The following is a 45,823-nucleotide window of genomic DNA, read 5'->3' as shown; positions in this document are numbered from 1 at the left end:
TATATAAGCAAAGAGCGCTGAAGCGCAACTACGTACCTAATTTTTCGTTTTTTATATATATAAGCAAAGAGCGCTGAAGCGCAACTACGTACCTAATTTGTCTGACGACAATAAATTTACCCTGCCATACTAATAATGACTACTGACTAATTATAACTTGCCCTTTTCCATTGCCCACTGCATCAAACCGGGGAATAAGCGATAGGCTTCTGATGCCAAGAAAGCAGGGCCGACTGTGACTTCTGCACGCTGATTCTTCACTGCATCCCAGATAGCTTTAGCAATATCTTCCGGCTGATTTGCCCAGTCAGATTTCAGCATTTCACTCATTTGTTGGCGGCGCAATTCGACTGCGGGCTCGTCTCGATCGCGAAATTGAGCTCTTTCCAAAAAATCGCTGTTGATCAAACCCGGATGTACGGCGCAAACATGAATTCCTTGGGGCGCCAATTCCAATCGCAAAGTTTCTGTCAAACCCGTTACTGCATACTTACTGGCACAATATGCAGTCATTTGAGGTAAGGGCATTTTGCCACCAATGGAACCAACATTGACGATTGTACCCGTTTTGCGATCGAGAAAATGTGGCAAAAGTTCTTGAATTGTGTTAACGCAGCCCCAAAAATTGGTATTCATTAATTGCTGCCAATCTTCGGAGGTGGTTTGCTCGATCGCCCCTGCGAGACAAATTCCAGCATTATTCACCAAAACATCAATGTTTCCGCAGGTATCCAGGGCTTTTTGGACGATCGCCCGCACTTGTTGAATGTCACCAACATCCCCCGCAATCGCCATAGCCGAAGTGCCTTCACGCTGCACCTGAGCCGCTGCTGCTGCCAATCTTTCCGGCTCCCGAGCCACCATCACCACATCGTAACCCTGACGGGCAAATAACAGTGCCGTTGCCTTGCCACTTCCTTGAGAAGCGCCTGTAATCAAAACTGTAGGAGCCATAGATAGTTTTAAATTGGGAGTTTTCAGTGTTAACTGCGAGATTTATTGATTGTTACACATTTTTTTATTAAAAAGGTGGGGCCCGAGGATCTCGCCCCCAGCCCCTACCCTCGGCTGATTACCAGAAATAATTGGTTGAAAGCCTCTTCGTTTTAGGGAGAAATTAACAGAAGACGATTCATTACTCCAATCCTCTTCCTTCCAGGTAGAGGTTGCTGTGGGAGCATCTCAGTTTTTATAGTCCCCGCTCGCGTATTGTACAATATGCGAGCGGGGACGCTCGCACTCAATCAAAGAAAAAATGCTTTTTACAAAAATGAGATGCTTGCGGTTGTTGTTAACTATCAACTGTCAACTGTCAACTGTCAACTGTCAACACTCTTTTAAATCACCACAAAATCATTTGCTCGCAGCAGCCCGGTGACTCCACTGACATTTGCCAACACTGAGCCTGTCGCAGCAATTTTGATCGCATTTCCACTAGCAGTCTGGGTAATGTCTAACTGTCCGAAGCTCAAGCCATTGCCAAGGATAATCTTATCGCTATCAGTGTCAAAATTCGCGATCGTATCGATACCACTATCTAGATTTAACAAAAAGCGATCGCTACCTTCTCCGCCGATTAGAAAATCATTGCCCTTTTCACCACTCAGGAAATCATCTCCCAAACCACCAAGCAAAGTATCATCTCCCTTGCCGCCATACAAGCTGTCATTGCCTGCACCGCCATCCAAACTGTCAGCACCACGGCCTCCAAATAGGATATCATCGCCACTGTTACCTGTCAGCGTATCGAGTCCCTTGCCACCGTAAATGCTGTCATCGCCGGCACCACCATCGAGGGAATCACTGCCTTTTCTGCCACTGATGAAATCGTTACCGCTAGCACCTAGTAAAGTATCGTTATCATCAGTACCTACCAGATTTTTGCCCTCAAAACCGAGAAGTGTAGTAGAAGTTGTGGAAGGGTTAACATCGCCTGTGAGAATCGCAACACCGACTGCTTCCAGTTTGATCGCACTTTCACCTAAAGCCACCTTTTGAACTTTGGCAATTTCCGAGGCAATAGACTCAGGTGAAGAGTTAGATTTCACCTGATCTATCTGCTGATTAGCCTCAACCATTACCTTCGCTGTTTGCGAGGAAATTTTGGAAAGTTTTTCAGCGTCGAGATTGCTATCAACTTGTTTGACGTTAGCAATAGATTGCTGGATAATGCCTTCTACCTGCGTCGCATTGTTCAAATCCAGGGAACCGCCGGATTTAATTTTACTGTTAATTGCTGCAACAACAGCTTTGGTAATTGCACCATTATCCGCCCCAGATGCACCGTCTATTAAGCTCGTGGTTTGGGTGACGACGTTTTGGACTTTTGTCATCGCGACTAGAGTTTCGACACCACCAGGCTCATTTTTGGCCGTAGATGCGATCGGATCTAAGTCCAGTAAATCAACTCCCGCAGGAATAGACAGAGTAGATTTAACCTTTGACTCAGCTTCAGTCTGCGACATTCCCCCAGCCGTCAAATCAGTAACTAAAGTAGTTAATAGCGTGACAACAGTGGAATCTATCGGTGCTGAAACAGGAGTTGTCAGTGGCAAGCCCGTCGAAACATCCGTCCCCCCAAAAGCAACTAAATTACCTTCTTCAGGGTCAAAATTGCCATTTTTGTTCGTATCAAAACTGTCCGGGATATCGAGTTCGTATTCCCCTTTAGCATCAGTCGTCGAAAATGGTTCGCTAGCATCTTTGACTCCATTTTTGTTGGCATCAAAGAAGATAGTCGCACCCGCAATATAACCATCAACAACCACACCATTTTTAGTGACTACTAACTTGATAAAATCGCTCGCACTCGCACCGGAAGTGTCGGTTGCGGTCAACTTAATATCCAGAGACCTCCCTTTAGTAATGTCGCCACTGAAAGTACGGGTAGTAGGATTAAAAGTAATCCAACTCGGTAAAGGTTGACCGTTTTCTAAAGTGGCTGAGTAAGTTAACTTGTCACCAGAATCTGGGTCTATAAATGCCTTTTCGGGAACCGTAAACTCAAATTTGGATGATTTTTTAACTATCGGGCTGTCGTAGTACCAGGGAGTAGTTTCCTTGCTTTTGTTTAACACGGGTGGGCGGTTAGTTTCGGCGTTGGTGACGCTGACATCCTCTGCATTGAGGTTGTTGTATTTTGGATCGGTGCTGACAGCAGGGGCGGTGACAATTGTGTATTTTTTATCGTCATCTACTATCTTGTCATCAACACCTTTTACTATGACTTTTTGGGCTTGATTCCAATCGGTAGGAGTGAAGGTGAGAGAGGCTGGGGAAATAGTTCCTTCTACTGTATTGGAACTACTTAAGCCGATGCTGACATTAGCGGTGGGTTGGCTATTGAGTTTGACCGTAAATGAGTCACTGTCGCCTGATTCTGTGGTTTTTAATCCGGTTGTTGGGCTGACGGTGATTCCACCAGGTGTTGGAGTAGTAATTGGAATTGGAATTGGTTTTGGTGGAGTTGGAGTTGGAGGAATTGTAGTTGGAGTTGGAGGAATTGTAGTTGGAGTTGGAGGAATTGTAGTTGGAGTTGGAGTAATGCTGGCGGTATTAGTGAGGGTGATATCAGACGGATTTAGTTTGTCGTATTTTTTGTCAGCACTAACAGCGGGTTGGGTAATGATTGTGTAAATTTTATCGCCGTCATTTACCTTGTCGTCAACTCCTGTTACCGTTACAGTTTGCGGAGTCTCCCAATTGGTAGGATTGAAATTCAGAGAAGCTGGAGAGACTGTTCCTTCTGTTTTATCGGAACTACTTAAACCTAGGGCTACAGTAGCAGTTGGCTTGCTATTGAGTTTGACGGTAAATGTTGCCGTTCCCCCTGCTTCTGTAGTTTTTAATCCCGATATCGGAGTGATTGTAAAACCAGCAGATGTTCCAGGTGTTGGCGGTGGTGGCGGTGTTGGAGTCGGGGCGGGAGTGGGCGTAGGTGCTGGTTTTGATGTGTCGGTAAGGGGACTGGTATCGTTGATTAAAATTCTTACATTGCCAAGATAGTTGCCGGCAATGTCAGGTTTTTTATCTCCATTAAAGTCGGCATATACAGGATTAAATCCCGTCCAAGGAATGTCGGTATAAGTGTTGAATTTGCCAGTGTTGTCTCCCCACAAAATAAAGTTTGAGAGCAAATCTCCGACTACTAAATCATTTTTGCTATCAGCATTAAAGTCTAATACTTGAATTGACGAAGGGCCGATTCCTCCGAAAAAGCTGGTTGCTGTGCCAAAATTGCCTTTCCCGTCTCCAAACAGTATGGAAATGTCGTCGGAATAGTAGTTGGCTGATACGATGTCGGTTTTGCCGTCTCCGTTGATATCTCCCGCTGTAATTGTGGTGGGATATTTCCCTAGATTAAAGTTGGTAGCTTTGCCAAATTTTCCAGTACCATCTCCTAAATTCACGGAAATATTTGTTGAGTATTGGCTGGCTGTGGTTAGATCTATTTTGCCGTCTCCGTTTACGTCTGCCCAAGCGATGGAAGAGATGTCTGTTGTGATATCAATAGCCTGGGCTTTGCTAAACTTACCCGTACCGTCTCCCAAGAGGACGAAAATTTTGTTATTCGTATAGTCTACGGGGGCTAAATCGACTTTGCCGTCACCGTTGAAGTCGATCGAATAGATGAAATTAAATGGTACTCCCACCTCAAAGTTGGTGTAAGAAGTAAAGCTGCCTTTGCCGTCTCCCCACAAAATCGAATTTTTGTCAGTACCGTAGTGGCGAATAAATCTGTTTTGCCGTCACCATTGAAATCTGCGCTGCTAAAGTCGTAGGGGAATTCTCCCGTGGAGGAGTAGCTACCAATGCTGAATTTACCTGTACCGTCTCCTGGCAAAATGCCAATTTGAGTCGATAGCAAATCCATGGTTGCTAAATCTGTTGTTGAGTCGCCGTTAAATTTTCCTGCGGTGACATTTGTAATATATCTACCTGAATCGAATTCTGTTACTTTGAATGGGCTAGCCATAGTTGATTCTCCTGATTTATTTTTGGTTTGAGCTATGTTAAAAATGAATGAGAAGTTCTTACCAGTTTCATTTTTCGTACTTAAGATGCTAAAACAAGTATTTTTTTAAGTCAATTCATAAAAGTCATGACTTTGAGTTCATAAAAGTCATAAAAGTCATATTTGTAAAATTATGTTACAATTCCTGGACAATATGGATAATGTAAGGACTACAAGTTTTCCGATCTCAAATAGTTTGTGCGCTCTCTGATAAAAAATTTCAGATAAATTTTTACTAATTACTCGCGCTAATTCTGATTTATCTAGTTTGAAACTATCAAATATATATCTTGGAAAAGTTTTTATAATCAAATTTTGGAACGGGCAAGATGCCCATTCCACAAAAATATCTTTTACAAAAATATCTTTTACAAAAATATCTTTTTCTGTGGAACTGGCATCTTGCCAGTTTCTAGATATTTTTATAATATGTCTAATACTTTGCGGATAAAATGTTGTATTTAAGATGATAAAATCAGCTATAGCATTTATTGACAGCTTATATAACCGCTTAAACCAAGAGGGCTGAAGCCCAACAACGTACCTCACCTATCTGAGAAGGGCTATATTTTTAAAGTATATTTATAAATTTAATCAATCTAGTTGATTAAATTCATGATTTTGAGTTAATAAAGATTATTTTTGTCAAAATACGATCGCCCGCAACGACACCATAGACTGCTTGGGGCGCTCTCAAAATAAATAATCTCATGGAAATTTAAATGAATATTCCGCAAAAACCGTCGAATTGGTCGATCGCCCTTATCTTAACGATCGGCGTATTAGCAGTCTCAACCGCCTCAATCTTAATCCGGCTAGCCAACCTGAAAGCAGGCGCGGGCGGCCTCGGTTTCAGCCTCGTACTCGCCGCTTCTCGCTTGACTTTATCCGCCTTAATTCTGCTTCCAGCTTGGCCGAAAATTCAGTGGAAAACCCTACAACCCGGAGCTCGGCGCTATGCTGCGGCGGCTGGTTTGTGTCTCGCCCTGCACTTTGCTCTCTGGATTACCTCACTGTCTTATACTTCGATCGCAGCTTCCACAGCCCTCGTCACCACAAATCCCGTCTGGGTAGCGCTGTTATCCCGCTTCTGGTTTGGCGAAAAACTCAGCAAAATGTCGATCGCAGGCATTACTATAGCCCTTGCTGGCGGAATGGCGATCGCCCTCGGAAGCACAGGCGCAGCCAAGGGCGGCAACACTCAATTATTCGGCGATTTCCTTGCTCTGACAGGTTCCTGGGCTGTCAGTTTGTATCTGTTGCTAGGCCGGGAAGCTCAACGGCGGGGATTGGGAATTGGCGGTTATATCGCGATCGCCTATACTGTTGCTGCGATCGTCCTGCTACCTCTACCCCTCGCCTTCGGTACCAGTTATACCGGTTATCCAAACATCGTATATTTTTACATTTTATTAACCGCCGCCTTGCCTCAATTAGTAGGTCACACCATTTTAAACTGGGCTGTAGCGCAAATTTCCCCAACTCTGGTAACTCTTGCCATCTTGTTTGAACCCGTTGGGGCGAGTTGTTTGGGTTATTTGGTGTTCGGCGAAATGCCTGCGCCAGCCGTACTCGCAGGTGCTGCGGTACTCCTCTTCGGTGTAGCCGCCGCCACTTTCGGAACCCAAAAATCCTAGTGAATAAGTTAAAAGCAAAAAAGATAGCAAATATCTTCGCCGATCAACCGTCAACCGTCAACCGTCAACTGTCAACTGTCAACTGTCAACTGTCAACTGTCAACTATCAACTGTCAACTGCTATAAAAACCTACTTTCTGTCTGTAATTGTAAAAATTGCAATTAGACGTTGCACTTTTTGCATAAGTTTGTTACAAAATGTAACATTCGTGACAAACTGCTCAAAAAAGTCTTGATATGTTTCTTTTGGTAGATGACGCAGTAAAAAAACTGCTTGTCAAAAAAAACATATCGAGGAAAGAAAAAATGTCTAAATTAATTGTTGGTTTCACTGCTACTTTATTGGCATCTGGATTATTGGGAAGCTCTGGTCAATTAGTTCAACCACCTACTATTAACAATACAATTATTACCCAAGCCAACGAACAAACACTCATACAGCAAAATCGGGATTTGCTAGTGAAAAATGGTCAAACAGCTAAGAATATTGCTGCTAAAGTAGGCGCAGCAGCTAGCAAGGACGCAGCACCATCGGGTAGCAATCCTTTGCAAGTTAACCAACAGCTAATCTTGCAAAACAGAGCTATTTTTACCAGTATCGCTACCAAAGTAGGCGCAACTGTACCCAGCGTAGCAGGCCCAGGGAGCGGTGACTTAGCGACAGAAAACCACAAATTATTGTTGGGTAATAGACAAATTGTCCGCGCGATCGCTGAAAAATTAGGCGTTAAACTGCCCGCTCCCCCAGAACTGAGTGGCAGCATGGTGCAGAAAAATAACACGCTTCTACAAGGCAACGGCAAGGCTTTAGCTGCGATCGCAGCCAAAGTCGGTGCAACAGTCGCTAAATAGGAAAAAAGGTACCATTTTTATGGTTGTTGTGGGATGGGCCCAGAACCCATCCCACAAACTTGTGTAAATTATTTAATTATTTAATTCGCGATCCTAATGCGATCGGGACTTACGCAGTCAAACTATATATCTCGTGCCAAAAAGGGCGATCGCTTGTTCAAACTCGCAAGCGATTGTCATAGACTTCTCCAAAACAGAAACTCTCGGGCAGGCTCCATGCCTACCCTACAATAATCGTTATTGAAGATATCTATTAAATTAAAAGTTAAACTTCTCAAAAAATCACCGTTACACTGTTAAATGACATATTCCTAGAACTTACGCACCGAGAGTCAATCGATTTTAGATTTTAGATTTTAGATTTTAGATTTTAGATTTTAGATTTTAGATTTTAGATTTTAGATTTTAGATTTTAGATTTTAGATTAACCCCACGGATAAATTCGGGGGAATAGAGGATTTTAGATTTTCGATTTGGGATTGATTCCACGGATAAATCACGTGGCGGGTACCACATGCAGAAATTCTTGGTATTCGATCGTCAATTTGTTGTCATTAGTTAAGAGCTATTGATAATAACCAACCATCAACAACGATAGAATCGGAGTTGCGGAATTTGCTTGTTGAGAAAATTAGCACGTTAAAAAATGTGGGCAATCAGAAGCCTCTTTGGTTCGATATTTGCCACCGCCGTTATTGTGAGGCAGGATAGATATCAAGGACAAATAATCTGGTTTCCACTTGCATCGGCATCCTAACTTTCCGAGTCTAGCGCTTTTCGCTCGCACTGCGGTATTGTGTCCCGTGCAACGCCGGTTTTATATCACCTCTGGGTTAAATATTGACTCAAAAGTAAAAAATATCAGCATTTTTACTTTCTGCTTTCTGTTTTCTGCAATTAGGGTGCCTTTTGGAGAATAATATTATGCTACCAGAACAACTACAGCGCATCATCGGCTACTTTCTAGAAGAAGCCACAGAACACCTTCAAATCATGGAACAAGGCTTGCAGGGCCTGCAAAACACCGTGCAAACTCCCCAAAGGATACACCAGCTCATCCGAGCCTCGCACTCAGTTAAAGGGGGAGCAGCTATGTTGGGATTTAGCAGCATTCAGCGCGTAGCCCATCGTTTGGAAGATTATTTAAAACTGCTCAGAGAATGTCCGATCGCCATTGATAGCAGGCTGCAATCGCTGTTAACCCAAGTTTTTGATATTTTAGTAGCCCTCGTCTCCAAGGTTTCTAAGGGTTTTGGGCTCAACCACGAAGACGCAAACCAGATGCTGTCCCTCGCCGAACCGATTTTTGACGATCTCGACGCTTACCTGAGAGTGCTGATTCCTACTCGCCTGAGTGTGAGAGCAGTAACCGACGAACACATTCACCTTTTCTGCGGTTACTGCACCTTGGCTGGGGAATTTTCCTCCGCCATTACGTCGCGCGTCGGTTTGCTCGGAGGCAATATTACCCGCCAGGAGTACGAAGGCGATGGCATACGCCTTTATATTGACATTTACCTGCCACCTTACACCAGGATCGAAAACATCCGCCAAGCTGTGGAACTTTCAGGCGCTATTATCGGGACTGTTCAGACGCAGCGCGACTTCTCACTGCTGGCTATGGATTATCCGGTTTACCAAAGTGCGATCGAACCTCCGGCAATTTGCACGGGATGTCGCTACTATTATGGCAGAAGCGATGGCGGGCACCTCCTCAACTGCACGATCCATCCCCGCGGCCCGGAAGATGAAGACTGTCGCGATCGCGAACCGGAATAAGGGTTATAAAATCACGACTCAGAACTAATAGGTGGAACGAGGGAACAGATTAGTAAAAACTAATATTCTCCCAGACATCTTTCAGACGGCCAGATGCCAATTTCTTTCTGCTTCCTTATTTCCTAGATCGCTAAAATTTTATTCGTTACACCCGTTAGAAAATCCGTTACCGAACTTCCGACTTCACGCTTGACTTCTTCCTTCTTCCTTCTTCTAAAACTTCCCTAAAAGCTGATACCGCAACTCTAATTAATTGCATCATGCTCGCAGGATGTCCCACTGCCCAGATATTGATAGCCAGACAAGCGATCGCCATAGCTAACAAGATGTATGTCGGAGGCATTACTACTCCGATCGCGAACCAGGTAAAAACGTGAAAGATCATTGCTGTAGCCCAAAGGCTGGCCACAGCCACAGACGCCCAAACTTGCATTCGAGGTCGGTTTAGTCCTGTCAAAATCCCTGTCTGCAAAGTAGTCAGCAAGTTTGCCGGAACTAAAAAGGCACAGATAGCTATGCAGTGGGCATGAGAAAACTCAGTAACTGTATTGAAGTCGAGCATCAGTATAATTGTCGGGCCTGTTGGATATACTTCAAAAGCTTAACGCGACTTTACTTTCAAGTCTTGTCACCCTTACCTTAACTTAATCTTTTCGTTAGTCGGCCGGTCTGAAGACACATTTATCTCCCCTTTTTTATGATGGTAAAATATTACCACAAATATTAAAATTGTGGAAAAACATTAAAACGACTTGAAGAATGGGAACAATTGCTGCGATAATTAATATCGGGGATCGCTCGAATAGAATAGCTCAGTTCGTAAAAAAAACCAGAATGCTCGCGCCAGTCTAGCAGCAACACAACGGTAGGCTAATTTTCGACTCCATCATTTTCGATTCGCTGATTTTCGGATAATGCCTTGTTAGTGTCGGTCAAGGGATCAGGCCATTATGCGATCGAACAATATGAGATTATTGAAAAGCAAATTTGAGATCAAATCTAAAATCGATAGAACCCTCTCGAAATTTTACAGCGGAAAATAGAGACAATGGATCGACAAAGCACAATCCCAGCACTCGCAGAAGTTGACTTGACAAACTGCGACACAGAACCCATTCACATATCGGGGCACATTCAGCCTCACGGGATTCTCGTGGTTGTACGAGAACCTCAACTAGAAATACTGCAAGTCAGTGAAAATACGCAAGATTTATTGGGAGTCGATGCCAAAAGTGCGATCGGTCAAGATTTGAGCTTATTCTTCGATAGAGTTCAGTTAGAAAAACTCAATTCCTGTTTGCAGAACGAAAACTTAAAAACCGTCAATCCCATTAAACTCTCTGTCAACAAAGCAGACAAGTTTTTAGAATTTGACTGCATCCTCCACCGACAACAAGGAATTTTGATAATTGAGCTAGAATTAGCAACCACCACAGAAAATCTTTCCGTTTTTAGCTTTTATCATTCAGTCAGATCCACAGTCAGCCAAATTCAAAGCGCCAAAAATCTCAAAGAATTATGTCAGCAGACTGTGGGAGAAATCCGGAAGATTTCGGGATTTGATAGAGTTATGACCTATCAATTTGACGCAGAAGGTAACGGTGCTATAATGGCTGAAGACAAACTAGAAAACCTGAGTCCATTCCTGGGCTTAAACTACCCCAAATCAGATATTCCCAAACAAGCCAAAAAACTGTATTTGTTAAATTGGTTGAGGTTAATACCAGATATTAATTATCAACCAGTTCGCATCATTCCCGAAAAAAATTCTGTTACGAAGCAGTCCCTAGACCTCAGTCTCAGCGTGTTGAGAAGCGTGTCTCCCATTCACATAGAATACCTGCAAAATATGGGCGTTGCCGCTACTTTATCAATCTCTTTAATCAAAGATCAACAACTGTGGGGATTGATTGTTGGCCATAACTATACACCAAAATACCTCAACCATGAAGTGCGAGCCGCTTGCGAGTTTATCGGGCAAGTAATGTCCTTAGAATTGCAATCAAAAGAAGCCAACGAAGACTACGACTACAAACTACACTTAAAATCTATTCAAGCCCAGATTTTTGAAGACATATCTACCTCCGAAAACTTGTCAGAAGTGTTAGTTAAATGCCAGCATAATTTGCTGGAAGCAGTCAACGCCCAGGGAGCATCAATAGTATTTGGAGAAAATTGCTATCGAGTCGGGGAAACACCTCACGGAGAAGCGCTTAAATCCTTAACTCAGTGGGTGCAAAACAGCCTAAAAAAAGAAATTTTTTATACAGACTCGCTGACTAAATGCTATCCAGAAGCTGAGGAATTTAAAAACACGGCTAGCGGGTGTTTGGCAATAGCAATATCGCCGAGTCAGAAAATATACGTCTTGTGGTTTCGCCCGGAAGTAATTAAGACCGTAAATTGGGCAGGGAACCCCAACAAAGCAGTTCTAATAGATGAAGATGGCAGCCACAGACTGTCTCCTAGGAAATCCTTCGAGCTGTGGAAAGAAAATGTGAGGTGCAAATCTTTGCCGTGGAAGCAATGCGAAATAGACGCTGCATTGGAACTAAAAAAAGCAATAATCAATATAGTGCTGCGCCAAACCAAAAAACTCGAAAAATTAAATAGAGCACTAGAAGCCTCAATCGCCAGAGAACGCGAAAAAAGCGAGCATTTAAAAACAGCGATGTACGAGCTTCAGCGAACGCAAACTCAATTGGTGCAAAGCGAAAGAATGTCAAGTTTGGGACAGTTGGTGGCGGCGGTAGCCTATGAAGTGACTAACCCGATTAACTTCATATACGGAAATCTTAACTATGCCGACGAATACAGTCAAAAAATGATCGATTTATTGCAGCTTTACGAGCAGCACTATCCGTCGCCTTCGCCAGAAATTCAAGCAGAAATAGAAGGAGCAGAATTAGAGTTTATAGTTGAAGACTTGCCGAGGTTGCTGGGTTCAATGAAAGTAGGAGCTAACCGCATCCGCGAGATAGTTCAGTCGCTGCGAAATTTCTCTAGAATTGACGAAGCAGAGATTAAAGAAGTTGACATTCACGACGGATTGGACAGTGCTTTGCTGATTTTGAGCAACCGATTCAAACCGAAGCCCGTTAGCGTAGCAGGTACGCAGTACCATCGCCCTGCAATTCATCTCAACAAAGAATATGGCTCTCTACCGTTGGTTGAGTGTTACCCAGTTCAAATCAACCAAGTATTTATGAATGTGCTGACAAATGCACTTGATGCTTTAGAAGATGCCTTTGTCAACAAAAATTTATCGCCGCACTCTTGGCACGAAGCAGAGACAGCCAAGAGCGGACAAATTCGGATCGTGACTGAAGTTTGTCCGGGAGAAACAGCCGTAGCAGTTCGGATTAAGGACAATGCTTGGGGTATGGAAGAAACAGTTAGACAGAAAATATTTGAGCCGTTTTTTACCACAAAACCGGTAGGGAAAGGTGCGGGGATAGGTTTGGCGATTGGCAGCGAAATTGTGGTGGAACAACACGGCGGCAAATTGAGCTGTATTTCAGCCCCCGGAGAGGGAACCGAGTTGATTATTGAGATTCCCTTGAGCCAAACTCATCTCAAACCGATTTTAAACAGTTGACAGTTGACAGTTGACAGTTGACAGTTGACAGCGAAGCGATAAGAACGGAGATTTAAACTCCGTTCTTATAATAATCTGCCTTCATGCTGGGACTTCCAACCCCTGCTATTCGGTGAAGTGAAAAAAAGTGCGCTTATCGACAAAATGCACAAATCGAAAATTAGATTAAAATACAAAAGCAGCTATAGCAACCGCCACATTGGTTAGGACATTCAAGAACTCATCAATAGAGTCTAAAATCCTTGCTTTATAAACGGTTAGATTCGGATACCATAACTGTCAACTGTCAACTGTCAACTGTCAACTGCTATAAGTAGATTTGAGCCAACTCTGAGGAAGCGACTGTGACTGAAAAAAATACCGCCCAATGGGATGCCGGCAGATTTGTCAAAACCTTGGCTTATTTCGGCGTGATTCCCTTCATTGGCAGCATTAGCTGGCTGCAACAACTGTTCGGAAGCAGCAGCAACAATAAAAAAGATAAACCCAAACTCGTACTGGTAGCCGGTGCGACAGGTGGCGTCGGGAAGCGAGTTGTCAAGCGGCTGCAACAGCGGGGATATCAAGTCCGCTGTCTCGTCAGAGATACCAAAAGAGCAACCGAAATTCTTGGCAAAAATGTCGAATTAGTCGAGGGAGATATCACTATCGCTGAGACGCTAACACCGCGCGTCACTGAGGGCGTAGATGCAGTTATCTGCTGCACGGGTACCAAAGTTCAACCTGTAGAAGGAGACACGCCAACCAGGGAAAAATACTATCAAGGCATCAAGTTTTATATGCCGGAAGTTGTGGATGTTCCCGAAATTGTCGAATACAAAGGCCTGAATAATTTAGTGCAAGCTGTTCGCAGTCAGCTCATTAAATCAGGCGAAAAAGTCATTTTTGATTTCACAAAACCTACCCAAGATTTAAAGGAAACTTGGGGCGCTCTCGATGATGTTGTGATGGGCGGGACTAGCGAAAGTTCGATCGTACTTACAGACAGTACAGCTATATTCACGGGCAATGTTTCCACTGCCAACTCAGGTGGCTTTGCTTCTGTCCGCACCCGCAACTTCGATCCTCCGGTCAATCTCGCAGGATTCAGCGGCCTCCTGCTCCGGGTCAAAGGGGATGGTAAGCGCTACAAGTTGATCGTGCGTAGCGAGGCTAAATGGGATGGTATCGGCTATTGCTATTCGTTCGATACTGTGTACAATACCTGGATTACGATCGTAGTTCCCTTCGATAAGTTAATTCCAGTATTCCGCGCGAAGACTGTGAAAGATGGCGCGAAATTCGATCCCAGCAGCATTTATTCTTTTCAGTTAATGCTGAGCAAGTTTGAATATGACGGCGCGCTGAATCCGAAATTTACACCGGGTGTTTTTCAACTGGAATTAGAATCTATTAAAGCTGATGGCGGCCAGACTTTGCCGCGATTTGTGATGGTGAGTTCGGCGGGAGTTACTCGCCCGGGCCGCCCAGGACTTATCTTGGAAGATGAACCGCCGGCTGTCAGAATGAATGATATGTTGGGGGGAATTTTGACTTGGAAGTTGAAAGGAGAGGATTGCGTGCGATCGAGCGGCATACCTTATACTGTTGTCAGACCTTGTGCTTTGACTGAGGAACCGGGCGGCAAAGCTTTGATCTTCGAGCAAGGAGATAATATTCGGGGTAAAGTTAGTCGGGAAGATATTGCGGAATTGTGCGTGCAAGCTTTGGAACAACCGCAGGCTTGTAAGGTGACATTTGAGGTAAAAGAGGGGGAAAATCCTGGTTCTCCGAGAGATTGGGAGGGTTTGTTTTCTGGGCTTAAATAGGTATTGTTTGTAGGGTGCAATGCGAATCGAAGACGGCGAATCGAAGACGGCGAATCGAAGACGGCGAATCGAAGACGGCGAATCGAAGACGGCGAATCGAAGACGGCGAATCGAAGACGGCGAATCGAATTCGCGTCTACACAGACAAAACCCGCCTCCGCGGGTTGAAGAAAAAGATCGGACGGCGAATGGAATTATGTTGTTTTCTTCAGTCGGCGTCCGGCTGACATCGTTTGTATAGACGCGGTTTCAACCGCCGTCTTATTATTAACCAAGACTAATTACCAATTATTATGCCTTTGAATTTTTTCCGCCGCTATTCAACGCCTTATTTGTTTTTGTTTCCGGCTTTGTTTGTTTTGACTTTGACTGTTTTGTGGCCTGCTTTACAAGCTTTTTATTTGAGTTTTACGAGTTACGAATATGATTTAACTCAAATGCCGCAGTGGGTGGGTTTGAAGAATTTTGAGCGGTTGTGGCGCGATCGCACTTTTTGGCAAACTTTGACCAATACGCTGCTGTATCTCATCTGTGTTGTGCCTGTATTGGTTGTTATACCGTTGGGAATGGCAATTTTGTGCAATCAAAAGCTGCGGGGGATGAACTGGTTCCGCGCAGCATATTACACGCCGGCGGTGATTTCGATGGTTGTCGCGGGGATTGCTTGGAAGTGGCTGTTTGCTGAGACGGGATTGCTGAATCAGTTCGGAGAATTGTTGGGTTTACCTCCGGTTTCTTGGCTGGCCAATCCGAAGGTGGCAATTTTTAGCGTGATGGCAGTTACTGTCTGGAAAGGCTTAGGTTATTACATGGTGATTTATTTAGCTGGGCTGCAATCTATTCCGGCAGAACTTTATGAAGCCGCTGCGATTGATGGTTCGGAAGGTTTGCGGAAACACTGGGATATTACTGTGCCGCTGATGAAGCCTTATTTGGTTTTGGTGGCGGTGATTTCGGCGATTTCTGCTACTAAGGTTTTTGAAGAAGTTTATATTATGACTCAGGGCGGCCCTCGCAATAGTTCTAAGACTGTTGTTTATTATCTTTACGAACGGGCTTTTAAGGATTTGGAAATTGGTTATGCTTGTACGATCGCCCTAGTTTTGTTTTTGCTGATTTTGGGTTTGTCGGTTTTGCAAGTTAGCCTTCAGGGTTTGACTCGCAATGATTAGTTGACAGTTGACAGTTGACAGTTGACAGTTGACAGTTGACTTGACAGAGGAAAGAGAGAAGAAGATAAGAAGGCTGTTAAAACCCTTGGCGCGGCAAATGTTATATTAAACACAATTTAATCAGTAAGAATACGTATTAATCAGTAAGAATACGTAAGTGCGATCGACTTAAAGATTAAGCCAAATAGCCAATGCCAAAGCTGCGATCTTTGCACTAATGTTGATTATGCCTCGGAATCTGTTTCACCCAACCTGTGCCATCACCCCTCTAACACGGGCGATCGACTTCCGCCCACAGCACAACTCGGGTAAATTTGCAGTCAACCCTTTAAATTCAAATTGATTAAACTATGATTTTACTAACAGGCTATCAAATCACGGAACAAATTTATTCTGGTATCAATACTGCGATCTATCGGGGAATCTGGGAACAAGAAAACCTACCCGTCATAGTCAAAACCCTGAAAAGCGAGTATCCAACTCTCGAAGAGATTACTCGCTTGAGACACGAATATACAATCCGAAAAAATCTAAGAAATATAGAAACTATTGTTAATTCATACCGCCTAGAAACGCATCAAAATAGTGTAGCACTCACATTAGAAGACTTTGGTGGCTTGGCTTTGTCAAAACTTCTAACTACTCAAAAAATTAAATTAAAACATTTTCTCGAAATAGCCGTGCAGCTAGCTCAAAGTTTGGGTGAAATTCATAAAAACCAGATTATTCACAAAGATATTAAACCGCACAATATCATTATCCATCCCGAAACCTATCAGGTCAAAATTACTGACTTCAGCATCTCCTCGCGCTTGGTTAGAGAAAACGCAAGTCCCAGCTATCCCAATTTGCTCGAAGGTACGTTAGCTTATATTTCGCCGGAACAAACTGGTAGAATGAATCGGGCGATCGACTATCGCAGCGATTTTTACTCGTTAGGTGTCACTTTTTACGAGATGCTGACGGGTGAATTGCCATTTAGCGCGATCGACCCTTTAGAATTAGTTCACTGTCACATCGCTAGAATCGCACCCGCGCCCCACAGTTTGAAGCCGGAAATTCCCGAAGCAATCTCTGCCATCGTGATGAAGTTGTTGGCGAAGACGGCGGAAGATAGGTATCAAAGCGCCGACGGGCTGAGGTTTGATCTCGAAACTTGTCTCGCACAACTCCAAGGTAGCGGCAATATATCTGATTTTACTGCCGGAAATGCCGATCGGGCCGGTCAACTCCTCATCCCCCAAAAACTATACGGTAGAGAAGCCGAAGTCGCCGCTTTACTCAGCGCTTTCGATCGAATTAGCGGTGTAGAACCCCCCCAACCCCCCCTTGCTAAGGGGGGGCTTTCGGAGCTTTCCCAAAGCACCGGAGAACCCCCCCAACCCCCCCTTGTTAAGGGAGGGCTTATTGAAAGTTCTTCATCCTCCTTAACAAGCAAAACAGGGGGAGTCGAATTAATCCTGGTTTCCGGTTACTCCGGCATCGGCAAATCCTGCTTAGTCAATGAAGTTCAAAAACCAATTGTCCGACAGCGCGGATATTTTATTGGTGGCAAATTTGACCAATTCAAACGCAATATTCCCTACGCTTCCGTGATTCAAGCATTCCAGTCATTAATTCGGCAGTTGCTAACAGAAAGCACAGCATCTATCCAGACTTGGAAACAAAAATTGCTAGCGGCTTTGGGAACCAGCGGGCAAGTTGTCACAGACGTGATTCCCGAAGTCGAACTAATTATCGGGAAACAGCCAGAAGTCCCGGAATTGGGGCCGACAGAATCGCAAAACCGATTTAATCGGGTGTTTAAACAATTCATTAGCGTGTTTACTGCAAAAGAACACCCGCTAGTAGTTTTTCTCGACGATTTGCAGTGGGCAGATTCGGCATCTCTGAAATTAATTGAACTGCTGGTGACAGACTCAGATAGCAAATATTTGCTAATAATTGGAGCTTATCGAGACAACGAAGTCAGCGCCACTCATCCGCTGATTGCCACAATCGAAAATATTCAAAAGACTGCGGTAATAACTCCCGAAATAGTCAGCAATATTGTTCTCGCTCCCTTAGAATTTAGTCATGTAGAACAATTAATCTCAGAAACTTTAAAAAGCAATATATCCGAAAATATAAAACTTTTAGCAGAGCTACTTTTCAACAAAACCCAAGGCAATCCCTTCTTTCTAACTCAGTTACTCAGAACTCTTTATCAAGAAAATCTGTTAGTTTACGATTTTTCATCCAGTACGTGGCAGTGGGATCTCGGACACATCCAAGCTATTGGGATTACTGACTGCAATGTCGTAGAGTTAATCGCTCGAAATATTCGGAAGTTGCCTGTCTCGGCGCAGTCAGCATTAAAATTAGCTGCCTGTATTGGCAACCAGTTTAAGTTAGAAGTTCTCTCAATTGTCAGCGAAAAATCTCAGAAAGAAACAGCATTAAACCTCTGGGATGCTCTTCAGGCTGGTCTAGTTTTGCCACTGAGCAACGATTACAAAATTCCGCTGGTTTTTGAAGGTTTAGAAACGGGGCTGGCTGGGCTGCAAGATGTGAAGGTTGACTACAAGTTTTTGCACGACAAAGTGCAGCAAGCAGCTTATTCTTTGATTCCCGATGGCGAAAAACAAGCAACGCACGTCAAAATCGGTCAACTGCTGCTCAACAATACTCCCCCCTCTGAGATTGAAGAAAATGTCTTTGATATTGTCAATCAATTGAATTTTGGTGTTGAATTTATTGCAGACAAAGCCGCAAAAAATGAACTGGCAAAACTGAATCTGATTGCCGGAAAAAAAGCTAAGGCATCCAATGCTTACGAAGCCACTATCAGATATTTGAATGTCGGTTTGGCGCTGATTAATTCCCCTCAGTCCCCCGTAAGTATAGGATCGAGTTGGCAGACTGATTATGATTTGACGCTGAATCTTCACGTTGAAGCAGCGGAGGCGGAATATCTGAATACTAACTTTGGGCGATCGCAAGAATTAGCAGACATCGTGTTACAACAAGCGACAAACCTGCTCGACAAAGTTAAGGTTTACGAACTGCAAATCCAGTCTTATTTGTCTCAAAACCAGATGGTTGAAGCCATCGATACTGGTTTAAAAGCTTTGGAAATCTTGGGATTTACCTTGTCGGAAATTCCCCCACAGGGTTTGACTGCAATTAAGTTACCTCAGCTTGATGAACTAGAAAATGTTCCGGTAATGACTGATAGCTATCAGTTGGCGGCAATGCGGATACTTTCGGCTGTTGTTTCTCCTGTTTTTGTGGCAAAACCAGAACTATTGCCGCAGGTTATCTTTACAATGGTCGATTTTTCGATTAAACGGGGTCATTCAGCACTTGGGGCGATCGCCTATATTTGGTATGGCTTGCTGCTGGCTGGTGCCTTAGGAGAGATCGACGCTGGATATCATTCTGGACAGCTAGCTTTGAAGCTGTTAGAGCAATTCAATGCTAAACAATTTAAATGCAAAGTTTACCACCTGTTTAACACTTTTGTGCGCCACTGGAAAGAACACGCTAAAGAGACGATTGCCCCCTTGATCGAGAGCGTTCAAAGCGGTCTGGAAACTGGAGACTTAGAATTTAGTAGTTATGCTGCTTTAAACAGTTGTTCTTGCCCTTTTTTGATTGGAGAACAACTAGAAAATGTCGAACACAAACAAGTGCAATACTTCACTTTAGTACAAAATCTCAAGCAAGAACTTTCGATGGAATTGCTGGGTATCTGGGGGCAAATCATTTTAAACTTGCGAGGAATATCCGCAAACAAATCTCAATTAATAGGTGAAAAGTTTAATGAAGCAGAAATTTTGCCTCGGCTGCAACAGGCTAACAATTATATGTCTCTTTTTAATGTTTATCTCGCTAAATTGCTGTTAAATTACTTATTTAAACAGCCCGACAAAGCAGTTGCTGACGCATCTTTGGCAGCCGAATATGCCTCAGCAGCAATTGGCTTCATGATGATCGGTACGCACAATTTTTATTATTCGTTAGCACTGCTTGCTGTGTATCCAACTGCAAACAGCGCAGAACAAGCAAAATACTTGATGCAGGTAGCAGCGAATCAAGAAAAAATGCAGAAATGGACACACCACGCACCAATGAATTACCAGCACAAATATGAGTTGGTTGAGGCTGAGAAAGCGCGGGTGTTGGGAGAAAAAGACCGGGCGATCGCATTTTACGATCGCGCAATCCAACATTCCCGCGAACAGGGATACATTCAGGAAGAGGCTTTGGCGAATGAATTAGCTGCTGAGTTTTACCTGTTTGTGGGGCGCCAGAAGGTGGCTAAGGTTTACATGACGGATGCTTACTACGGTTACATCCGTTGGGGTGCGAATGCTAAAGTTGCAGATTTGGAGGAACGCTATCCGCAGTTGATTGTACGGATGCCGGAAAGTGATAGTCTCACAATTAGCGATCGCCCGACTGTGACTGTAACTTCTGCAACCGTTACCGGTACTCACAAAGCTTTGGATTTCGCTACCGTCATGAAAGCATCTCTGGCTATCTCCGGCGAAATTGTCCTCGATGCTTTGCTGGACAAATTGATGCGGATTTTGTTGGAAAATGCGGGGGCCCAAACTGGGTTTTTGATTGCACCCAAAAATGGTGAATTTGTCATTGAAGCTGCGGGAGAGGTTGGCGGCGATGTGCGGGTGCTCTCGGGCGCGGGCTTGGATTGTGCGTATCCGCGATCGCTAATCAATTTTGTCGATCGCACTCAGCAAGATGTCGTGTTGAATGACGCCAGCAGCGACGCTATTTTCCACAATGACCCCTACATCGTCGATCGCCAGCCAAAATCGGTGTTATGCGCGGCGATCGTCTATCAAGGCAAATTAACCGCGATCCTGTATTTGGAAAACAATTTGACAACCGGCGCTTTTACAGGCGATCGCTTGGAAGTATTGAAGCTGCTTTCTTCCCAAGCTGCGATCGCCCTCGAAAATGCCCGTCTTTACACAAACTTAGAAACTGCCAACAAACAACTCGCAGAATACAACTTTACCCTAGAAGCAAAAGTAAAAGAACGCACCCAAGAATTACACGAAAAAAACTCGCTACTTTCCGAAGAAATTAAAGAACGCCAAAAAGCCGAAGCCGCCGCCCGAGATGCCAGCCACGCCAAAAGCGAATTTTTAGCTAACATGAGCCACGAATTGCGAACACCCCTCAACGGCATTTTAGGTTACACTCAAATCTTTAAGCGCGACAAACATTTGACCTCGCAACAACAGAATGGAATTGGCGTTATTCACCGCTGTGGCGAACACTTGCTCGCTTTGATAGAGGATATTTTAGACCTTTCTAAAATCGAGGCAAGGAGAATGGAACTCGTGGCCACAGACTTTGATTTTCCCGATTTCATTCAAGGCATTAATGCTATTTGTAGCATTCGGGCAAGTCAAAAAAACATAGCTTTTAATTGCGAATATCTTTCGTATTTCCCCAGTGCAATCTCGGCAGATGAAAAGAAGTTGCGCCAAATATTGATTAATTTAATTGGTAATGCTGTTAAGTTTACTGAAAGGGGTGGGGTAACATTTAAGGTTTCAGTAGTGGATTGTGTAAGCGATGAAAATAGGACTGAAGTCCTCACTACGAACCTTGATGGAACCCGGACTGAAGTCCTTACTACGAACCTGAGGATTCGGTTTCAGGTTGAAGATACAGGAATTGGGATCGCTGCTGATGAATTGCCAAAGATATTTACACCTTTTGAACAGGTGGGCAATACCCGCCGCCATACCGAAGGAACCGGATTGGGATTAGCAATCAGCCGGGAATTAGTCGAGATTATGGGCAGCGAATTACAAGTAGAAAGCACTTTAGGCAGAGGTAGCATTTTCTGGTTTGAGTTAGATTTGCTAGCAGTTGACAGCCCAGAAATAAATAAAAAGTATTCCCAAAAATTTATCAAAGGTTTCAAGGGTACTAACAAAAAACTTCTGGTGGTTGACGATCAGTGGGAAAATCGCTCGGTTTTAATTCACCTGCTCGAACCGTTGGGTTTTGAAATAATTGAGGCTACAGACGGTCAAGATTGTTTGAATAAAGCCCTGGAATTTCAACCGGATTGTATCTTGATTGATTTGGTAATGCCGGTGATGGACGGATTTGAAGCGATGCGGCAAATTCGCAAGTTGCCGCTCTTTAAAAATGTGGTCGCGATCGGCACTTCTGCTAGTATTATGGCAGTGGAAAAGCAGGGAAGTTTAGCAGCAGGATGCAATGCTTTTCTCCCCAAGCCGATCCGGGCTGAGGAACTTTTAAATTGCTTGCAAGTTCATTTAGAGTTAGAATGGATTTATGAGAATTTGGAAGACGAAAATTATGAATCTGAAGATTCCGACAACCAATCTAAAATTCCAGATGAAAAAATTATCCCTCCTCCGGCAGAGGAAATAGCTGTACTTTTTGAATTAGCAATGATGGGTGACTTAGGAGGAATTCAAAAACAAGCAGAAAAATTGGCCAAAATTAATGCAAAATATGTCTCTTTTGCCAGCCATCTGAATCAATTAGCTAAAAATTTTGAAGAAGCAAAGATTTTAGAATTCGTAGAACAATATAGGAAGCATTGAAAACATGAGCATCTTACCTTGGCAAGAGAGCGTTATCTTGATCGTCGATGATAACCAAAATAATTTGGCAGTGCTGTTTGATTTTTTGACGGAATCGGGGTTTAAAGTGTTGGTGGCAAGGACGGGAGAGAGCGCTATCAAAAAAGCTGAATACTCGCTGCCAGATTTGATATTGCTGGACGTATTAATGCCGGGAATTGATGGGTTTGAAACTTGCCGGCTTTTGAAGGCTGGCGATTTGACAAAGGAGATTCCGGTGATTTTCATGACAGCGCTGGATGAGACGGAAGATAAGGTAAAAGGATTTAATTTGGGAGCTGTTGATTACGTTACTAAGCCGATTCAAAATCAAGAAGTCTTAGCTCGGGCTAAAGCGCATTTGAGCATCCGCAAGCTGACTCAAAAACTTCAGGAGCAAAATGCCCAGATGCAGCGTGAAATTGTCGATCGCAAACAAGCTCAAATTAACCTGGAACAACTGGCTGCCGAGTTGGAAAAACGGGTAGAGTCGCGCACTGTGGAACTTTGTCAAACCAACGAGCGGCTACAGGAAGAGGTGAACCAGAGACAGCAAACACAGGAGAATTTACAGCAGTCCCTGCACAAGCTCCAGCACGCCCAGTCGTTGTTAATTCAGAGCGAAAAAATGTCTGCTTTGGGGCAAATGGTGGCGGGAATTGCTCACGAAATTAACAATCCGGTAAATTTTATCTGCGGCAATCTCAATTACGTTCGCGATTATACTGAAGATTTGCTCAAGGTACTCAATCTTTACCAGCAGCACTATCCCGAACCCGCAGCGGAAATAACATCAACAGCAGAAGCGGTAGAGATTGAATTCATCAAGGATGATTTGCTGAAAATGCTAGACTCGATGCGGCTAGGTGGCGATCGCATTCGGGATATAATTCTGTCTCTACGGTATTTTTCGCGACAAGAAGGGCGAGAAATGGAGCTGATTGATATTCATCAAGGTATTGACAGCACGCTGATGATTTTGCAAAATCGGCTGAAATTTAAGGCGAACCGTCCCGCGATTCAGGTGATTAAGGAGTACGATACCGATTTGAAAAATGTAGAGTGCTGCGGCGGGGAGATCAATCAGGTATTTATGAATATTTTAGCTAATGCCATCGATGCGATAGAAGAATCATGCGCTGAAAAAACTATGGAAGAAATTAAAATAAATCCCTACCAGATTCGGATTTGTACGAAAGTCCACAACCCGAACACGGCAATTATTAAAATTGCTGACAGCGGGCCGGGAATCAGTGAGGATTTGTGCGATCGTATTTTTGACCCGTTTTTTACAACAAAGCCTGTGGGAAAAGGTACGGGAATCGGCCTGTCAATTAGCTGGCACATTGTCACAGAAAAGCACGGTGGCAGTTTGCGCTGTTGTTCGACACCAGGCCAAGGAACCGAATTTGCGATCGAGCTTCCAATTCGACAAAAAGTGCGAGAAATGGCGACCTCCGGTTCCAAAATAGTAGACCGCTAATCATTGCCGTTGGGGCGCCCCAGAAGCCATAAAAAAAGCAGGTTTGTGAGCGAAAAAATCCGTCTAAGACTGTAAAAAATTAACGTATAAATCCGGCATTTAATGAGATACTCCCAAAAACAAAAAGCATCGCCCATTTGAAAGGGCGATGCTGTTTCCCAAATGGGTAATTCTATTCAGGAAAATCAGGGATTACCCATTTGGGAGGTTCCGTCCGTTTCCTTCTCACCGCTTCCTCTGCCATTTCTAGCATTTTGTCGAGAGAAGTATTTTCAATAAAGCTTGAAGTTGCTTCTGCGTATTCCCGCTTCGGGCACTTGTCGCCCAAAACGCAGCCGTTGACGCAAGCTACAGCACAATCGACAGTGTTCTCCACCATAACTTTTTTCCTTTCACGGTTCCAACAACTAGCAGGCAGATGCTCTGGGTGAATTTGTCAAGAGACTGCCCTCTATGTTCATTTTACTTTACAAACTGGCATCAAATGTCGATCGCCAGCGCAAAACTGTTATAAAATCAAAGCAACCTACCAAATTTGCCGATTATGAGCAATTTTCTGCGCCGCTTAAAACTTTTCCCCTGGCGAGAAATGCTGCAAATTGCCGCCCTCGTCAACTCCATCGTGATTGGACTGGAACTATTTTTAGCCTGGGGTTTCACGCAATCGCGGGTAATCCGCAACATTCTGACACTTCTCTACGGCTCCTCCCTCGGAATATTGATACCTTTTGTTACAGCCGTGGGAATGGGAGCTTTAGCAGTGTACTTTTTGGAGTATTGGCAGCAGCAATTTTTGCTCAACCGGACTAATTTGTGGGTTTTAGTTTTGTGCGTAATCTTGGGTTTGGTATTAAAGTCATTCCTGCCCATACCTGCTTTTTTAGCAAGTTTATCGGAAGCTGCACTAATAGGAATTACCGTGGGAGTTTTTTGGAAGGGTCGGCCTTATTGGTAATAGTCAGTTGACAGTTGACAGTTGACAGTTGACAGTTGACAGTGATTGTAGGGTGCTTCAGGGTTGAATGTCTTGAGTATAAATTAATATTTTTTGCCCTGACGCACCCTACGATTAGTTACTTTTTCACCCACATTGACAGTTTCAATCAACTATTTTGATGAAAAACCCGGTTTCTCGCCACCCGTGCATAAGTCCTACTTAGTTAAAGCAATACATTTCCTCTTCCCTCTTCCTTCTAATTAGGGCAGCCAAAAATCGGGAATAACAGCTTTAGTCAAACTGCGAGCAAACTGATTAATCTGTCTGCCGATTTGAATGTGCGGTTCGTCAGCCTCCACCGGAATAATTGTCGCTTTCTTGCCGATTCCGAAACGCGAAACTACGAAATTTGCCGCCTCCAAACCAGTAACATAAGCCTTTTCCTGCGACCAAGAACCGTGACGGGTCACAACCCAATCGCCGCTCATAAATACATTATCATAACTTGTGACCGCAGGCAACAAATACTGATAACTTCCCGGTGCAAAATGCGTCACCGCGCGCGATAAACGAATCGCGCTGCTGTCGATTACTTTAGCCTCCCGAAAAGCCGGAATACAAGTCGCCAAATCCCGCTGAACAAGAGCAACTATTTCCTCATCTTTCAGGGGAATTAATTGATTGGCATGATAAAAATCAGCTTCCACAACTGTTCCCGGTTCGGAGCGGAATTCGTCGTGCAAAGCATTCAAATCAAAAAACGTCCATCCCGTAGTCGAACTAAATCCAAAACAGGCATTTGAAGGCAGCGGAATCTCAATTTTTCTGTCAAACCACAGGCGAACAGCTAACACGTCAACAGCGCCCAAGTTCATCACGTCCCGAAACTCTTGGCGGGTTTGCAAAGCGGGGCTGCTGCTGATAATTTTTTGCATTCCGGTAACGCCAACTGCAAAAATAACTGCATCTGCATCGAAGGTTTCGTCGCCGCAGACAACTCCCTTGGCTTGATTGTTGCTGTCAACTATGACATCAGTAACTCGCCGTTTTGTCAATACTTTGGCGCCGATTTTTTCTAGGCGTTCTACCCAGGGACGAAAGATTTTTTCTCCGACAGTGCCGCGACACCAAACTACATCAAAATCTGCTTGGTGTGCTAAAATGAAATAATACAGCATTCCCAAAGCTGCGGCGGCTGAACACTGTTCTCCTGGTGCAAATAATCCTACTAATAACATCGGCTCAAAAGCATCGCGGTACAGCCTTGCAGATACGCCAAACTGTTTGAACAATTCGCGGGCTGTAACGCGATCGTACCGCTGCCAAGCTTCGTCGGAATTGTCGAAATCTAGTACGGCATAGAGTAAGGGTAAGGCTGAAAGGCGATCGACTAATGGCAGTCTTTTAAATCGCGTGTACAAGAATGTTCCTAACGGTGTGGGAAGTCTGGGTTCGTCCTGAAAAATGGGAGATTCAACTTCCAATCCGGCGGGGGAATACTGACAAGAACGAGTCCAAGGCGTGAAGGGATCGAGTCCTAATTCCTTGACTAATGAAAAGATGTTTTTGTAGGGATACCAGAAGCCGTGAATGCCTGCTTCTACGGAACGCCCGCCTGGGGTTTTCCACCCCGCAACTAAGCCTCCTGGCTGAGGCCCTGCTTCTAACAAAGTTACGTCATATCCTTGTTGGGCTAGGTGATAGGTGGCGCCTAAACCGGCCCATCCGGCACCGACTACGACTATTTTTGGGGTTGGCGATTCTGCTGACATTGCGTACCTCTTGATTCTTTATTTATGATGACATAATTGATAAAATAAAGCGAGATATAACCTTTCTCAGAAAGATGAGGTACTCATGGGAATTGGCCAAACAGGGCATTGGCCAAACAGGGCATTGGCCAAACAGGGCATTGGGCATTGGGGATACCTCACTTTTTTGAGAACCGCTATATAGCTTCACTAATTTAGATGAGGTCTGTCTGGTAATCGGGAATTGGTCGCGCTTGACTAAGCTCATTTTATAAGCGCCATATGAACTCGATTATCAGAAGGTTAGACGAGGTTTTTTTACCAGAAAGAATTGGTTGAAAGGCTCTCGCCGATCGGGAGAAATTAAAATCAGACTATTGATTACTCCAATCCTCTTCCTTCTAAATAGAGGTCGCTCTCAAACTGTCAACTATCAACTGTCAACTGTCAACTGTTGAAGGCGATAGCTGTTATATTAAAACGTTAAGGTAAGTTTTTACCAGAATTAAGATTAGAGTAAAATACACAAACAGAACGGGTTGTCAATATGCAATTGATTAATTATTTGACTGCTGTTTTTGGGGTAATTTGGCAGAATAGCATTTTTCACTGGGCGGCGCTAATTTTGCTGTGCGCGGCTGTTTGGGGCGAGTACACTTCTGTGAAGCAGTACCAGCGTTATGTGGGCGTCAAAAGCCGATCGACTTCTGAGGCTGTCACTTATTTGAGCTCGAAGTTAGAAAGCGGTACATCAGGGGCGATCGATCTACAGCAACCGGAAACAGCAACAGACTCTTGGAAACTTCTCCTCGACTGGTTTAGCGAGCACTTGGCGGGCGACACAATCGCAGACGGCGAGGCTTACAGGGCTCAGGTAAAATCCGGGCGGTTTCTCTTATTTCAGTATCCGGCCATTTTAGGGCGATCGGCACCTCGGAGTCAGTGGCGGTTTGTGCCCAGCGTCTTAGTAGCCCTCGGGGTTTTAGGTACATTTTACGGCATTCAAACCGGATTGCAGGATGTTAACTTGGGTTCGCTGGAAGATACCAAACAATTGCTACCCTCGATTAGCACGTTGCTGGAGGGGATGAAAACAGCGTTTTCCACTTCTCTAATGGGTTTGGGTTCTTCTAGCGTATTTACGATCGTGTTGGCTTGGGGCGATCGCGCGCGCGTTGCTAATCAATCCAATTTGCGCGCCAAATTAGATAAAATCGCGAAATTACAAACCCCCGAACAACTGTTTTCCCGCGCCAATTCCAGCGGTGGCGATGCTGAAAGTGCGATCGAATTGGCGATCGAGACAATGAGAACCGGATTTGCTCAAATCGTCGAGGCGCAAAGCAATGTGAACTCCCAGGCGATCGGACAGCAAATCGGTGTAGCAATGACCCCAGTTTTCCAAGACATCCGCCAAGAATTATCAGCACTTCAACAGATTAAATCAGACCAAGGGGAACAGATATTAAACAACCTACTTTCCGGCCTCCGCACCGAAGTAATTGAACCCGTAGTTGGGCGATTAGATCAAAGTGCCCAATTAACTCAAGAAGCATCCGAAGCTGTCAGAGAACTGAAGAACGAATTAGGCGGAATCTCTTCTAGTTTAGCACAATCAATCCTGACAATTCAAACTTTCCAGCAAGATACATTAGTACAGTTGCAAGAATTTGCCAACAACTTGCAGCAAATTTTAGGACAGTTTCAAACCGACACCCACAGCGTTTTGCAAGAAATGGCCACCGAAATACGATCGGGAGTTGGAGAAAGCATTGAAGGGATGAAAGCGCAAAGAACAGCCTTTCAAGAAAGCGCCCAAGAAGCCGCCAACACCTTTAGAGGAATCCAAGATAACTTGCAAGAATCTCTCCACACTCAAGCCGAACAAGAAAGAGAAATGCTGCAAGGTGTCGAAACCCGGATGACAAATATTTTAAATGCCACCCACTCCGCTTTTCAAACTCAGTCTGACACTCTAAAAGTAGTAGGTGACGAAGCTTCTGGATTGATGGATAAAGCCCGAGAAAATCTGGTAGGTAGCTTGCAGAATGTTGACTCAATGCTGCAAAACACCCGCGTCACAGTCCAGGAAGAATTAGACAACTTCAGAGTAACGTATCAAGCCTCTCTCCAGCAATTTTTTACCCAACAAAACAATTTATTAGAAGGAACATTAGGCAAACAGCAAAAAGGTTTAGCACAGGTTGTACTCGGCTTGCAGAAAGTTTTTCAAGAAGAATCAGAAAAACGCAAATTGATGTCGCAGCAAGTTGACCAAAGTATGAGCCAAATTTTGACAACAGCCGCAGAAGTCAGTCAGTTTGCTAATTCTGTAGGCTTGAATTCCAGCCAGCGTTTGGCACAGTTGCAGGAATTAGCAAAGATAACCGGACAAGAAGTGCTGCGGGTAGAAAGCGTTTATGAAAAAATGGCAAATCAGTTCAATACAGAAGGAGAAAGATTGCAAACTACCTATACAAATTTGGTGAATCAATTAAATGCAGCTTTGCAAGCAGAACAAGAACAAGTGCGGCGGGTAGAAAGTGCCTATCAAAACATGACAAATCAGTTCGATCGCGCGCTGGAGTTGGGCAACAATCAATTAGTTGGCTATTTGGAAAGAACTACTTCATCGCAGCACAAGTTTTTTGAAGAAGCAGATACTTCGATGGCGAAAGTGTGCAGTGGGTTGCAAGAAAGTTCCGACGGTTTGATGCAGGTTGCTCATTATTTGGTGGCTGCTGCTGATAATTTGGGAACAAAGAAACCCTAGGGTGGGTTTTACGATAACCGAGAAACACGCAGATATAAAGGTGTTCAAAAAGATAAGGTAAGTTGTTGGGCTTCAGCCCTCTTATCTAAAATAAAAGGTACGTTGTTGGGCTTCAGCCCTCTTATCTAAAAGGTACGTTGTTGGGCTTCAGCCCTCTTATCTAAAAGGTACGTTGTTGGGCTTCAGCCCTATACGCTTAAAGGTACGTTGTTGGGCTTCAGCCCTCTTAACTTAGTGGCTATATAAGCTGTCAGTCATACCTCACTTTTTTGATAACCCCTATAATAAACCCGCCCTCCATAGTTGCAATCGCTTGATATTCTGCAATCAAGCATCTTTCACCATCCAAACTAACAAGCTGAGAATATGCTCGACGGGGGGCAGCGGATAGTCGGTTAGGTCGATCGTTATTATCTGTCCCTCCAGCTTCAAAAACCGCCATTGCGTGCCGCTGGTAACGCAACCGTAGACAGCCCCAAGCAGTTGCTCTTTTGCCCGATTAAATTGTTCTACAGCCAGCATTTCTGCAATGCACTGTCCCAGCCCAGATTTCAAGTCAGATTTTTTTGCCTCAACCACAACAATTGCTGGAGCTTCCACCGTAAGTTGTTCGGGAGAGCGGCTAATGAGGAAATCACAAACTCCGTTAAGTCCAACACTCGGATCGACATTGAATTCTTCGCCAGAAAACACACTAATTTGACGGTTGAGAATTCGTCGCACTTCGAGCAATACAGGATTTATAATGACTTCAGAGCGAGCCTTTTCGGTGTCTACAGCGATCGCCCAAGGTACATCCTCTAAAATTGCCAATAACTTAGAACTAGGGGCGATCGGCTCAACAGAGTCCGGGAAAAATCTGCTTCCCTCAACAATCGTCAGGTGAAAATCTCGCTTCACCTTGTCAATACTAAACTGACTGTAGAGCATAATATTTTCTTGTTGTTTTATTCTAGAGTGTAATGTAAAATAGCAGAATATATCAAAAGTTCCACACCAATAATTATATGTCAAATATGACAGTAAAAAATCAAAATTAATACCTCACCAAAAAAATGAGAAATATATCAGATTTAGACAATGCACCGGAAATAGAAGAAGAGGAAGACTCCAGCGTACTGCTATCGATCGGCGATTTAATGTCCGGCTTGCTGATGTTGTTCGCCCTCCTGTTCATCACCGTGCAAATTCAACTTAGCGAAAAGGCGAAAATGCTCGATGAGAAAATCCTTCAGGTGGAAAAACTGCGGCAGGAATTGCAGCAATATCAAAAGGCTTTTGAAGGACTGCCGCAGATTATTGTCAATGCTTTAGAGGGAAAAGTTGGAGACAAAGATATTTTTACTGTTGACCCCGGAACCGGAGATGTCAGCATTCGCGATCGCATTTTGTTTGATAATAACAGTTCCGTCCTCAAACCCGAAGGTAAAAAGTTTTTGCAAGCCTTCATTCCCATCTATACCCAAGTGCTTTTTGCAAACAAACAGTTTGAAAAACAAATTTCTCGCGTTGTCATCGAAGGACATACCAGTTCCGCAGGTTCCGATTCCAAAAATCTGGAACTGAGTTTGCGTAGGGCTTTAGCTGTTTCTAATTATATGTTTTCCAATGAGGTTAATTTTCCTAAAAAAGCCGAATTGCAGCAAAAAGTATTAGTTTCTGGACGGGGAGAATTAGATGCGAATCCGACTCAAAATGCAGCGGGCGATCGCAAAGTCGTTTTCCGCTTCCAATTCCGCCGCGAAAACTTGAATGTTGACGTAAACCGCCAATTACCCTCGCCCGAAAGCAAAAGCCCGAATTCAGAATTTCACAGGTGGTACCCGCCACGTGATTTATCCGTGGAATCAATCCCAAATCGAAAATCGAAAATCCTCTCTTCCCCCGAATTTATCCGTGGGGTTAATCTAAAATCTAAAATCTAAAATCTAAAATCGATTGACCTGCGGATTTGATATAAAATGTGTGGAATTATTAGTCCTATACGCACGGGTAGCCAAACACCCTGATGAAATCGCTCTTTCCCAATCCAAAATCGAACAGCGAACATAGAAAACTGTATAACCTGTTGCTGCTATTATTTCCCGCCAGCGCATGGCTGAGCGTTTTCTTCGTTCTGCCGGTGCTAATTGTACTATTGTACAGTTTCTTAGAGCGCGGTACCTACGGCGGGATTACTTGGGTATTTACTCTCAGCAACTACCAGCGTTTGTTTAGCTGGGTTTTTTTAGGGGTAATTGGTCGATCGCTCTTTTTGGCTTTTTTGACAACCGCGGCTTGTTTGTTAGTCGGGTATCCCCTAGCATTTTTCATCGCCACCCGTCCTCCCCGCTGGCGAAATGCCTTGCTTTTGCTGATAATTATTCCATTTTGGACTAACTTTCTAGTGAGAACCTACGCCTGGATCATTCTGCTGCGGAGCGAAGGAGTAGTGAACATAGCCCTGCAAAACCTGCAAATAATTACCGAACCGTTAAACTTGCTGTTTACGCCTTTCGCTGTGGCGATCGGTCTGATTTACGGCTATTTACCTTTCATGGTTCTGCCTTTATATTCTAGCATAGAACGCTTCAATTTTTCATTAGTTGAAGCAGCTCAAGATTTAGGAGCAAATGATATTCGCACTTTTTGGCGCGTATTTTTACCGCTGACAACTCGCGGCATTGTTGCGGGTTCTATCCTCGTGTTTGTTCCCGCAGTCGGCGCTTTCATTACACCCGATATATTGGGCGGGTCGAAAACAATTATGGTGGGAAATTTGATTCAAAATCAGTTTATGAAATCCCGCGATTGGCCTTTTGGTTCGGCGCTTTCTATGCTGTTGACGGTAATAATATTAGTTCCTGTTTTAATTTACTTCCGCGTCTCCGACGAAACGGAATAAGTGGTGTGTACTGCGCGCCTTACATTTAGGTTAAGATGAGCTAATGACCAATGACTATTGACCAATGACTATTGACCAATGACTGCTGTTCGCGAGGACGCTCGCACTAATGACTATTGACTAATGACTAAAATAAAACTAGATTTATTTGTTCGGGCGATCGCCAAAAAGTGGCTTTGGGTACAAGCTGCACTAGCATTTGCCTTTCTCTACTTGCCAATTCTCATCTTAATTATTTACTCGTTTAACAGCTCCAAATTTAACGCAGTTTGGCGCGGTTTTACCCTCGATTGGTACGGCAGCTTGTTTAGCAATGCAGGCGCGACTCTTGCTACCAGCAGCAGTGCCGGAATTTTGCCAGCACTTAGCAATAGCTTGCTAATTGCAGCTATTTCGACAGCTTTAGCGACTATTTTCGGTACCATGCTCGCGCTAGCGCTTGAACGCTTTCATTTTCCGGGACGCAAAGCAGTAGAAGCTTTACTATTTTTGCCGATTATTATGCCCGAAATTACGATCGGCATTTCGCTGCTAGTTTTCTTTACCCTAGCATTTCGGATCGTAGAAAATCTCACCGGAATCCGCCTCAATCTCGGCTTACCCACAGTAATTATCGGTCACGTTGTCTTTAATATTTCATTCGTAACGATTACCGTCAGGGCGCGTTTGGCGGAACTCGATCCTCAATTAGAACAAGCAGCCTTTGACTTGGGTGCTAACGAATGGCGGACTTTTTGGCGGATTACTCTCCCTCTAATTTTGCCAGCTATTTTCAGCGCAGCACTGCTGGCTTTTACTTTGTCGCTGGACGATTTTGTCGTGACATTCTTTACCACCGGTGTCGGTTCGATGACGCTGCCGCTATTGGTTTACGGCATGATAAAATTTGCAGTGACGCCAGCAATTAATGCCATCTCAACTTTGATGTTGCTAGCTTCTTTATTGCTGGTTGTATCCTCGCTAAGAGTTAAAAAAAGTTGAAAAACTTGCTTTGTGTGTCATAATTAATTTTGCCTACAACTAACAAAACTCATGAAACGCCTGCTGACTTTCTTACTTTTGTTTGTGATGAGTGCAACGGTGGTTTTCGGATGCAGCCGCACAGGCAGCAACCAGCAAGTCCTCAGCATTTACAATTATGCAACTTATATCGCTCCCGAAGCGATCGCCCAATTCGAGAAAGAGAACAATGTAAAAATTCAATACGACACTTTCGAGAACAGCGACGCACTCTACGCCAAACTCAAACAGGGAAATCCCGGTTATGATGTCATATTTCCCGCCGATTACATGGTCAGAATCATGGCAGCCGAGAATATACTTGAACCGCTAGATCCTGCAAAAATTGTTAACAAAAATAATCTCGATTCAAAATGGCTAAACCAAACATTTGACCCTGGCAATAAATATTCATTGCCCTATCAGTGGGGAACAATGGGAATTGGCTACAACATCAAAGCAACCAAGGACGAGATTAACAGTTGGGGGGCGATGTTCGATCCTAAATATACTGGAAAAATAGCATGGCAAGATGATGCCCGATACACTTTTGCAGTGGTTTTAATGTATTTAGGATTTGACCCAAATACAACTAATCCCGAAGAAATTAACAAAGCCCGCGACTTGCTGATTAAAAATAAAAATATCATTGCTGCTTTTGTCCCCGACACGGGTCAAACTCTGCTCGATCAAGGAGAAGTCAACCTGACAATGGAATGGAGCGGCGATATTTTTCAGGTGATGAAAGAGAATCCAAATCTCCGCTACGCTATTCCCAAAGAAGGAACAATTGTCTTTTCTGACAACATGGCAATTCCCAAAGGTGCACCGCACAAAGAGTTAGCTGAGAAATTTATTAACTTTATTTTGCAGCCAGAAGTAGGTGCGACAATATCTAATTTTACCCACTATGGCTCGCCGAATAAAGCAGCAATAGACAAAGGTTTAATTGACCCGAAAGATTTGAAAAATCCCCAAATTTATCCACCGGCTGAAATTTTTGGTAAGATGAAATTCTTGCAGGATGTCGGGAAAGCAACCGCATTGTACGATCGAGCTTCGACGGAAGTTAAAGCAGGAGCAGGAAAGTAAGCATTGGTGTCAACTTAAGGTCAAACTTAACTGGTTCCAAGGAAGAGCATGGTAACGAGTAGAAAGCGAGTAACTAACTAACTGTAGGGTGCGTCAGGGGAAAAATTATTGAGTATCTCGTCACAATATTCAGCCCTGACGCACCCTACAATAACTACTACGATAGATAAGAATGCACGCCGTCGAAATTTTAGACATTTCCAAAGTATTTAAAAGTGCCAGCAGTCAAGATTTCTTGGCTGTAGACAATATCAACCTGCAAATTAAAGATCGCGAATTCTTTTCTTTGCTCGGCCCTTCCGGCTGCGGCAAAACTACAACTTTGCGAATGATTGCGGGTTTTGAAATGCCCACAGCGGGCGAAATTTACATTCACGGCCAACCGATGCGGCATCGCCCGCCATTTCACCGCCCCGTGAATACGGTATTTCAAAATTATGCTTTATTTCCGCACATGACAGTAGCACAAAATGCTGCATTTGGCTTAGAAATGGAGAATTTGCCTCCCCAAACAATTCACGATCGCGTGGTGGCAGCTTTAGCATTAGTACAGTTAACCGATGTAGAAAAACGCTATCCCCGCCAACTCTCAGGAGGGCAGCAGCAGCGAGTAGCGTTGGCGAGGGCGTTGGTTAAAGAGCCTTCTGTTTTGCTGTTGGATGAACCCTTAGGGGCCCTGGATTTGAAGTTGCGTAAAGAGATGCAATTAGAATTAAAAAAAATGCAGCGACAATTGGGAATTACGTTTATTTATGTAACTCACGATCAGGAAGAAGCGCTCACCATGTCGGACAGAATTGCTGTGATGGAGGGAGGAAAACTGCAACAAGTCGGGACGCCTGTTGAGATTTATGAATATCCTAAAACGCGGTTTGTGGCTGATTTTATTGGGGACAGCAATTTTTTGACCGGGCGAGTAGTAGAAAAGCAACAGGGTAAAATAATCGTGTTGGTTGATCAGCAGTTGCCCGTGTTAGTTGCAACATCAGAAGATTTGCCCGCTGGGAAAGTTGTTACCCTGGTGTTGCGGCCGGAAAAAGCCACTATTTATCCGGCTAATTATGATGCTGAGCATAGCTGGCCGGGAGTAGTTGAAGAGGCGATTTATATTGGCACTGACACGCGCTATACGGTGCGCCTGACTGCTAAAAGCTCGATCGCCCTTCGCCGACAAAACTTGCACAGAGATGACTTGCAGCGGCACAAAATTGGCGACAGCGTTCGAGTCGCCGTGCCGCCGGAAAGTATCTGTATTTTATAGCGACAGGAAGAAGGAAGACACGACACAGATTTGCACACGAATGCACGTATATTCTCAGTAACAGTGCGGTGCTCTTATGGGCATAGGGCATAGGGCATAGGGCATAGGGCATTGGACTGGAACCCGTGTACTTCACCACTACAGGCAATAACATCTTCTACGCTGGCGATCGCAAATCCATCAAAACCTTACTAATTGGATTGCCATTCTATTTCAGAGGTGCGTTACTCGCAGGCTAAATGGAACTTCTCCCTATGGGGGAAGTTCCGATTAACAAGAGTCAAAAAATCATCCATCGAAGATGTCGATTTAGTGAATCGGAGTTGAAAGCCTCCGCGCTTTTAGCCCGAAGGTAAAAACAAGAGAAAAACTCTTGTAGTTATGCACAACAAATTCCCAAACTAGCCAACTTTTAAGGTGGGGGAATTTCCGGCGAGGGGGAAGGCACCGGAATTTCCGGAGGAGTTGTTGATTCTGGCGACGGCGCGGGAATCTCCGCAGGACTCGATTCTGGGGAGGGCGAGGGACTCTCGGCACCGGGCGAGGGACTCTCGGCACCGGGCGAGGGACTCTCGGCACCGGGCGAGGGAATATCCGCAGGAGTTGGGGCGGTAGTTTCCGGCGGTGGCGGCAGTTGTTCGGGATCGGGGTTCTGGTTTTGGAGGCTCCGCACCCACAAACCTAAGCCCGCGAAGACTAGCATCAGCACCAACAGTCCCAGCAGCGGCCCCAAACGCTTCGGCTTCTGTTTTTCAACTGGTTCCGAGGCGGAGGCCGTTTCGGGGTACAGCAACTGTTTCGACGATTCAGAAAGTTGAGATTCTGGCATCCTCCCCGTTTTTTGGAGGGATACCGAGCCTGACACCGAGGGTGACATGGGTAGCGACACCGAGGGTGACATGGGTAGCGATATCGACGGCGACGCCGACGGTGCCGACGCCGTATCGAACAGTACGACTCTCTCCGGTGACATCCGACAGTAAGTCACCACTACAGAGGTGTTGTCGTAACCATTTTTCTCGTTGGCGAGGCGAACCCAAGACTGAGCAGCGGCTTCCAAGGACATTTTGCCCTCAAGTACCTCTGGGCCGTAATTCTGCCAAGATTGCTCTACCCAGTCGTTATCGCTCAAACCGTCGGAACACAGCAGCAGCAAGCCTTCCTCTTCGACAATAAATCGTTGAATCGTCGGGCGCAGAAAATCGCCGTCCCGCGTCCCCAAAGCTTGAGTGAGGGCTCCGGCATCCGATCGCAATTGAGTCTCCCAGTATAAACTGTGTCCTAGGTGCACTTCCCTAGACGCTACATCGTCGTCCACAGTTAGCCGCTGACAGTAATTGTTGCCAATCCAATAGGCGCGGCTGTCTCCAACATTGACCAAATAAAGTTCGTGACTGTTATTCGCGGGTACATCCTGAGAAACTTTCACTTTTTGAGGCAACTGGAGGGCCATCACCAAAGTGGTTCCCATGCGCTCCCGCAACTCTTTTCCTTGCTCGTTATTTTGAGCGGAAATCACATTATTCACAACTTTCACTATTTCTTCGAGTTGTTTGATGACCATTGCTGGCGCCATCAACTCTTCTTGTTCGGCGATTTCGGCGAGCAAATTTTGGATTAAAGCTTTCAGCGATTGCACGGCTAACTGACTGGCAACTTCTCCTCCTTCGTGGCCTCCAACCCCGTCGCAAACCATTGTCAAGTAAGGAATTAGTTTGTCATTTCCGGCACTTTTTATCGATTGAAAATCAGCAGCAGTCGGATAGCAACTATCTTCATTTTGGGAGCGCTGCGGCCCGGTATCGGTGATGCCGACTACTTCTAAATGCAGGGGCAATTTAGCAGCTTGTTCTAATAGTAAATCGTTAAGTTCCAGGGCGATCGCATCTAAGTTCATGCTGCTGCGGCGCATAAACAGACAAATCTCTCCGAGTTTCGACTGTACCTCAGGCTGCGCCGAGTCCACCAAACCAGACCACACATCTCCCAAATCCTTCAGCGTCGGTACAAAATTACCTCGATGCAGTTCCACCAGACGCACCCGCCAACCTTCCACGCGCAAATTTTCCGGTACCAGCAAACTCGCAGCGACTCCTTGTTCGGAAAGCGGCGCCCACAGTTGGAGCATTTGCCACAGCCAGTAAACTTGGCGCGTGGCACTTGTCTGAGCCCAAGCTTGTAGAATAGAAGGATACAGGCTACCGAAATTATTGACCGGCACATTTTCCAACAACAGCACCTCTGTGGCTTCTGCTGCTTCCCCGAGCGAACAAAAGCCGTATACTTCGGGCGTATGCAGCCGCTGGGGATACAAATGCAGGTAAGGCATAATTCTATCCGGCAGTTGTTCGGGGACGCTAGGAGGAATAGACGGACGGCTGTCGAGCCAGATTTGGGGTGCAATGACAAAATATCGATCGGCGATTATCTTACCCGCCGGCACTTCCTCGACTGTGGGGCCCACCGCCCACAAATAGCGATAAATTAAATCGGTTTCGCAAGCTGCACACTTCTGGCTGCCAAAGCTATTGCCGGGATCGGAACAGCTCAGATTCGGGCAATAAATCGGTTCGGAGAAACTACTGATCATATCGAAATAGTTTGTGTAAAAACATTCTGAAGATATATGATTGCCACGCTCAAATTCAGGAACTTGAGAATAAACTGATTTTAGCCCCTATCAATTTCTTAACTGCCTTTGGGGCACGAGAAATTGTAGTTGCTGCCGGTGGACACCGGCTAAAATTGTAATTTAAGTTACTAAAATCTGACTTTGAGTACAATGGAAGCCTCAACCTGGTACCGCGATGTGAACAATCGCGATCGGGCTAGCAAGTCATAAAGCCTTGCAGAGTCAGTCGTTGGCAATTCTTAAATCTCAAATTTCAAATCTAAGATATTTCATAGTATCACCAATTCTTTTTATGTTCTGGACTCCCACGCTCCTTTGGTTGCTAGTTGGGGCTTTGCTCTGTTTGGCAGAGCTATTTCTCCCCACTGCTTTTGTTGCTTTTATCCTGGGACTGAGTGCCTTCGCCGTCGCTGGATGCTCTCTAGTTTTACCTTACGTTAATTTACAAATATTCCTGTGGATGGTATTTTCGACAGTTTTTGTGCTGCTGTCCCGGCGATTGATACCAAAAGGCAAGGCATGGGCGATCGCAGATTCTGACGAAGCTAAAACTTTAACAGAAATTCTCCCAGGAGAATCGGGGCGAGTGATTTATGAGGGGAATTCTTGGCAAGCTCGCTGCGAAGACACTTCTACCGCTATCCCCCCCAACCAAAACGTGATAGTCGTCGGCAGGAAAGGCACTACTCTGATAGTTTTACCAGAACATTTGCTGCATTCTTAAAAAAGATGTGGAATTGGGAATTAGAAATTGGTAGTTGGGCATAGGGCATAGGGCATTGGGCATTGGGCATTGGGCATTGGGCATTGGGCATTGGGCATTGGGAATTGGGCATTGGGCATTGGGAATTGGCACTAACAAATAACCAATAACAAATAACCAATAACAAATAACCAACAGTCAATATTTAACAGTCAAGATTTATAGGAGGCGACCGTGGAACAATTGTTTTTACTCGTATTTTTAGCACTGGGCGGCTCAGCGATCGCAGGTTCCGTCAAGATTATCAATCAGGGAAATGAAGCGCTGGTGGAAACTTTAGGAAAATACAGCGGCAAGAAACTCGAACCTGGTTTGAATTTTGTCACACCGTTTCTCGATCGCGTCGTTTACGAACAAACAATTAGGGAAAAAGTCTTAGACATTCCGCCGCAAGCTTGTATTACGCGCGACAACGTTTCCTTCACTGTAGATGCTGTAGTTTACTGGCGGATTGTGGACTTGGAAAAAGCCTGTTACAAAGTAGAAAATCTCCAGTCAGCAATGGTAAATATGGTGCTGACTCAAATTCGCGCGGAAATGGGTCAACTGGATCTAGAGCAAACTTTTACGGCTCGTTCTCAAATTAATGAAATCTTGCTCAGAGATTTAGATATTGTGACCGATCCTTGGGGAGTGAAAGTAACGCGGGTGGAATTGCGCGATATTATCCCTTCTAAAACTGTACAGGAATCGATGGAATTGCAGATGGCAGCCGATCGCCGAAAACGAGCGGCAATTCTGACATCCGAGGGCGAACGCGAGTCAGCAGTTAACAGCGCCAAAGGTAAAGCCGAAGCGCAGGTTTTGGATGCGGAAGCGCGGCAAAAAGCGACTATTTTGGAGGCGGAAGCTCAACAAAAGGCGATCGTGCTGAGAGCGCAAGCAGAACGCCAAAGTCAGGTTTTGAAAGCTCAAGCTACTTCTGAGGCTTTACAAATTATCGGTAAAACTCTACAAAATGACCCCAAGTCCCGCGAAGCTTTACAGTTTTTGTTAGCTCAAAACTATCTGGATATGGGATTAAAAATTGGCAGCAGCGATAGCAGCAAGGTGATGTTTATGGATCCGCGCAGTATCCCGGCTACGATGGAAGGATTGCGATCGATTGTTGGGGAAGGTAATAGTAATGAGGTGAAAAAATAGAAAGAAAGAGACGGCGATTGAAATCGCTTCTACACAAACGATGTCCGCCTCCGCGGACTAAGAATTAATTCAACCCGCGGAGGCGGGTTTCGTCTTTATAGCAGCGATTTCAATCGCCGAGTAAGTATCTTCTTCCTTCTTCCTTCTTCCTTCTTCCTTCTTCCTTCTTCCCTAAGATTCTTGAGCGAGAGTACATCGATCGCACAATCCAAAAAATTCCAAAGTATGATAATAAATTTTGAAAGAATGAGATTGTTGTAATTGGCTTTCTAGGTGGTGTACGGGGCATTCGTCGATCGTAATAGACGCACCGCATTCGAGACAAGTAAGGTGATGTTGGTCTTGGTGAGCGGCACCGTAGAGAGATTCGCCACTAGCAAGCGTTCTGACTTGCACGAAGCCCTCCCGCTTTAAACCGTCGAGGGAGCGGTAAACTGTTGCTAAGCCCATGCTGTGGTCGCTGTTACGCAGTTCTAGGTAGATATCTTGCGCTGAGAGCGATCGATTCAAGTGCTTGAGCAAGTGTAAAATACGCTCCTGACTGCGGGTGCGGTTGGTTCTCATAATTTTTTTGTCTAATCGGCTGGAATCAAATCTATCGCTGTTTCTAGGCTAGCTTAATTCGGGGCAGCAAAGGGCGATCGGCTTCCCGCCCGCGTTGTAGAATGAGGTGGCCGTAAATTTCGCATCACCTACACATTGCTGTGACTCAAAAATATTTTGCCCAAATCTATGTTACCCTCCGCCCTTCGGTTTTAGACCCGGCCGGTACTGCCGTACAGTCTGGTTTGCAACACATGGGATACGACAATGTTGAGCGCGTGCGGATCGGGAAGTACGTTGAATTGACGCTGACTGCTGCGGATGAGTCGGAGGCGCGCGAACAACTCGATCGCGTTTGCGACCAACTTTTGGCCAATCCAGTGATTGAAAACTATCGCGTTGAGTTGACTGAAATTCCTGTTGCTGTCGAGACAGCAGGGGTATAAAAATGAAATTTGGAGTTATTGTTTTTCCGGGTTCAAATTGCGATCGCGATGTGGTGTGGGTAACTCAAGGGTTGCTGCACCAACCGACGCGGATGATTTGGCACGAAGATACCGATATTTCGGATATTGACATCATTGTAGTTCCCGGTGGTTTCAGTTACGGAGATTATTTGCGGTGTGGCGCGATCGCCCGTTTTTCTCCAGCGATGCAAGCGACTGCCGAACACGCGAAACAAGGAAAGCTTGTACTCGGCATCTGCAATGGTTTTCAGGTGCTGACTGAAGCTGGTTTGCTCCCCGGTGCTCTGGTGCGGAATGCGGGATTGCATTTTATTTGCGATCGCGCTTCCTTGAAAGTCGAACGCGGTAATACGCCGTGGACTTCGGCTTATACTTCGGGTGAAATCATCGATTTGCCGATCGCCCACGGGGAGGGCAATTATTATGCTGATGCGGATACTTTGGCAGAGTTAGAAGAACACGATCAAGTGTTGTTTCGCTACTGTACAAGTACCGGAGAAATTAGCGCTGCTGGTAATCCGAATGGTTCGTTAAATAATATTGCGGGCATTTGTAATCGCCAGGGCAATGTGTTAGGAATGATGCCACATCCTGAGAGGGCATCCGATCCAATGTTGGGCGAAACTGATGGAGTAAAATTGTTTCAAGGGTTGCTGATGGCAACAGTTGCTGCTGTTTTATAGTTGATATTTGCAATATTCTTGTAGGGGCGGGTTCACCGATCGTAATCGCCCCAACTCGACTATCTCAAAAACCCGCCCCAACCCAACGAACAATCATCACCAACATTTAAAATTCAATGCAAATTTGAGGTTAATTTGGGTTATTGGTGGGGTGCGGGCGGGTTTATTTAGATTGTTTGTTGTCGTTAGATATTGTTGGCGAACCCGCACCTACAAGATTTTATGTTCTATAATAACAAATCAATGGGATTTGATATTCTTCATAAATATTTTTTATGTCCTTAGTTAATTTAGCCAACACCAAAGCTCGGCTACTCGGCTGTAGCGCCGTATACCTCGTCGGCCAGTCTCTCTCCACCGCCCTCAGCACCTCCGGCCCCGCAGCAACTATGGCAGCAGGTATACTCGGCGGCCCGACAGGAGTGTTGGCGGCTAGTGTTTTAGCAACTATTGTTACTGGTGTTGTCGGTAATATCACGGCGGGCGAATGCGGTAACAAGTTGGCGCAGCGAATCGGAAAAAATGCGGATATTCTTAAAAATGGCGATTTGACTGCGGCGGCTGGAGAAGCTATCAGCCGTCTGCTTCAAAAGAGTATTCCTGAATCTGAGGAATTTAAGGTGATTGCTGAACGAAATCATCTGCGTCATGCTAAGGCTGATTTTCAACACTTAGCTAAGAAAACAGTCGCTTACTGGGAGACAATTGATGCCAAAACCGATGGTAATACAACTCCTTTGAATTTTTCTGATTCGCAACTTGCCAAGATTTTTTCACCGGTTCCGAATCAATTTGTGGAAGTTACCGGATTGTCGGTGCAAGATTGGCAAGATTTTTTGACGGTTTTTGCGGCGAAGGAAAACAAAACTTTGCATCCTGAATTGATTGGATATGCGGCGGCGCAACTGCACCAGTTTTTCCCGAAGGCGTTTTGCGAAGTGCTGAAACAAGATGCGGAGACTGGCGGCAGACAATTTGCGGGAATGCAGTTGATTTTGCATCGGGAAGCTTTGGCCCAATTACAAAGTTTGGGGCTGCAAAATGGCGAAATTTTGCAAAAATTGCAGGCTTTGGCGACGCGGGAGCAAATTTGCCAAGTGATGGCGAAATTGGAAGTTATCGAAACTGTCCGGGATGAGTTGGCAGAAGTTCGGGCATTGTTGGAAAGATATATCGATCCTACTGCGCCGAGTTTGCCGATTCCTGTTAAGTCTGAGACGATTATTCAGGACAGAATTAAAGACTTTACCGGTCGAAAATTTGTGTTTCAAGCAATTAATGAGTTTCTGAAGACAAAGCAAAAAGGCTATTTTGTGTTGGAGGCGGAACCGGGTGTTGGGAAAAGCGCGATTATGGCGGCCTGTGTGGTGATGTTGAAGCGCCGCTGCATTACTCATTTCAACTCGCAACCGGACGGGATTGTCAGCGCTGAAACTTTTCTGAAAAATGCTTGCACTCAGTTGATTGAAGGTTTTGGTCTTAAAGATAAGTATCCGCGACTGCCGGAAAATGCCATAAAAAACAATACCTTTCTATGCGAGTTGCTGAAGGAAGTTAGCGATAAGTCTAGCAGGGACAAAAAAATAATTTTTGTGGTGGATGCGCTGGATGAAGTTGATTGGAAGGCTCAAATTAGGAACAGTAATGTTTCGTATTTGCCTAATGATTTGCCGGATAACGTCTATTTTATTGTCTCGAAGCGGCCGGAATTTCTGACAATGCCGACAGCTAACAAGACGGTTTTTGATTTGATGAAATACAGTGCTGAAAGTCTGGAAGATGTCAAGGCTTATCTGGCAAAACGCACAGAGAGAAGCGAGTTAATTCAGGATTGGATTAAGAGTCGAAATTTGCAGCGGGAACAGTTTGTGACGGCGGTAGCCCAAAAAAGCGAAAAGAAATTTATCTACCTCCGCCACGTACTTGATGAGATTGAAGGCGGCACGTACAATGATGTGAATTTAAACGATTTGCCAGCGGGTTTGGAGGAATATTATCAAAAACACTGGGGACAGATGATGGGACGGGAAGACGATCCTCTGCTGGAGATGAAGGTGAGGATTATCTATTTCCTGTCGCAAGCAGAGGAAGCAGTTTCTTGTCGCTGGTTGGCTATATCTGCCCGCGAGCAAAATGTTACGAAAGTACAGCAGGTACTCGGAAAATGGGATTCGTTTTTGCGAAAGGAGAAGGTAGGGAAGGAAACTCGATACACTATCTATCACAATAGTTTTCGGCAGTTTCTGGAAGCGGATGAAACTGTGCAGTCGGCGGGAATAACACTGGATGATATTAACGATGACATTAGCGATAATGCTACAGGAGGAGCGCCTCTATGAGCGATTTAGGTGTGTGGTTGGCGCAGAAGTGTCAGGAAGATCGAGATTTGCTGTTGAAATACCAACCGAAGAGATTTGCGAAACGGGGGAAGGTTGACCGTTATTGCGCTTGGTTGACTGATTTTGGGTTTATTGAGGCGAAGTTGGATTTTTTGGGGGTGCAAGCGCTGATTGATGATTACGATTTGGCGAGAGTTTCTGATGTGTTGTTGTCGCCGGAACAAACGCAAACGCTGAAGTTGATTCAAGGGGCAATTCGGAAGTCGGCTCACGTTTTGGACAGGGATAAAACGCAATTGGCTGGGCAATTGTGGGGGAGGTTGTTGGATTTTGAAATGCCTGAGATTCAAAGGTTGTTGGAACAGGCGCGGCAGTCGAAAGAGAGTGTTTGGTTGCGGCCTTTGAAGGCTAATTTAGAGCGGGCAAATGAAGGGGCATTGCGGACGCTTGTCGGTCATACTATGGAGGTACTAGCAGTGGCGATCGCACGCGACGGCAAAACCGCTATTTCCGCATCTGGCGATCAAACCTTGAAAATCTGGGACATTGAGAGTGGCACGGTACTCAAAACACTCATCGGTCATGCTTCAGAGGTAAATGCGGTGACAATCGCACCAGACGGAAAAACAGCGATTTCCGCTTCAGATGATGAAACCCTGAAAATCTGGGACATCGAGAGCGGCATCGAACTCAAAACTCTCACCGATCATACTGGCGGGGTACAAGCAGTGGCGATCGCACCCGACGGAAAAACAGCGATTTCCGCTTTCTTGGATAAAACCCTAAAAATCTGGGACACCGAGACAGGTCAGGAACTGAAAACTCTCACCGGTCATAGTCGCTGGGTACAAGCAGTGGCGATCGCACCAGACGGAAAAACAGCGATTTCCGCATCTTCGGATAATACCCTAAAAATCTGGGACACCGAGACAGGCCGGGAACTGAAAACTCTCACCGGTCATAGTAGCTGGGTACAAGCAGTGGCGATCGCACCAGACGGAAAAACAGCGATTTCCGCTTCAGATGATGAAACCTTGAAAATCTGGGACACCGAGACAGGCCGGGAACTGAAAACTCTCACCGGTCATCGTGAGTCGGTAAAAGCAGTGGCGATCGCACCAGACGGAAAAACAGCGATTTCCGCTTCATGGGATGAAACCCTGAAAATCTGGGACACCGAGACAGGCCAGGAACTTAAAACTCTCACCGGTCATAGTAGCTGGGTACTAGCAGTGGCGATCCCACCCGACGGAAAAACCGCGATTTCCGCTTCAGATGATAAAACCCTGAAAATCTGGGACACCGAGACAGGCCGGGAACTGAAAACTCTCACAAGTCATAGTTCCGGGGTACAAGCAGTGGCGATCGCACCAGACGGCAAAACAGCGATTTCCGCTTCCAGGGATGAAACCCTAAAAATCTGGGACACCGAGACAGGCCAGGAACTTAAAACTCTCACCGGTCATAGTGGCTGGGTACAAGCAGTGGCGATCGCACCAGACTGCAAAACAGCGATTTCCGCTTCAGATGATAAAACCCTGAAAATCTGGGACACCGAGACAGGCCGGGAACTGAAAACTCTCACCGGTCATA

General features: G+C 44.9%; 30 protein-coding genes. 21 read left to right on the top strand and 9 right to left on the bottom strand.

The annotated features are described in order from the left end of the window. Positions 1 to 150 precede the first annotated feature (150 nt). The 3 genes from JGK36_RS20805 to JGK36_RS20795 all read right to left on the bottom strand — a co-directional run bounded on the left by JGK36_RS20805 (position 151) and on the right by JGK36_RS20795 (position 4,975). Positions 151 to 954, bottom strand: a complete 804-nt coding sequence (locus tag JGK36_RS20805) for an SDR family oxidoreductase (protein ID WP_293178343.1) — start codon at positions 952 to 954, stop codon at positions 151 to 153. Between the two features lie 383 nt (positions 955 to 1,337). Further along, positions 1,338 to 4,652: an FG-GAP-like repeat-containing protein gene (locus JGK36_RS20800; protein WP_293178341.1), complete on the bottom strand. Its 3,315-nt coding sequence runs from the start codon at positions 4,650 to 4,652 to the stop codon at positions 1,338 to 1,340. Further along, complete coding sequence (locus JGK36_RS20795) at positions 4,589 to 4,975, bottom strand: VCBS repeat-containing protein (protein ID WP_293178339.1); 387 nt, start codon at positions 4,973 to 4,975, stop codon at positions 4,589 to 4,591. Before JGK36_RS20795 ends, JGK36_RS20800 begins: the two co-directional genes overlap by 64 nt. A gap of 761 nt (positions 4,976 to 5,736) precedes the next feature. Here JGK36_RS20795 and JGK36_RS20790 point away from each other — a divergent pair. The 3 genes from JGK36_RS20790 to JGK36_RS20780 all read left to right on the top strand — a co-directional run bounded on the left by JGK36_RS20790 (position 5,737) and on the right by JGK36_RS20780 (position 9,282). Next, on the top strand, positions 5,737 to 6,651 hold the full coding sequence (locus JGK36_RS20790) for a DMT family transporter (RefSeq protein ID WP_293178336.1): 915 nt from the start codon (positions 5,737 to 5,739) through the stop codon (positions 6,649 to 6,651). Positions 6,652 to 6,957: 306 nt separating this feature from the next. Beyond that, positions 6,958 to 7,503, top strand: a complete 546-nt coding sequence (locus tag JGK36_RS20785) for a hypothetical protein (RefSeq protein ID WP_293178333.1) — start codon at positions 6,958 to 6,960, stop codon at positions 7,501 to 7,503. A 924-nt stretch (positions 7,504 to 8,427) separates the two neighbouring features. Beyond that, entirely contained in the window at positions 8,428 to 9,282 is an 855-nt protein-coding gene (locus tag JGK36_RS20780) for an Hpt domain-containing protein (protein WP_293197873.1), read from the top strand. A gap of 166 nt (positions 9,283 to 9,448) precedes the next feature. On the opposite strand, the gene JGK36_RS20775 is transcribed toward JGK36_RS20780, so the two are convergent. Beyond that, positions 9,449 to 9,844 carry a hypothetical protein gene (locus JGK36_RS20775; protein ID WP_293197875.1) on the bottom strand — a complete coding sequence of 132 codons (396 nt, stop codon included), beginning with the start codon at positions 9,842 to 9,844 and terminating at the stop codon, positions 9,449 to 9,451. A 486-nt stretch (positions 9,845 to 10,330) separates the two neighbouring features. Between JGK36_RS20775 and JGK36_RS20770 the strand changes: the two genes are divergently transcribed. The 5 genes from JGK36_RS20770 (at position 10,331) to JGK36_RS20750 (ending at position 23,963) form a co-directional block, all read left to right on the top strand. Beyond that, positions 10,331 to 12,880 carry an ATP-binding protein gene (locus JGK36_RS20770; protein WP_293178324.1) on the top strand — a complete coding sequence of 850 codons (2,550 nt, stop codon included), beginning with the start codon at positions 10,331 to 10,333 and terminating at the stop codon, positions 12,878 to 12,880. 344 nt (positions 12,881 to 13,224) lie between these two features. Further along, a complete protein-coding gene (locus JGK36_RS20765) occupies positions 13,225 to 14,688 on the top strand; it encodes a CIA30 family protein (RefSeq protein ID WP_293178321.1) in 1,464 nt (487 codons plus the stop codon). Positions 14,689 to 14,981: 293 nt separating this feature from the next. After that, positions 14,982 to 15,860, top strand: a complete 879-nt coding sequence (locus JGK36_RS20760) for a carbohydrate ABC transporter permease (protein ID WP_293178318.1) — start codon at positions 14,982 to 14,984, stop codon at positions 15,858 to 15,860. Positions 15,861 to 16,210: 350 nt separating this feature from the next. After that, positions 16,211 to 22,462, top strand: coding sequence for a hybrid sensor histidine kinase/response regulator (locus JGK36_RS20755; RefSeq protein ID WP_293197877.1), 6,252 nt, complete (start codon positions 16,211 to 16,213; stop codon positions 22,460 to 22,462). Between the two features lie 4 nt (positions 22,463 to 22,466). Next, positions 22,467 to 23,963: a response regulator gene (locus JGK36_RS20750; protein WP_293192360.1), complete on the top strand. Its 1,497-nt coding sequence runs from the start codon at positions 22,467 to 22,469 to the stop codon at positions 23,961 to 23,963. Between the two features lie 172 nt (positions 23,964 to 24,135). Here JGK36_RS20750 and JGK36_RS20745 read toward each other — a convergent pair whose 3' ends face one another. Then, positions 24,136 to 24,342 carry a hypothetical protein gene (locus JGK36_RS20745; RefSeq protein WP_293143836.1) on the bottom strand — a complete coding sequence of 69 codons (207 nt, stop codon included), beginning with the start codon at positions 24,340 to 24,342 and terminating at the stop codon, positions 24,136 to 24,138. A gap of 165 nt (positions 24,343 to 24,507) precedes the next feature. Here JGK36_RS20745 and JGK36_RS20740 point away from each other — a divergent pair, with 165 nt between their 5' ends. After that, positions 24,508 to 24,918, top strand: a complete 411-nt coding sequence (locus tag JGK36_RS20740) for a peptide chain release factor 1 (protein WP_293178309.1) — start codon at positions 24,508 to 24,510, stop codon at positions 24,916 to 24,918. A 242-nt stretch (positions 24,919 to 25,160) separates the two neighbouring features. Here the strand turns inward: JGK36_RS20740 and JGK36_RS20735 are convergent, their stop codons facing one another. Continuing rightward, positions 25,161 to 26,672: an FAD-dependent oxidoreductase gene (locus JGK36_RS20735; protein WP_293197879.1), complete on the bottom strand. Its 1,512-nt coding sequence runs from the start codon at positions 26,670 to 26,672 to the stop codon at positions 25,161 to 25,163. 526 nt (positions 26,673 to 27,198) lie between these two features. Between JGK36_RS20735 and JGK36_RS20730 the strand changes: the two genes are divergently transcribed. Beyond that, positions 27,199 to 29,424 (top strand): hypothetical protein, encoded by a 2,226-nt coding sequence (locus JGK36_RS20730; RefSeq protein ID WP_293197882.1) that lies wholly within the window; start codon positions 27,199 to 27,201, stop codon positions 29,422 to 29,424. Between the two features lie 327 nt (positions 29,425 to 29,751). Here JGK36_RS20730 and JGK36_RS20725 read toward each other — a convergent pair whose 3' ends face one another. After that, complete coding sequence (locus tag JGK36_RS20725; protein WP_293178300.1) at positions 29,752 to 30,354, bottom strand: hypothetical protein; 603 nt, start codon at positions 30,352 to 30,354, stop codon at positions 29,752 to 29,754. A gap of 125 nt (positions 30,355 to 30,479) precedes the next feature. Here JGK36_RS20725 and JGK36_RS20720 point away from each other — a divergent pair, with 125 nt between their 5' ends. The 5 genes from JGK36_RS20720 (at position 30,480) to JGK36_RS20700 (ending at position 35,660) form a co-directional block, all read left to right on the top strand. Further along, positions 30,480 to 31,349, top strand: coding sequence for an OmpA family protein (locus JGK36_RS20720; protein ID WP_293201088.1), 870 nt, complete (start codon positions 30,480 to 30,482; stop codon positions 31,347 to 31,349). Between the two features lie 83 nt (positions 31,350 to 31,432). Beyond that, positions 31,433 to 32,308, top strand: a complete 876-nt coding sequence (locus JGK36_RS20715; protein WP_293197885.1) for an ABC transporter permease — start codon at positions 31,433 to 31,435, stop codon at positions 32,306 to 32,308. A 123-nt stretch (positions 32,309 to 32,431) separates the two neighbouring features. Then, positions 32,432 to 33,289: an ABC transporter permease gene (locus tag JGK36_RS20710; RefSeq protein WP_293197888.1), complete on the top strand. Its 858-nt coding sequence runs from the start codon at positions 32,432 to 32,434 to the stop codon at positions 33,287 to 33,289. A gap of 51 nt (positions 33,290 to 33,340) precedes the next feature. After that, the gene (locus JGK36_RS20705) at positions 33,341 to 34,399 is read left to right on the top strand and encodes a spermidine/putrescine ABC transporter substrate-binding protein (protein WP_293178288.1); all 1,059 of its coding nucleotides are present in this window, start codon (positions 33,341 to 33,343) and stop codon (positions 34,397 to 34,399) included. A gap of 172 nt (positions 34,400 to 34,571) precedes the next feature. Continuing rightward, positions 34,572 to 35,660: an ABC transporter ATP-binding protein gene (locus tag JGK36_RS20700; RefSeq protein ID WP_293178285.1), complete on the top strand. Its 1,089-nt coding sequence runs from the start codon at positions 34,572 to 34,574 to the stop codon at positions 35,658 to 35,660. Between the two features lie 412 nt (positions 35,661 to 36,072). Here JGK36_RS20700 and JGK36_RS20695 read toward each other — a convergent pair whose 3' ends face one another. Continuing rightward, entirely contained in the window at positions 36,073 to 38,250 is a 2,178-nt protein-coding gene (locus tag JGK36_RS20695; protein ID WP_293178282.1) for a protein phosphatase 2C domain-containing protein, read from the bottom strand. 334 nt (positions 38,251 to 38,584) lie between these two features. Between JGK36_RS20695 and JGK36_RS20690 the strand changes: the two genes are divergently transcribed. After that, complete coding sequence (locus tag JGK36_RS20690; protein ID WP_293178279.1) at positions 38,585 to 39,016, top strand: NfeD family protein; 432 nt, start codon at positions 38,585 to 38,587, stop codon at positions 39,014 to 39,016. 213 nt (positions 39,017 to 39,229) lie between these two features. After that, a complete protein-coding gene (locus JGK36_RS20685; RefSeq protein WP_293178273.1) occupies positions 39,230 to 40,198 on the top strand; it encodes an SPFH domain-containing protein in 969 nt (322 codons plus the stop codon). Positions 40,199 to 40,369: 171 nt separating this feature from the next. Here the strand turns inward: JGK36_RS20685 and JGK36_RS20680 are convergent, their stop codons facing one another. After that, complete coding sequence (locus tag JGK36_RS20680) at positions 40,370 to 40,762, bottom strand: Fur family transcriptional regulator (RefSeq protein ID WP_293143880.1); 393 nt, start codon at positions 40,760 to 40,762, stop codon at positions 40,370 to 40,372. A gap of 140 nt (positions 40,763 to 40,902) precedes the next feature. On the opposite strand from JGK36_RS20680, the gene purS reads away from it, so the two are divergent. The 4 genes from purS to JGK36_RS20660 form a co-directional block, all read left to right on the top strand. Continuing rightward, positions 40,903 to 41,187, top strand: a complete 285-nt coding sequence (purS, locus tag JGK36_RS20675; RefSeq protein ID WP_293178270.1) for a phosphoribosylformylglycinamidine synthase subunit PurS — start codon at positions 40,903 to 40,905, stop codon at positions 41,185 to 41,187. Positions 41,188 to 41,189: 2 nt separating this feature from the next. Beyond that, complete coding sequence (gene purQ / locus JGK36_RS20670; RefSeq protein ID WP_293178265.1) at positions 41,190 to 41,891, top strand: phosphoribosylformylglycinamidine synthase subunit PurQ; 702 nt, start codon at positions 41,190 to 41,192, stop codon at positions 41,889 to 41,891. Between the two features lie 275 nt (positions 41,892 to 42,166). Further along, the gene (locus tag JGK36_RS20665) at positions 42,167 to 44,230 is read left to right on the top strand and encodes an ATP-binding protein (RefSeq protein ID WP_293197891.1); all 2,064 of its coding nucleotides are present in this window, start codon (positions 42,167 to 42,169) and stop codon (positions 44,228 to 44,230) included. Next, positions 44,227 to 45,823, top strand: a 1,597-nt coding sequence (locus JGK36_RS20660; protein ID WP_293197893.1) for a WD40 repeat domain-containing protein, incomplete at its 3' end; no start/stop codon positions are given. The genes JGK36_RS20665 and JGK36_RS20660, both read left to right, overlap by 4 nt.

Source organism: Microcoleus sp. PH2017_35_SFW_U_B, assembly GCF_020737865.1.
Classification (GTDB): domain Bacteria; phylum Cyanobacteriota; class Cyanobacteriia; order Cyanobacteriales; family Microcoleaceae; genus Microcoleus.
This window is presented reverse-complemented; position numbering and strand designations above follow the sequence as displayed.

Bases quoted from the DNA above. Each gene is read 5' to 3' on its own strand.
- JGK36_RS20805 (WP_293178343.1), bottom strand. From the start codon at position 954: ATGGCTCCTACAGTTTTGATTACAGGCGCTTCTCAAGGAAGTGGCAAG.
- JGK36_RS20770 (WP_293178324.1), top strand. From the start codon at position 10,331: ATGGATCGACAAAGCACAATCCCAGCACTCGCAGAAGTTGACTTGACA.
- JGK36_RS20710 (WP_293197888.1), top strand. From the start codon at position 32,432: ATGACTAAAATAAAACTAGATTTATTTGTTCGGGCGATCGCCAAAAAG.
- JGK36_RS20700 (WP_293178285.1), top strand. From the start codon at position 34,572: ATGCACGCCGTCGAAATTTTAGACATTTCCAAAGTATTTAAAAGTGCC.
- JGK36_RS20720 (WP_293201088.1), top strand. From the start codon at position 30,480: ATGAGAAATATATCAGATTTAGACAATGCACCGGAAATAGAAGAAGAG.
- JGK36_RS20735 (WP_293197879.1), bottom strand. From the start codon at position 26,672: ATGTCAGCAGAATCGCCAACCCCAAAAATAGTCGTAGTCGGTGCCGGA.
- JGK36_RS20750 (WP_293192360.1), top strand. From the start codon at position 22,467: ATGAGCATCTTACCTTGGCAAGAGAGCGTTATCTTGATCGTCGATGAT.
- JGK36_RS20725 (WP_293178300.1), bottom strand. From the start codon at position 30,354: ATGCTCTACAGTCAGTTTAGTATTGACAAGGTGAAGCGAGATTTTCAC.
- JGK36_RS20680 (WP_293143880.1), bottom strand. From the start codon at position 40,762: ATGAGAACCAACCGCACCCGCAGTCAGGAGCGTATTTTACACTTGCTC.
- JGK36_RS20785 (WP_293178333.1), top strand. From the start codon at position 6,958: ATGTCTAAATTAATTGTTGGTTTCACTGCTACTTTATTGGCATCTGGA.
- JGK36_RS20665 (WP_293197891.1), top strand. From the start codon at position 42,167: ATGTCCTTAGTTAATTTAGCCAACACCAAAGCTCGGCTACTCGGCTGT.
- JGK36_RS20760 (WP_293178318.1), top strand. From the start codon at position 14,982: ATGCCTTTGAATTTTTTCCGCCGCTATTCAACGCCTTATTTGTTTTTG.
- JGK36_RS20705 (WP_293178288.1), top strand. From the start codon at position 33,341: ATGAAACGCCTGCTGACTTTCTTACTTTTGTTTGTGATGAGTGCAACG.
- JGK36_RS20695 (WP_293178282.1), bottom strand. From the start codon at position 38,250: ATGATCAGTAGTTTCTCCGAACCGATTTATTGCCCGAATCTGAGCTGT.
- purQ (WP_293178265.1), top strand. From the start codon at position 41,190: ATGAAATTTGGAGTTATTGTTTTTCCGGGTTCAAATTGCGATCGCGAT.
- JGK36_RS20715 (WP_293197885.1), top strand. From the start codon at position 31,433: ATGAAATCGCTCTTTCCCAATCCAAAATCGAACAGCGAACATAGAAAA.
- JGK36_RS20775 (WP_293197875.1), bottom strand. From the start codon at position 9,844: ATGCTCGACTTCAATACAGTTACTGAGTTTTCTCATGCCCACTGCATA.
- JGK36_RS20795 (WP_293178339.1), bottom strand. From the start codon at position 4,975: ATGGCTAGCCCATTCAAAGTAACAGAATTCGATTCAGGTAGATATATT.
- JGK36_RS20730 (WP_293197882.1), top strand. From the start codon at position 27,199: ATGCAATTGATTAATTATTTGACTGCTGTTTTTGGGGTAATTTGGCAG.
- JGK36_RS20740 (WP_293178309.1), top strand. From the start codon at position 24,508: ATGAGCAATTTTCTGCGCCGCTTAAAACTTTTCCCCTGGCGAGAAATG.
- JGK36_RS20780 (WP_293197873.1), top strand. From the start codon at position 8,428: ATGCTACCAGAACAACTACAGCGCATCATCGGCTACTTTCTAGAAGAA.
- JGK36_RS20790 (WP_293178336.1), top strand. From the start codon at position 5,737: ATGAATATTCCGCAAAAACCGTCGAATTGGTCGATCGCCCTTATCTTA.
- JGK36_RS20755 (WP_293197877.1), top strand. From the start codon at position 16,211: ATGATTTTACTAACAGGCTATCAAATCACGGAACAAATTTATTCTGGT.
- JGK36_RS20745 (WP_293143836.1), bottom strand. From the start codon at position 24,342: ATGGTGGAGAACACTGTCGATTGTGCTGTAGCTTGCGTCAACGGCTGC.
- JGK36_RS20690 (WP_293178279.1), top strand. From the start codon at position 38,585: ATGTTCTGGACTCCCACGCTCCTTTGGTTGCTAGTTGGGGCTTTGCTC.